Origin of the sequence: Peptococcus niger (assembly GCF_900101835.1) — a bacterium.
Lineage (GTDB): Bacteria > Bacillota > Peptococcia > Peptococcales > Peptococcaceae > Peptococcus > Peptococcus niger.
On record NZ_FNAF01000007.1, the window covers coordinates 1 to 57,671 of the forward strand.

General features: G+C 49.5%; 45 protein-coding genes and 1 other RNA gene (1 of these 46 running past the window's edge). 4 read left to right on the forward strand and 42 right to left on the reverse strand.

The genetic code is table 11. The features are described from left to right. Positions 1–319 precede the first annotated feature (319 nt). Positions 320–1,876 carry a hypothetical protein gene (locus BLQ16_RS06295; RefSeq protein ID WP_091791901.1) on the forward strand — a complete coding sequence of 519 codons (1,557 nt, stop codon included), beginning with the start codon at positions 320–322 and terminating at the stop codon, positions 1,874–1,876. 12 nt (positions 1,877–1,888) lie between these two features. Continuing rightward, complete coding sequence (locus tag BLQ16_RS06300; RefSeq protein WP_091791902.1) at positions 1,889–2,527, forward strand: hypothetical protein; 639 nt, start codon at positions 1,889–1,891, stop codon at positions 2,525–2,527. A 104-nt stretch (positions 2,528–2,631) separates the two neighbouring features. Here BLQ16_RS06300 and BLQ16_RS06305 read toward each other — a convergent pair whose 3' ends face one another. The 18 genes from BLQ16_RS06305 to BLQ16_RS06390 all read right to left on the reverse strand — a co-directional run bounded on the left by BLQ16_RS06305 (position 2,632) and on the right by BLQ16_RS06390 (position 22,035). Further along, positions 2,632–3,708: a hypothetical protein gene (locus BLQ16_RS06305; RefSeq protein ID WP_091791903.1), complete on the reverse strand. Its 1,077-nt coding sequence runs from the start codon at positions 3,706–3,708 to the stop codon at positions 2,632–2,634. A gap of 133 nt (positions 3,709–3,841) precedes the next feature. Then, positions 3,842–5,095 carry an aspartate kinase gene (locus tag BLQ16_RS06310; protein WP_091791904.1) on the reverse strand — a complete coding sequence of 418 codons (1,254 nt, stop codon included), beginning with the start codon at positions 5,093–5,095 and terminating at the stop codon, positions 3,842–3,844. Then, positions 5,086–6,015, reverse strand: coding sequence for a homoserine kinase (gene thrB / locus BLQ16_RS06315; protein WP_091791905.1), 930 nt, complete (start codon positions 6,013–6,015; stop codon positions 5,086–5,088). The genes BLQ16_RS06310 and thrB overlap by 10 nt, the downstream gene beginning before the upstream one ends. Then, positions 6,012–7,310 carry a homoserine dehydrogenase gene (locus tag BLQ16_RS06320; protein WP_091791906.1) on the reverse strand — a complete coding sequence of 433 codons (1,299 nt, stop codon included), beginning with the start codon at positions 7,308–7,310 and terminating at the stop codon, positions 6,012–6,014. Before BLQ16_RS06320 ends, thrB begins: the two co-directional genes overlap by 4 nt. A gap of 14 nt (positions 7,311–7,324) precedes the next feature. Continuing rightward, positions 7,325–7,780, reverse strand: coding sequence for an ACT domain-containing protein (locus tag BLQ16_RS06325; RefSeq protein ID WP_091791907.1), 456 nt, complete (start codon positions 7,778–7,780; stop codon positions 7,325–7,327). Between the two features lie 179 nt (positions 7,781–7,959). Beyond that, positions 7,960–11,667: a phosphoribosylformylglycinamidine synthase gene (locus BLQ16_RS06330; protein ID WP_091791908.1), complete on the reverse strand. Its 3,708-nt coding sequence runs from the start codon at positions 11,665–11,667 to the stop codon at positions 7,960–7,962. Between the two features lies 1 nt (position 11,668). Further along, positions 11,669–12,946 (reverse strand): phosphoribosylamine--glycine ligase, encoded by a 1,278-nt coding sequence (purD, locus tag BLQ16_RS06335; RefSeq protein WP_091791909.1) that lies wholly within the window; start codon positions 12,944–12,946, stop codon positions 11,669–11,671. A 17-nt stretch (positions 12,947–12,963) separates the two neighbouring features. Further along, on the reverse strand, positions 12,964–14,493 hold the full coding sequence (gene purH, locus BLQ16_RS06340; protein ID WP_091791910.1) for a bifunctional phosphoribosylaminoimidazolecarboxamide formyltransferase/IMP cyclohydrolase: 1,530 nt from the start codon (positions 14,491–14,493) through the stop codon (positions 12,964–12,966). A 14-nt stretch (positions 14,494–14,507) separates the two neighbouring features. Beyond that, positions 14,508–15,119 carry a phosphoribosylglycinamide formyltransferase gene (gene purN / locus BLQ16_RS06345; RefSeq protein WP_091791911.1) on the reverse strand — a complete coding sequence of 204 codons (612 nt, stop codon included), beginning with the start codon at positions 15,117–15,119 and terminating at the stop codon, positions 14,508–14,510. Then, positions 15,116–16,153 carry a phosphoribosylformylglycinamidine cyclo-ligase gene (purM, locus tag BLQ16_RS06350; protein WP_091791912.1) on the reverse strand — a complete coding sequence of 346 codons (1,038 nt, stop codon included), beginning with the start codon at positions 16,151–16,153 and terminating at the stop codon, positions 15,116–15,118. The genes purN and purM overlap by 4 nt, the downstream gene beginning before the upstream one ends. Next, complete coding sequence (gene purF / locus BLQ16_RS06355) at positions 16,150–17,547, reverse strand: amidophosphoribosyltransferase (RefSeq protein ID WP_091791913.1); 1,398 nt, start codon at positions 17,545–17,547, stop codon at positions 16,150–16,152. The genes purM and purF overlap by 4 nt, the downstream gene beginning before the upstream one ends. Before the next feature lie 36 nt (positions 17,548–17,583). Next, positions 17,584–18,300, reverse strand: coding sequence for a phosphoribosylaminoimidazolesuccinocarboxamide synthase (purC, locus tag BLQ16_RS06360; RefSeq protein WP_091791914.1), 717 nt, complete (start codon positions 18,298–18,300; stop codon positions 17,584–17,586). Positions 18,301–18,322: 22 nt separating this feature from the next. Next, positions 18,323–19,621 (reverse strand): adenylosuccinate lyase, encoded by a 1,299-nt coding sequence (gene purB / locus BLQ16_RS06365; RefSeq protein WP_091791915.1) that lies wholly within the window; start codon positions 19,619–19,621, stop codon positions 18,323–18,325. Continuing rightward, positions 19,614–20,147 carry a 5-(carboxyamino)imidazole ribonucleotide mutase gene (purE, locus tag BLQ16_RS06370; RefSeq protein WP_091791916.1) on the reverse strand — a complete coding sequence of 178 codons (534 nt, stop codon included), beginning with the start codon at positions 20,145–20,147 and terminating at the stop codon, positions 19,614–19,616. The genes purB and purE overlap by 8 nt, the downstream gene beginning before the upstream one ends. Before the next feature lie 258 nt (positions 20,148–20,405). Beyond that, the gene (locus BLQ16_RS06375; protein WP_091791917.1) at positions 20,406–20,786 is read right to left on the reverse strand and encodes a YraN family protein; all 381 of its coding nucleotides are present in this window, start codon (positions 20,784–20,786) and stop codon (positions 20,406–20,408) included. Next, on the reverse strand, positions 20,755–21,192 hold the full coding sequence (locus tag BLQ16_RS06380) for a GatB/YqeY domain-containing protein (RefSeq protein WP_159428016.1): 438 nt from the start codon (positions 21,190–21,192) through the stop codon (positions 20,755–20,757). Before BLQ16_RS06380 ends, BLQ16_RS06375 begins: the two co-directional genes overlap by 32 nt. 10 nt (positions 21,193–21,202) lie before the next feature. Further along, positions 21,203–21,787: a hypothetical protein gene (locus tag BLQ16_RS06385; RefSeq protein ID WP_091791919.1), complete on the reverse strand. Its 585-nt coding sequence runs from the start codon at positions 21,785–21,787 to the stop codon at positions 21,203–21,205. 11 nt (positions 21,788–21,798) lie between these two features. After that, on the reverse strand, positions 21,799–22,035 hold the full coding sequence (locus tag BLQ16_RS06390) for a hypothetical protein (protein WP_091791920.1): 237 nt from the start codon (positions 22,033–22,035) through the stop codon (positions 21,799–21,801). A 160-nt stretch (positions 22,036–22,195) separates the two neighbouring features. Between BLQ16_RS06390 and rpmB the strand changes: the two genes are divergently transcribed. Then, positions 22,196–22,417: a 50S ribosomal protein L28 gene (rpmB, locus tag BLQ16_RS06395; protein ID WP_091791921.1), complete on the forward strand. Its 222-nt coding sequence runs from the start codon at positions 22,196–22,198 to the stop codon at positions 22,415–22,417. Positions 22,418–22,554: 137 nt separating this feature from the next. On the opposite strand, the gene BLQ16_RS09880 is transcribed toward rpmB, so the two are convergent. From BLQ16_RS09880 to BLQ16_RS06510, 24 genes are all read right to left on the reverse strand, one after another. Further along, the gene (locus tag BLQ16_RS09880; RefSeq protein WP_278308569.1) at positions 22,555–22,689 is read right to left on the reverse strand and encodes a hypothetical protein; all 135 of its coding nucleotides are present in this window, start codon (positions 22,687–22,689) and stop codon (positions 22,555–22,557) included. A gap of 78 nt (positions 22,690–22,767) precedes the next feature. Next, on the reverse strand, positions 22,768–27,315 hold the full coding sequence (locus tag BLQ16_RS06400) for an S-layer homology domain-containing protein (protein ID WP_159428017.1): 4,548 nt from the start codon (positions 27,313–27,315) through the stop codon (positions 22,768–22,770). 100 nt (positions 27,316–27,415) lie between these two features. After that, complete coding sequence (locus tag BLQ16_RS06405; RefSeq protein WP_091791923.1) at positions 27,416–30,223, reverse strand: FMN-binding protein; 2,808 nt, start codon at positions 30,221–30,223, stop codon at positions 27,416–27,418. Positions 30,224–30,243: 20 nt separating this feature from the next. Further along, the gene (locus BLQ16_RS06410; protein WP_091791924.1) at positions 30,244–30,648 is read right to left on the reverse strand and encodes an FMN-binding protein; all 405 of its coding nucleotides are present in this window, start codon (positions 30,646–30,648) and stop codon (positions 30,244–30,246) included. Continuing rightward, positions 30,645–31,376 (reverse strand): hypothetical protein, encoded by a 732-nt coding sequence (locus tag BLQ16_RS06415; RefSeq protein WP_091791925.1) that lies wholly within the window; start codon positions 31,374–31,376, stop codon positions 30,645–30,647. The genes BLQ16_RS06410 and BLQ16_RS06415 overlap by 4 nt, the downstream gene beginning before the upstream one ends. Before the next feature lie 163 nt (positions 31,377–31,539). Then, positions 31,540–35,487: an S-layer homology domain-containing protein gene (locus BLQ16_RS06420; protein WP_159428018.1), complete on the reverse strand. Its 3,948-nt coding sequence runs from the start codon at positions 35,485–35,487 to the stop codon at positions 31,540–31,542. A gap of 306 nt (positions 35,488–35,793) precedes the next feature. After that, positions 35,794–37,290 (reverse strand): threonine synthase, encoded by a 1,497-nt coding sequence (thrC, locus tag BLQ16_RS06425; RefSeq protein WP_091791927.1) that lies wholly within the window; start codon positions 37,288–37,290, stop codon positions 35,794–35,796. Positions 37,291–37,293: 3 nt separating this feature from the next. After that, positions 37,294–37,614, reverse strand: a complete 321-nt coding sequence (locus BLQ16_RS06430; protein WP_091791928.1) for a YerC/YecD family TrpR-related protein — start codon at positions 37,612–37,614, stop codon at positions 37,294–37,296. A 71-nt stretch (positions 37,615–37,685) separates the two neighbouring features. Further along, positions 37,686–38,237, reverse strand: a complete 552-nt coding sequence (locus BLQ16_RS06435) for a chromate transporter (protein ID WP_091791929.1) — start codon at positions 38,235–38,237, stop codon at positions 37,686–37,688. Continuing rightward, a complete protein-coding gene (locus BLQ16_RS06440) occupies positions 38,234–38,788 on the reverse strand; it encodes a chromate transporter (RefSeq protein WP_159428019.1) in 555 nt (184 codons plus the stop codon). Before BLQ16_RS06440 ends, BLQ16_RS06435 begins: the two co-directional genes overlap by 4 nt. A 56-nt stretch (positions 38,789–38,844) precedes the next feature. After that, positions 38,845–39,021: non-coding RNA, 6S RNA (ssrS, locus tag BLQ16_RS06445), on the reverse strand. Positions 39,022–39,057: 36 nt separating this feature from the next. Next, entirely contained in the window at positions 39,058–40,854 is a 1,797-nt protein-coding gene (aspS, locus tag BLQ16_RS06450) for an aspartate--tRNA ligase (RefSeq protein ID WP_091791931.1), read from the reverse strand. Beyond that, complete coding sequence (hisS, locus tag BLQ16_RS06455) at positions 40,829–42,118, reverse strand: histidine--tRNA ligase (protein ID WP_091791932.1); 1,290 nt, start codon at positions 42,116–42,118, stop codon at positions 40,829–40,831. The genes aspS and hisS overlap by 26 nt, the downstream gene beginning before the upstream one ends. A 127-nt stretch (positions 42,119–42,245) precedes the next feature. After that, complete coding sequence (locus BLQ16_RS06460; RefSeq protein WP_091791933.1) at positions 42,246–42,869, reverse strand: MBL fold metallo-hydrolase; 624 nt, start codon at positions 42,867–42,869, stop codon at positions 42,246–42,248. A 1-nt stretch (position 42,870) separates the two neighbouring features. Continuing rightward, the gene (dtd, locus tag BLQ16_RS06465) at positions 42,871–43,332 is read right to left on the reverse strand and encodes a D-aminoacyl-tRNA deacylase (protein ID WP_091791934.1); all 462 of its coding nucleotides are present in this window, start codon (positions 43,330–43,332) and stop codon (positions 42,871–42,873) included. Position 43,333: 1 nt separating this feature from the next. After that, entirely contained in the window at positions 43,334–45,553 is a 2,220-nt protein-coding gene (locus tag BLQ16_RS06470) for a RelA/SpoT family protein (protein ID WP_091791935.1), read from the reverse strand. After that, positions 45,546–49,100, reverse strand: coding sequence for a single-stranded-DNA-specific exonuclease RecJ (recJ, locus tag BLQ16_RS06475; RefSeq protein ID WP_091791936.1), 3,555 nt, complete (start codon positions 49,098–49,100; stop codon positions 45,546–45,548). Before recJ ends, BLQ16_RS06470 begins: the two co-directional genes overlap by 8 nt. A gap of 22 nt (positions 49,101–49,122) precedes the next feature. Beyond that, positions 49,123–49,440, reverse strand: a complete 318-nt coding sequence (locus BLQ16_RS06480; RefSeq protein ID WP_091791937.1) for a hypothetical protein — start codon at positions 49,438–49,440, stop codon at positions 49,123–49,125. A gap of 126 nt (positions 49,441–49,566) precedes the next feature. Continuing rightward, on the reverse strand, positions 49,567–53,001 hold the full coding sequence (locus tag BLQ16_RS06485) for a pyruvate carboxylase (protein WP_091791938.1): 3,435 nt from the start codon (positions 52,999–53,001) through the stop codon (positions 49,567–49,569). 173 nt (positions 53,002–53,174) lie between these two features. Further along, entirely contained in the window at positions 53,175–54,620 is a 1,446-nt protein-coding gene (locus BLQ16_RS06490) for a sensor histidine kinase (RefSeq protein WP_091791939.1), read from the reverse strand. Further along, complete coding sequence (locus BLQ16_RS06495; protein ID WP_091791940.1) at positions 54,620–55,285, reverse strand: response regulator transcription factor; 666 nt, start codon at positions 55,283–55,285, stop codon at positions 54,620–54,622. Before BLQ16_RS06495 ends, BLQ16_RS06490 begins: the two co-directional genes overlap by 1 nt. 11 nt (positions 55,286–55,296) lie before the next feature. Beyond that, the gene (radC, locus tag BLQ16_RS06500) at positions 55,297–56,007 is read right to left on the reverse strand and encodes a RadC family protein (protein WP_091791941.1); all 711 of its coding nucleotides are present in this window, start codon (positions 56,005–56,007) and stop codon (positions 55,297–55,299) included. After that, positions 55,982–56,584, reverse strand: coding sequence for a Maf family protein (locus BLQ16_RS06505; protein ID WP_091791942.1), 603 nt, complete (start codon positions 56,582–56,584; stop codon positions 55,982–55,984). Before BLQ16_RS06505 ends, radC begins: the two co-directional genes overlap by 26 nt. Beyond that, positions 56,581–57,237 (reverse strand): redox-sensing transcriptional repressor Rex, encoded by a 657-nt coding sequence (locus tag BLQ16_RS06510; protein WP_091791943.1) that lies wholly within the window; start codon positions 57,235–57,237, stop codon positions 56,581–56,583. The genes BLQ16_RS06505 and BLQ16_RS06510 overlap by 4 nt, the downstream gene beginning before the upstream one ends. Positions 57,238–57,526: 289 nt before the next feature. On the opposite strand from BLQ16_RS06510, the gene BLQ16_RS06515 reads away from it, so the two are divergent. After that, on the forward strand, positions 57,527–57,671 hold the 5' end (the start) of the coding sequence (locus BLQ16_RS06515; protein ID WP_091791944.1) for an FprA family A-type flavoprotein. Its footprint extends 1,043 nt past the window's final position; only the first 145 of its 1,188 coding nucleotides appear in the window; the start codon lies at positions 57,527–57,529; its stop codon lies beyond the right edge, outside the window.

Genomic DNA, 57,671 nt, shown 5'->3' on the forward strand with positions numbered 1-57,671 from the left:
AGCTCTAGCTCATGTTCACTTAATTCGTACGCTTGTCTGGCTGTTTAATTGTCAAAGAGCTGCCACTTGCGACAGCTTGTTTATAATACCATCATCTTTTTCGATTGTCAAGCTTCTGTAAGACTTTTTTCTAGTTTTTCTGTTCTTTTGTCGCTTTTTGCAAAAAGGCTGCTTTTTTTGATATAATCTATGCTTTTTAGTTCTTATGTGGTAAAATAACCTTGTAATAATTATTGTATGATTTTATTCCCAGCGCACCGACCACAAATGCAAGCCAGTCCACATCAAAGCAAGATAAGGTGTTAAGGAGGGATCCCTTATGAAAGACAAAATTTTACTTTTACTCTTGACCGGCCTTTTCTGTATCTTCATTCAACCATCAGCTGCGGAAGCCGCTTCCCTTGATGTGAACGGCACTATTCTGCAAGATAGCACAAAAGAAGACTTCTTGATTGATCAAAACCGTATTTTTATTTCGGAAAATTTGTTGAAAAAGACCTTTTTCTTGTCGCTCCATCAAGAGGGAAACCGGTATGAGCTGGCCAACGAAAACAGAAACATTATCATCACTGGACAATTGAACGATGCCCACTACCGCTTAAACAATACCCAGCAGACACTGACATCACCAGTACGCAGCTACAAGAAACAATTGTACTTCCCCTTGCGTAGTTTAATGGATCAGTTTGGCACCGTTGAATGGGATGCACCAAAGGCTCAGGCCCGGGTTCGTTTTGATTATTATCAATTTGAGCAGGTCAAACCCTTTAGATATGTGGATACCCCGCTCATGGTTGAAGAAACCCTACTGGAGAATATCCCTGCCACATGCACACCGGCCACTGTATTGGAAAATGGCCAAACCGTCTTTGAGGAAAGGCTGGAAGAAGGATGGATTGTATCTGTCAAAACATCTGAGGACACCCTTTTAAGGCCACAGCACAAGGGCTACATTATTAGCACCTATAATATTGGCAAGGAGGACCTATCATGGATTGAAATACCGGAAACCTTGTCCAAAGCACCGCAAAACTGGTATCTTTACACCAAGAAACGCCATGGAAACGGCCCGGTAATCTGTGTAGAAGAAGCCTCTTTTAACCATCTGAAAAATATTCCCTATGGAGAATACATTCTCAGGAATATCTGTTTCACTGAAAACAATATTTTTTACCTTTATTTTAACGATGCGACAAACAGCTTAGAGGTCCGCCTCTACGACCATAAAACACAAGAAAAAACCGTATTGGACAGTCTATCCCTCACGGCCTACCCAAACGGCACAATGGCCCTAGCCCTCAATAATGACATGGCGGTTTGGACAAAAACCTTACTCCTGGAAAGGATGCGGGAGTATGGCGCTCTGTACGCCTACGATCTAAAGGTAGGTACAACAGAACGGCTGTTCAAGGGCAGTAATTTTTTAGCACCTCATTTAAACGGCGATTATTTAATCCTACGGCACAAACCCCAAGGCGAAAACTTTCTCATTGACGAAGCCAGCGGCAAGCTCATCAGCGGAGAAATTTGGGTCTATGACCTAGCCCATAAAAAATGGGTCGGGAAAATAGACCGCAGCCTGCCAATGTGCGAAGACAGCACCATTGTTTCCCTTCCGGTTCTTTTAGGAAAGGATCGCATGACAGTTGATCTCGAAGCCATCAGCAAACCTTACGATATGCCAATTGTTTCTCTCTCTGAAGGGGTCGTCTACCGCGCCAAAAACGCGCGGGGAGAAATTTTGCAATATGAGCCTTACGGTATAAATGATGGGGTTCCCCGCCACATTAGTCCTACAAGGCTGGAGAACACCTATTTAGTGCAGTACCGTCAAGATAAGCGTCCATATTTTATGCTTTACACACTAACCAACTAAGGAGGTTTTACTATGTTGAAAAAATATTTACCACCCTGTTTACTATTAGCAATGCTTTGTTTTTTACTTCCAAGTACCTTATATGCTTCTGAAGAGAATGGTATTGATGAACAACCGGTTGAACAATCCGGTCATTGGGATCCCCAAGTAAACTCAGGGTGTGAACCGCTAACAGATTGGGAAATTGCATTAAATAAAAAGTCAGACCAAATGCTCATTGAACTGGGTAAAGCTTATACAGCCTACTACAGTGATAAGATCTCGCTTGAACAGTTAATGACGATTGAAAACAAACTTTATGCCGAGGTCTACCCGGAAGATACCGATTACCTCTCACCCGAATCACAAAATATGCGGATGGAGTCCACACGTATGGCAAAAGAACGTCTGGCCTCGATGCCTGAAAAAGCATCGCTGCCTGGCGACAAAAATTTATTTGCCATCGGCGATTGGGAAGATAAATATTTACTTATGCCCTATGAATATCAAAGCACACTTTACAATTGCGGTCCGACAAGTGCTGTTAATGTAGTCAACGGTTACAATGGCTATGCTTACTACACTCAATCAAAAGCTGCTGCACTACTGGGGACAACAACTAACGGTACCGAACATATAGCTACGTTTATAAAGATTTCTCCTCCCCGATAAAGCTTTTCGTCTAAGAACATGGAAAGTTAGCAAATGAACTGCCCTAGGGCCAGCAACTATAGAAAATAAGCGTTTCAACCCCTTAAGTTTGAAACGCTTATTTTTTATTTACCTATTTTTACTTGTGCTTTGGCAATATAAAATTGCGTGGGTGAACGGTCGGAGATTTTTGCGGCGACGCACAGGTAGGGGCTGTCTTTGTCAACGTCAAAGCCAATGACGTAAGCGGGCATCCGGGCGCTGTCCCGTTCAATAAGGCTTCGTGCGTCAAAGACGTCTACGGCACCATCATTGCGAATGACGGTCAAACCGCTGCTGGCGGCTAAAACAACACCGCCTTTAACCGGGGTGATGCTTTTCGGGGCGCCGAATTTTTTCGCAGGCATGGAGGTTTGCTGAACCAGGTCGCCATTCGGTTTATAGCTAAGCACCCAAATTTTGTCGTCTGCTTCCGCCACCAGATGGATTCCTTTCTGGTCATCATAATAGGCGGTGACCACGTCCCTAACTTGCACATGGCCTTTGGTTTTATCGGTTTGAAGGCCTTGCAGGCTCAGCGGCTCCTGGCTAACAATTAAGCCTGCATCATCAAGTTCAAAGCGCTGCACGGCTGTATTATCGGCAAAAGAAAGGCCCTTGCGCGTATGAGACATGAGCACGGCTTTTTCAAGTAGGCGGCCGGAGTCCCAGGGGACTTGTGAGACATTTTTATCAATAAAGAAAGCAGCATCTGCTTCATCAAACGTTTCAATCAGTAGAAAGGGCGACTTACCGCTGATATCGGTAATGGTGCTGGAGGACTGCCATTTGCCTTCTGACAAATAGCTTTTGTCAAGCGCCCAGGCTTCATTTTTTTCGCTTACCTTCCGTTTGAAAACAGACAAATCCGCATCGTCATAAATATATAAATGATTGTGGTCTAAAAGGCCAAAATTAGAATACTCCGGATTGATGAAGGGCTGCGATGAAGAAAACGGAACGGCTTCCAGCGTCAGCACGGTCCCCCCCTTGCCATGAACGGTTTCAAACCGCGGCATATCTTGACGGATTTTACTTGCCTGTGGCAATTGCTTTAAACCGCCTGGCGAAGCCAAGGCAACAACTGCCACAGCTATGAGAAGGGTCAGGGCACAGCAGAGCACAAGAAGGCCTTTATTGTCTTTGATCCAGTCTTTCCACATAGTTCTCACCTTTCTGCACAACAATTCCTTGTTGACAGTATAGCATTATTTGCTGCATTCGTCCCCTTTATTTTTGCCAAATATTTAATTTCTTTATAAAAGAAGCCCCCTGGATAAGGGGGCCGGACCGGCATTATTCGCTTTTTCTGTCTTCATTTTCACCGATGGACTCGAGCCCGAAAGCATCGTGCAGGGCTTGCATGAGCTTTTCTTTACGGCCTTCTTCATCGCGGATGATGCAGGAGATTTTTATTTCTGAGGTGCCGATCATGTCAATGTTGACACCATTTTCATAAAACACGCGGAACATGGTTGCCGCAATGCCACGGCCGGTGACCATACCGGACCCGACGGCGGAGATTTTCATGACCTTATCGTCAAAGGTGACCCGTTCATAGAGCACATCATCTTTTAAGCTGTTGATGATGCGGCGGGTTTTCTTCAATTCATTTTGCGGAACTGTGAAGGCGATGTCGTTTTTGGCATTCTGGACACCACTTTGAATGATCAGGTCAACGTTGACATTTTCATCTGCCAGGGCGTTAAAAATCATCGCAGCGATACCGGGACGATCGTCTACGCCGTAAATGACAATTTCCGCTGCATTCTGGTCACATGCCAGACCGGTAACCGGGTACTCTTTTTCTAAGGCTTCTGTTTTCACGACTAGGGTCCCTCCTGTCTGTGTGTCATAGCTGGATCGTACGGCCAAGGGTACATCGTGGGTTTTGGCCATTTCAACGGAACGCGGATGAAGCACCTTGGCCCCTAAGCTGGCCAACTCCAACATTTCATCGTAGGATATCTTACTCAACTTGGACGGATTTTTCACCACCCGCGGATCGGCTGTATAAATGCCGTCCACATCTGTATAAATCTCACACAAATCCGCCGATAGGGCTGCTGCTATGGCAACGGCTGTCGTATCTGAGCCACCTCTGCCCAAGGTGGTAATTTCATGCTCCTGGGTCCGTCCCTGAAAACCGGCAACGATGACAATCCGCCCATTGCCCAACTCATCTTTCACGCGGTCCAAATCAATGTATTGAATGCGCGCCTTGGTATGGGCATGGTCGGTGAAAATCCGCATCTGTCCGCCGGTAAGCGAGATGGCGTCATGGCCCAGTTCTTGTAAGGCCATCGCCAGCAGGGCGATGGAAATTTGTTCCCCGGTTGACAACAGCATGTCCATTTCCCGCGGTGACGGGTCATCGGAAATGCGGGCGGCACGTTGGGTCAGGTCATCGGTAAAACCTGCCGGTGCTGAAACAACAACAATAACGTCGTTTCCGTTTTCTGCCGTTTGGGCAACATGTTCTGCAACAATTTTGATGCGGTCCGTGTCTTTGACAGACGTCCCGCCGTATTTTTGGACAATTAAGGCCATAATACCATCTCCGTTTCTGTATCTGTACGCTGCACGCCCTGGGCGATAATCGGCACCTTGAGTGCTTGCAGCTTTATTTTCTCTTCAGCAGCCTGGGCCATAAAAGGCGCTGCAGCCAAAGGCTTATCGCTTAAAACAAGCATCGTGCTGCCGGCGCCACTGACCGGCGCCGCCAGCGCCCCAGCGTCAAGCGCCAGCTCACGCATCCGCGCCATGCCGGGCATCAAAGGCAGGCGATAGGGCTCATGCAGCCGATCCTTTAAGGCTTCTTTCAGCAAGGCCAAATTTTCACTCATGAAGGCCGCTACAGCCAGGCCGTAATGGCCGATGTTGTACACCGCCTCTTCGCGACTGTACGCCTCCGGCATGGCTTGGCGGGCCTTGCCCGTCGGCAGAGGATAATCCGGAATAAGAACCATGGCATACAAACCCTGCGGCGGGTCAATGCGGTGCCAATAGACATGCCCCTCCTGATCCCGGCAGGCCACGCAAATACCGCCGACCAAGGCCGGAAGCACATTATCCGGATGACCGTCCATGGCGCTTGCCAAGTCGATGGCAGTCGCCAAACTCAGCGCACCGGCGCTGACCACTTGCGCCGCCGCAATGCCGGCCACAATGGCCGCAGAGCTTGACCCAATGCCGCGTGCCAAAGGAATGCGGTTAAAGCTCTCCAGGCGAACCCCCGGTGCCGGCTTCTGTAAAAGTTCAAATGCCCGGCGATAGGCCTCAATAATCAAGTTATCCTGCGGATCAAGACTATCCGCTCCCTCGCCCTCAACTGCCAGGCTGATGGCTGCCCCTCCAGTGGGCCTCACCAATAAATCGTTGTATAAGCCGAGGGCTAAACCCGCCGCATCAAAGCCCGGCCCCAGATTGGCACTTGTGCCAGGAACGCGAAGCCGGTAGGTCTCACTCATCGCACATCACCGTAAACGCGAATCACACTTTCCTCTGCCTGCACCACGTCGGTGGCCAAAACAGCCGCCAGGGCCCGACGGAAATTGCGTTCTTTAACGGCATGCGTAATAATAACCAAGTCCGCCAAATCACTGTCTGCGATGGTGTCTTGGACAACCTGGGCAATGCTCACATCGGCATCGCCGAAAGCCTGGCCGATTTGAGCCAAAACGCCGCTGGTGTCTTTAACTGACAGCCGTACAAAGAAAGAGCTCTTGACCTCGTCAATCGGTAAAAAATGACAGGAGGCAAAGGTATTATCTCCCAACCGACCTTCACAACCACAGACAATATTGCGCGCAATATCAATGACATCCCCGACCACTGCACTGGCCGTCGGTAATTTCCCGGCACCACGGCCATAAAACATGGCCTCATCAACTGCATCACCGCGCACAAAAGCAGCGTTGAAGCTGTCGTTCACGCTGGCCAGGGGATGGCTTTTATCAATCAATGCCGGGTAAACCCGCAACGCCACACCATCTTCCTGCTGATCGGCAATGCCCAAAAGTTTGATTACATAGCCAAACCGGCTTGCAAAAGCAATGTCCACAGCGCTGACCTTGGTAATGCCCTCAATGTAAACATCATCAAAAACAGCCGGGCAATGGAAGGCCAAGTTCGCCAATATGGCCACCTTACGACCGGCATCGTAGCCTTCCACATCCGCAGTCGGGTCTGCTTCCGCATACCCCAACCGCGTTGCTTCTGTCAGCGCCTGATCATAACTCCAGCCTTCAGCAGCCATTTTAGAGAGAATATAATTTGTCGTGCCGTTCATAATGCCGACAATTTCCTGGATATGATTGGCAGATAAGCCTTCCATTAAGGGGTGTACAATAGGAATGGCCCCCATGGCCGCTGCTTCAAACATAAAGTCTTTGCCGGCTTTGGCCGCTGCAGCGTAAATTTCTCGGCCGGCAACAGCAATCAAATCTTTATTAGCACTGACAACGCTCTTACCGGCAGCCAGCGCCTGTAAAATATATGTTTTGGCCGGTTCAATACCGCCCATCACCTCAACCACAATATCAATGGCCGGATCATTTAAAACATCATTAATATCTGCCGTTAATTGCACACCGTCAGGAACGACTGACCGATATTTATCCGGATGGCGCACCAAAATGGTCTTAACCAAAATATCAGCGCCGACCTTATGGACAAACACATCTTTCTGCCGCTCCATAATCACTTCAAAGGTGCCGCTGCCAACCGTACCCAAGCCCAATAAAGCCACATGAATTGTTTTCATCGTTATCGACCTCATTATAAATTATTCTGTCCAACCAGTTCGACACTGAGCACCCGGTCAACATCATACAGCGCTTCGAGCAAGTCTTCCAAATTTGAAAATCCCTCTTGCGATTCAAAGCTGATGGTGACGCGGGCAATCCCTTGGGTCGGTATGCCCTGGTTTATGGTTAAAACACTGGCGCCGCTCTGTGCGATGACATTCAAGCAAGCAGACAAAACACCGGTGTGATTTTCCAAGTTGATTTGTAAGGTAATGATGCGCTCTTTAATCGCCTCATAAAAAGGAAATACGCCATCACGATATTTGTAAAAAGCGCTGCGGCTAATCCCAATTTGCTTCACCGCTTCATTGATGGTTAAAGCCGGAAATTTTGCCAGCAGTTCTTTTGTTTGTGCCGTCTTTAAGATGGCTTCCGGTAAAATACGCTCATCGACAATATAGCGTTTATTTGACAAGTTCTCTTTCATGTCCTGCCCCTCTCGGTCTTTCTCGTGCGGATTTTATTCCGTTGCCTATAGATGGTATCTATTTGTCGCGGAATTGTCAACTGTTTACCCGCATTTTTCTGCAAAAAGTCCACCGATGGTGTGCATACAAAAAAAGAAAAGGTCGGCGAGCCGGCCTTTTCTTGTCTTGTCCGATGGCATTAGTCAGTAAAATAGCGAACGCCGCTTTCAAAGATATGCTGGTCCTTGTTACCCGGTATGTTTTTCGCAATATTGCTGCCAATACGCTCACTGTGGCCCATTTTCCCTAAAATACGGCCGTCTGCTGAAATGAGCCCTTCGATGGCACAGATGGCCCCGTTGGGGTTATCAGCAATGGTCATTTGCGGCATACCGGCCGCATTGCAATATTGGGTAGCGATCTGCCCCTTATCCATCAAGGTCCGGAGCCGTTCAGGCGTGGTCATGAAACGTCCTTCCCCGTGTGAAATGGGGATGGCGTGGACATCGCCCGGGGCCACCCCTTGCAACCAGGGGGAGGCATTGGAAGCAATCCGGGTGTGCACGTACCGGCTCTGGTGGCGGCCGATGGCGTTAAAGGTCAGGGTGCAGTCATTGTCTGCAGGAGGGGTAATTCGGCCATGTGGCAAAAGCCCCAATTTAACCAAGGCTTGAAAACCATTGCAAATGCCCAGGAGTAAACCGTCCTGGTCATCTAAGAAGCGGTGAAGGGCTTCCGCCAGCCGCGGTTCCCGGAAGAAGGCCGCAATGTATTTTCCGCTGCCATCCGGTTCATCGCCGAAAGAAAAGCCGCCCGGGAAAACCATGATCTGCGCCCGGCGAATGGCTTCTTCCATCCGCAGGACTGAGTCGTCTAATAAACGCGGGGTCAAATTGGCCACCAAGACGGTCTCCACCTTAGCGCCGGCCCGCTCTAATGCCCGTGCCGTGTCATATTCACAATTGCTGCCCGGGAATACCGGTACCACGGCGCGCGGCACAGCAATCGGTGGAATACGACGGGTCAGCACAGGGCGCGTCGGTACCGGCGGTACCACCGCTTCACCGGCTTGGTCTGCGGCAATGGGGTAAACGCCGGCAAGGGTCTCTGTCCAGGCCTCGCTCAAGGGCGCCATGTCCACATTCCCTTCCGGAAGTTGAAGGCTAAAGCGGTCCGTGGTTTCCCCGATGATCTCTGCTGCGGCAAAAGGTTGCGCCAATTCCAGGATAATGCTGCCCACTCGGGCCTGCTCAGCGGCCTTTACGCCCGCTGCCGATAAGGATACGCCAATCTGATTGCCCAGCGTCATCTTAAAGAGACCTTCCGCTACACCAGCATGGGTGACTGCCCAGGCAGCCACAATGCTGCCATCGGCAACGGCCTGCTCATACTGCGCCCAGGCCTCACGGAAGGCTGCACGGTCAATGCGGCCTTCTGCTTGCGGTAAGTGGAAGAGGGCCACTTGATGGCCTGCCGCTTTAAACTCCGGACTGATGATCCGCTTGGCGTCACTAACAGCTGTCGCAAATGCGACGAGCGTCGGCGGTACGTCCAGTTCTTCAAAGCTGCCGCTCATCGAGTCTTTCCCGCCGATGGCCGCAACGCTCATGTCATACTGGGCCAGGAGAGCACCGAGAACCGCTTGAAAGGGTTGTCCCCAGCGTTCCGGGTCAGTCCGTAAGCTGTGGAAGTATTCCTGTAAGGACAGGTAAATGCGCCTGTTGCTTGTTCCGGTCGCGATAACCTTGGTCACCGCTTCAACCACAGCAGCATAAGCGCCCTTAAACGGGTCGGCTGCCATGGCATAAGGGTTAAAGCCGTAGGCGAAGAGGCTGGTGGTATCGGTTTCGCCGGTCAATACCGGAATTTTACCTGCCATGGTCTGAATGGGCGTCCGCTGGGTCTTGCCGCCCAGGGGGAATAAAACGGTGCCGGCACCGATGGACGCATCAAATTGCTCGGTCAGGCCGATTTTCCCACAAGTATTCAGGTCCCTTGCCACTTGCGCCACTTGCTCAGCAAAGGGCTGCTTGTCAGCCGCCTCACCGGCCGGCTCAGAAATGCGCACGGTCATGCTCTTCGGCGCACCGGCCGAATCAACAAAGGCCCGGGATAAATCGACAATCGCTTGTCCCTGCCAATCCAACACCAGCCGCGGTTCCGCCGTGATTTCTGCGACAACGGTCGCTTCCAGGTTTTCATTTTTACAGGCGGTGGCAAACATGTCCCAGTTTTCCCGGGCGATGACACAAGCCATCCGTTCCTGCGATTCAGAAATGGCCAATTCCGTACCGTTTAAACCTTCGTACTTCTTGGGCACAGCGTCCAAATTCACATGAACCCCATCGGCCAATTCACCAATGGCCACCGATACACCACCGGCTCCAAAGTCATTGCAGCGCAAAATCGCGCGCGCCACGTCCGGGTTGCGGAAGAGCCGCTGAATTTTCCGTTCTTCAACCGGATTCCCCTTTTGTACTTCAGAGCCGGAAGTTTCCAAAGACTCTTCTGTGTGGGTTTTTGAGGAGCCGGTGGCACCGCCACAACCGTCCCGTCCGGTACGGCCGCCGATTAAGACGACAATATTACCCGGCTCCGGCACCTTGCGCACCACTTGGTCAGCCGGTGCTGCGGCCACCACAGCCCCAACTTCCATGCGCTTGGCTTCATAGCCCGGGTGGTAGACCTCATCCACAATGCCCGTGGCCAGACCAATCTGGTTGCCGTATGACGAAAACCCGTCTGCTGCCAGGGTGCAAATGCGGCGCTGCGGCAATTTACCGGGCAGGGTTTCTGCTAAGGGTTTACGTGGATCGGCAGCACCGGTCAGGCGCAAGCTCTGGTACACATAACTGCGCCCACTTAGCGGATCGCGAATGGCTCCGCCCAGGCAGGTGGCTGCACCACCGAAGGGTTCAATCTCCGTCGGGTGGTTGTGGGTTTCATTTTTAAACATGTAGAGCCAGGGCTCACTGCCATTTTCCGTGGCCACATCTATTTTGACAGAGCAGGCGTTAATTTCTTCGCTCTCGTCAAGCTTGTCAATCAAACCATGTTTCTTTAAATATTTTCCGGCCAAGGTGCCCAAATCCATCAGGGTAATCGGCCGGTCTGCTTCTTTATCGCCGTAAACGTCCCGGCGCATGTCGCGATAGGTTTCATAAGCAGCCTGCACCTCCGGCCGGTCAATGGCAATATCCGTCAGCCGCGTATTAAAGGTGGTATGCCGGCAGTGGTCGGACCAATAGGTGTCAATTACCCGCAATTCCGTTTCCGTCGGGTTCCGGCCTTCCTTTTTAAAATAATCCTGCATAAAAGCCACGTCCGCTGCATCCATGGCCAAGCCCCAGCGATCAATAAAGGCCGGCAAATCGGCCTCTGCCAGGTCGGTAAAGCCATCGATAACCGCCACCGGCTCAACCGGCGGAATTTTTGTTTCCAGGCTGTCCGGCTTGTCCAAGGCGGCTTCCCGGGCTTCCACCGGGTTGATCAGGTAATGGCGGAGGACCGCTTGGTCTGCTGCTGTCAGTTGGCCGTAGAAAACATACACCATGGCGGTCCTCACCACCGGCCGCAGACCGGTGACCAATTCGACACATTGAGCACAAGAGTCGGCCCGCTGGTCGTATTGACCCGGGAGGGCCTCAACTGCCAAAATATGGCCATCTTTGACGGTTTCCGGCAGTCTTTCCGTGTAAATGCAGTCTGTAAACGGTTCACTTAAGATGGTTTCCATAACCTGCCGAACATGCGTCTCCGGCACCGTATCCAAATCATACCGGACAAAGCGACGTACAGCGGTCAAGCCCCTTAAATTTAAATCCCGTCGCAAGGTCTCACATAAGTGCTCAGCGCCGCTTTGAAATCCCTCGCGTCGTTCGACAAAATAGCGCTTGAGTTGACTCATTTCAGCCCTCCACTTCCAAGGCCTTCATGCCAATATCATGACGGTATTGCATGCCGTCAAAATCAATATAGGCAACGGCCTTATACGCATGCTCCATGGCACTTTTAATGTCCTCGCCTAAAGCGGTAACGCCTAAAACACGACCGCCGGAGGTCAACAAGCGGCCCTTATCGTCTTCCCGGGTGCCTGCCTGAAAAACGACCGTTTCGTCATTTTCTGCCTTATCAATGCCGCTAATCGGGTCGCCCTTACGCGGGCTGGCCGGGTAATTTTCTGCCGCTAAGACAACGCAAACAGCTGCTTCCGGCCGCCAGGTCAAGCTAACTTGGTCCAATTTACCGGCAAGCGCGGCCTGAATCGGTTCCAGCAAATCACTCGCCAACCGCATCAGAACCGGTTGCGTTTCCGGGTCACCAAAGCGCGCATTGTATTCCAAGACCTTCGGTCCGTCAGCAGTCAGCATAAGGCCGGTGTATAAAATCCCGGTAAAGGGACAGCCCTCTTGCGCCATAGCTGCAACAGTCGGCTTAATAATGGTCTGGAGCACTTCCTCAGCTAAGGCTTCCGTATAAATCGGCGCCGGGGAATAAGCCCCCATGCCGCCGGTATTCGGCCCTTCATCGCCGTCAAAAATGCGTTTATGGTCCTGGGCAGAAACCATGGGCAGCACGTGCTTACCGTCAGCAAAGGCGAGAATGCTCACTTCCTGGCCTTGCAAGAATTCTTCCACCAAGACCTTTTGCCCGGCCTCACCGAAGGCTTTATTGGACAACATATCTTCCAAAGCTTGATAGGCAGTTTCTTCATCCGGGCAAATGATTACGCCTTTACCGGCCGCCAAGCCATCCGCCTTGACCACACAGGGGCCATTCAAGGCATGCACATAAGCCTTGGCCTCAGCCAAATCGCTGAATACGTCAAAGCGGGCGGTGGGAATGTTGTATTTTTGCATCAACTGTTTTGAAAAGGCCTTGCTGCCTTCAATGCGTGCCGCCGCCTTTGATGGGCCAAAACAAGGCAGGCCGGCTTTTTCAAAGGCATCTACAATACCCATGGTAAGGGGTTTTTCCGGTCCAACAAGGGTCAAGTCCACCTGCTTGTCCTGTGCCGCCTGCACCAGGGCGTCAATATCATCTGCAGCAACAGGCAGACAGGTGGCCAAATTTTTCATGCCTGCATTGCCCGGTGCCGCAAAAATTTTTGACACTTGAGGGCTTTGCGCCAATTTCCAGACCAAGGCATGCTCCCGTCCGCCGGAGCCAACGACCAAAACATTCATGCTCTTCCTCCTAATCATTAATGTCTAAAATGTCGCACACCGGTGAATATCATCGCAATGCCCGCTTCATCGCAAGCCGCAATTGACTCTTCATCCCGGATGGACCCGCCCGGCTGAATGACCGCCACAATGCCTGCCTTAGCCGCTTCATCAATGCTGTCGCGGAAGGGGAAAAAGGCATCGCTGGCCAAAACAGCACCGGCCGCTTCCTGACCCGCTTCGGTAAAGGCGATTTTGCACGACCCGACCCGGTTCATCTGACCGGCCCCAACGCCTAGGGTCACCCCATCCTTGGCCACGACAATGGCATTGCTCTTAACGTGTTTGACCGCTTTCCAGGCAAAAATAAGGTCCTGGAGTTGGGCCTCCGTCGGTTGAACCTTGGTCACGCATTTGAACTGATCGGCCTCAATCGGGTTAACGTCTCTGGATTGGAGCAAAAATCCGCCGCCAACCCGCTCAACCCATTGGGCTGTATCCGCTTTGGCAACGCCCGTTTCTAATATCCGGAGCTTATCTTTAACAGCAAAAGCCTCTAGGGCTTCAGCACTGAAAGACGGGGCAATAATCGCTTCCATAAAGGTTTCGGTAATGTGTTTGGCTGTCGCTCCATCCACCGGTCGGTTAAAGGCAATGATGCCACCGTAAGCGGATACCGGATCAGCCGCCAAGGCGCGGCTGTAAGCATCGTGCACATTGCTGCCGATGGCCAGTCCGCAAGGGTTGGTGTGCTTGATGATGGCACAGGCCGGTTCATCGCTGAATTCATTGACCAATTGCCAAGCCGCATCCAAGTCAACAATATTATTATAAGAAAGGGCCTTGCCTTGATGCTGCTTCGCATTGGCAATGGTCCCGGGTGTCGGGTCTGACACATAAAAAGCCGCTTCCTGATGAGGGTTTTCGCCATAGCGCAAGATCATTTTCCGTTCGCCGCCAATGGCAAATTCTTCCGGAAATTCCGGCGCTGCAAAGGCTTTGGACAAATAGGCTGAAATGCTGCTGTCGTATACGGCCGTGTGGCGGAAGGCCTCTAAGGCTAATTTTTGCCGCATATCCGCCGGGACTTCACCATGCGTTTCCAGGGCCTTGAGCACTGATTTATACTGTTCCGGCCGGACCACAACCGTCACCCGTTCGTGATTTTTGGCCGCTGCTCGCAGCATGGTCGGCCCGCCAATATCAATATTTTCAATGGCCTCATCCAACGTAACTTCCGGCTTGGCAATCGTTTCCCTGAAAGGATAAAGGTTGACCACCACCATATCAATGGGCTGAATGTGCTGGCGCATCAGTTCGGCAAAATGCTCCGGTGTTTCTTTCGCTAAAATCCCGGCATGGATCACCGGATGTAAGGTTTTGACCCGTCCGCCGAGCATTTCCGGAAATCCCGTCACGTCATCAACAGCCTTGACCTCTAAACCGGCCTCATGCAAGGTGCGATAGGTCCCGCCGGTGGACAAGAGGGAGTAGCCGTGGCGAATAAGCCCTTCTGCAAAAGGAATCAGGTTCGTTTTATCCGAAACGGATAAGAGTGCATAAGACATGGAATAACCCCTTTCTACCCTAAAATGGTGACTGTTTGACCGGTCAATCGAATCTTGCCCTCCGCAATTTTTTGAATCACATCGCTGTACAATTCATGTTCTACCGGTAAAATGCGCGCCGCCAAAGCGTCCTCATCATCTCCCGGCAGAACCGGCACCGCCCGTTGGGCAATGATGGCACCACCGTCTAAAATATGGTTGACCAAATGCACCGTACAGCCGCTGACTTTTACCCCGTAGGCCACCGCTTGCCCTTGGGCATGCAGCCCTGGGAAGGAGGGCAGGAGCGACGGATGAATATTGATAATCGGAGCCGGTGCTGCTTCAATAAAGGCTTCGCCCAAGACCCGCATATAGCCTGCCAAAACAATTAAATCACAATCAACCTTGCAAATTTCCGCCAATAAGGCCGCATCAAAACCGGCCCGGTCTGCATAATCCGCCGGTGCCAGCGCCAGGGCCGGCACCTGGGCTTGGTTGGCTAGGGTGAGAACCGGCGCATTCAGATGATCGGAAAGCACCAGTTTAATCTCTGCCGACAAGCGGCCGGCGTCAATATTGGCCTGAATGGCTTTAAAATTCGACCCGCGACCGGATGCCAGGACCACTAAATTTAACCTTTTCACACCCGCACCACACTTTGATCGCCTTTGACAATCCGGCCAATATCATAATAAGCAATATCGCGCGCCTGAAAATCCTCACAAACCGCTTGCGCGTCCGCTGCTCCGATGACAAGCACTAGGCCGATCCCCATATTGAAGGTGCGCCACATATCCTCTTCCGGCACCTGTCCCTCTTTTGCCAGCCAATCAAAAATCGGCAAACGGGGCCAAGCCTCGGTCTTGATTTCTGCTGATAGCCCTTCAGGCAGGACTCGGGGCACATTTTCCACCAAGCCGCCACCGGTGATGTGGGCCATGGCGTGGATGACCCCCGGTTTTTCCTTTAAAATCGGGAGCACATCTTTTACATAGATGCGCGTCGGGCGCAAGAGGGCTTCGCCCAGCCTTTCCCCCAACTCCTCAATATAAGAGTCCGTTTGCTTACCGGCTCGTTCAAAGGCAATTTTGCGTGCCAAGGAATACCCATTGGAGTGAAGGCCGGTAGACGGCAGGCCCAAAATCACATCGCCTTCTCCTACGGCACTGCCATCCAAGAGACGGTCTTCTTCCACAATTCCCACGGAAAAACCGGCCACATCGTATTCATCATTCTGGTAAAAGCCCGGCATTTCAGCGGTCTCACCACCAATTAAGGCACAGCCGGACTGGACACAGCCTTCGGCAATCCCAGCCACCACTTCTGCCAATTGATCCGGATTTAATTTGCCAACCGCCACATAATCCAGGAAAAACAGGGGTTCTGCACCGGCCACCAAAATATCGTTCACACACATGGCCACCGCATCAATCCCAACCGTATCGTGCTTGCCGCACATAAAGGCCACTTTTAACTTGGTTCCGATACCGTCAGTGCCGCTAACCAAAACCGGTTTTTTATACCCTTCCGGCACTCTGAACAGTCCACCAAAGCCCCCCAAGCCGCCCAAGACTTCCGGCCGCTTGGTCCGAGCCACCAGAGGCTTAATTTTATCAACCGCTTCATTCCCCTTGCTAATATCAACGCCCGCATCGCGGTAGGTCATCGCATCTTTCATCTTTTTTCTCCTTCTTCGGGCACTCCTAAATGGTAGGCGCCACCGACGCACGCATCGCAGAAGCGCGGTTCTCCGCCCAGCGCTTCCAATAACCCTTCAGAACTCAAAAAATGTAAACTATCTGCACCAATGTAGGTGCGAATCCCCTCAATATCCATCTTGGTTGCAATCAGCCGGTCCCGTTCCGCAGTATCAATCCCATAATAGCACGGATTGACCACCGGCGGACAGGTCACCAGGAAGTGAACTTCTTTGGCGCCACGTTCTTTCAGCAGGGCTACAAGACGCTTACTCGTGGTGCCCCGGACAATGCTGTCATCGACGACAGCAATGCGGCGGCCTTCCAACTCTTCTCGGATGGGGTTGAGTTTTAATTTAACCAATTGCTCCCGCATTTCCTGCGTGGGGGCAATAAAGGTCCGCCCGGTATAGCGATTTTTCAAAATGCCCGGCGTAAATTCGATGCCACTGGCTTCTGCAAAACCGATGGCGGCACTGGTGCCCGAATCCGGCACCGGAATGACCACATCCACATCCAGTTCATCGGCAATTTCACGGGCTAAAATAGCGCCCATGCGACGACGCGACAGGTTCACATTGATGCCGTCAATGGTCGAATCCGGTCGGGCAAAGTAGACATATTCAAAGGCGCAATGGGCCGGCTGAGGCGGATGGGCCAAGTCCCGGCTATGGATGCCGTCTGCATCCAAGGTAATGGTTTCGCCCGGACGAACGTCCCGCACAAAGGTTGCTCCGATGGTATCCAAAGAGCAGGATTCTGAAGCAATACAGTAGCCATTCGGCAATTTGCCAATGCACAAGGGACGGTTGCCATAAGGATCACGCGCGGCATAAATGGTATCGTGATTCATAGCGACCAAGGCGTAAGAGCCTTGTAAATCAGCCATGGCCTGACTGATGGACACGTCCAATGAACCGTGTCCGTAGCGGGCCAGCAGGTTGCAAACCAGCTCAGCGTCAGTCGTGGTCTGAAAAACCGAACCGCTCTGCGCCAACCATTGCCGTAATTTTTCCGTATTGGTCAGTGCCCCGTTCATGGCCAGGGCCACGTCCCCTTGTAGATAATGCGCAACAATGGGCTGAATATTGATATTTGCGTTCCCATCACTATTGGAATAACGCACATGGCCAATACCGCAACGGCCGTGCAGGTTTGACAAATTGTCTTCATTAAATACTTCTGTAACCAGCCCTTGGGATTTGTAAAATTCAATGCGTCCCTGGTTTGAAGTGGCGATCCCGCAAGCTTCCTGACCGCGGTGCTGTAAGGCGAAAAGGCCATAATAGGCCCGCGATGCCACTTGTTCATCATTCGTATAGATGGCGAAAACGCCACATTCTTCGTGAATACCGTCTGCCGCAATGACTGCCATAAGAACCTCCCGTTTGTTTGCGCAAAAATGCTTGACTTATTTATCCAACTTTTGTAAACGATTCCAAACTTCCACATACGCTTCCGCAACATCCCCTAAGTCTTGACGGAAACGGTCTTTATCCAACTTCTTTCGGGTATCCTTATCCCACAAGCGGCAAGTGTCCGGGGAAATTTCATCGGCCAGGATGATTTTGCCGTCTGGTGTGCGCCCAAATTCCAACTTAAAGTCCACCAAGATCAGGTTGGCTTCATCGAGCCACTTGGAAAGCAGGTCATTTACTTTAAAGGCTTGCGCCATAATGGTGTCGATTTCTTCTTTGGTCGCCACACCAATGGCCTGGGCATGATAGCGGTTGATGAGCGGATCACCAAGGTCATCATCCTTATAGGAAAACTCAATAATGGGCTCGCTGATCTCGGTCCCTTCTTCCAGGCCCAAACGTTTGGCCATGGAGCCGGCAATGATATTGCGAATGATGACTTCCAACTTGACGATTTCAACCCGCTTGACCAACTGGTGATCGTCATCTACCACTTCCACCAGGTGGTTGTCAACGCCGTTTTCAGCTAAACGTTTAAAAAACCAACCGGAAATTTTATTGTTCAGAACCCCTTTATGAGCAATTGTCCCTTTTTTCTGCCCGTTAAAAGCGGTGGCATCGTCTTTATACTCCACCATGTACAAGTTGTCATCATCTGTTTTAAAGACGCGTTTTGCCTTACCTTCATAAAGTTGTTCAAGTACTTTCATGGTCCTTTTCCCCTCTTATTCCTTAGTCTATTAAGCCGGCACGACGGAAAATAAAATCGACGCGCTTTGTATGGTAGCTGTAGTCAAAAATATTATCAATGGTTGTAGCATCTAAATGCTCGGTAATGCGCTTATCTTGCCGCACCAAATCATGGAAGGGAATTTTTTCATCCCAGGCACGCATGGCGTTTTCTTGGACCCAGGGATAAGCCGTATCTCTGGCAACACCGCTTTCCACCAAGGCCAACAAAACCCGCTGCGAAAAAACAAGTCCCAGCGTTTTTTCAACATTGGCCTGCATCTGGTCTTCATTCACCACCAGGTTTTCAGCTACATTGGTGAAAATGCCCAAAATATAGTACAGCAGGGCGGTGGAATCAGGCATGATGATCCGTTCGACTGATGAGTGAGAAATATCCCGCTCGTGCCAGGTCACGCAATTTTCCGCCGCCGGCGTAACATTGCCGCGAATAACCCGGGCCAAGCCACAAACCCGTTCGCAATGGATCGGGTTGCGCTTATGCGGCATGGCGGAAGACCCTTTTTGCCCTTTAGCAAACGATTCTTGTAGTTCCGCGATTTCCGTGCGCTGCAAATTACGGATTTCCGTAGCAAATTTTTCCAAAGACGTGGCAATATTGGCCAGCGCCATCATATATTCCAAGTGATGATCGCGCTGAATAATCTGCGTGGAAACGGTTTCCGGCCTTAAGGACAGGTGTTCACAGACATAGGCTTCTATTTGCGGATCAATATTCGCAAAAGTTCCCACAGCACCGGAAATAGCCCCAACGCTGACATTGTCAATGGCCCGTACCAGCCGCTCTCTCTGACGGCACATCTCCGTATACCACATGGCCAGCTTAAGGCCAAAGGTCACCGGTTCGGCATGAACCCCGTGGGTCCGTCCCATGGCCAGGGTGTCTTTATAGCGAACGGCCTGCTTTTTCAAGACCTCGATCAACCGATCCACCCGGTCTAAAATGAGCAAACCGGCTTGGCGCAGTTGAACGGAGAAGCTGGTGTCCAGCACATCTGAAGAGGTCATCCCCAAGTGAATGTACTTGGCGTCCTCGCCGACGTATTCCGCCACGCTGGAAACAAAAGCAATGAGGTCATGCTTGGTCACGCGTTCAATTTCTTTAATGCGGTCCACGTCAAAATCGGCTTTTTCGCGAATGGTTTTAGCGGCTTCTTTAGGGATTTCACCCAATTCCGCCATGGCTTCGCAGGCCAAGACTTCAACTTCCAGCATAATCGAGAATTTGTTCTTTTCAGACCAAATGGCCTGCATCTCAGGCTGACTGTAGCGATCAATCATTCTTAGCTTCCTCTTTCATTTGACACAAGGCTTCTTGCAACTTGGCGTCTTTTTTAGCAACACCGGCGGCCATATCCGTCTTATAGGCAAGGAGTTTCGCTTGCAAGTCTGCATCCGAAAGGGCCAGCATTTGTGCGGCTAAAATGGCGGCATTTTTGGCCCCATCAATACCCACCGTGGCCACCGGAATACCGGACGGCATCTGGACAATGGCATATAGCGCATCAACGCCGTTTAAAGCAGTTGCGTTAATCGGCACCCCGATGACCGGCAGGATTGTTTTAGCGGCCAACACGCCGGGCAAATGGGCTGCAGCCCCGGCACCGGCAATGATAACACGCATCCCTTTCCCCGCCGCCTCCGCCGAAAAGTTCAAAGCCTTTTCCGGGCTGCGATGGGCACTGGCCACCAACATTTCATACGGAATGCCAAACTCATCCAACTGTTGAGCAGCCTTTTTCATGATTTTAAAATCAGAATCACTGCCCATAACAATGCCAACCAACGGTGTTACATCTTCTTGCATATGCGAAACCCCTTTCTTTGACATACAACAAAAGCCCAAGCGGGTAGGTTTCTATGGTCAATGGTCATAGGAAACCTACCCGCCTGGGCTTTTATCCCTTCGGTGTAGCACAAATTGTGCCCATACCACTTGGTTAGACGAATCTACCCTAGGTATGCTTTCCCGTGCTAATGGCATATAAAATATATCCAAACGACGGCTTGTTTATTCAACTGTGTGTAGTTTAGCACAGCCCTTTAACAGCGTCAATACCGGCTGTTAAAAAGCATCTTTATAATATTCCAGGGCAAGGGACCCATCGGCTCCTTCATAACAGGCCACCACATCAAACCGGCAGGCCAGCTCAGTTGGGTGCTGTAAAAGCCAGGCCTGGGCCGTCCGTCGGATTTTCGCTTGCTTGCGAGCATCCACCGTATCTTCCGGCCGCACCATCGCACCGAATTTGCGCGCTCGCACTTCCGTAAAAATCAAGGTGTCTTTTGTCCGGCTGATGATGTCAATTTCGCCATCCCGCACAGCAAAATTGCGCGCCACAATCCGTTGTCCCTCACCTTTTAACAGACGCACCGCTGCCTCTTCAGCAACTAGGCCAAAATCTCGGCGTCTGTCAGGCGTTTTTGAGCCAGGCATCCACCGCATCGGAAATCACCCGACCGTCGGCCTTACCCTTCAAGGCCCCCATTGCCCGGCCCATGAGCATACCTTTATTGGCTTTTTCAGGCGCCACATCGGCAAAAAGCGTTTGCAGCTCAGTCGATACTTCTTCAGCCGTCAATTGTTTTGGCAAATAGCCCTTTAAAATCTCAATTTCTTTAGCACTTTCTGCCTGTTTATCTGGACGGGATGCCGCCAATTCATAGGCTTCTTGGGCTTTCTTTAAAGCTTTCTGCACCACTTGCGTGCACTCTTCAGCCGTTAAATCTTCACCCTTTTCCTTTAACCGATAAGTCATATCCGACATGAGACCGGTAATGACCTTATTTTTAAACGTATCTTTCGCCTTAAGCGCTTGCATTTTTTCACGACGATAATCTTCGTACAGCATAGAGCCTCCATTAACTCGGATATAATTCATCCGGATCGACAATTTCTTTCGTTTTATTGCGGCGGATGGCATAGAAGCTGAACACCATCGCCCCGAAGAAGAAGGGCACCACCGCCAGCAGCGGATTGATCAGCATCCAACCGAAGAGAATCAGCAAAGGCAACAATCGTTTGACCTGAATACGCCGTCCCAGTCCGTGGCAGTCGGGGCAAATCCCTTCTGCATGGGCCTGACGAATTTGCTTACCCGTCGCCGCACCCTCACCGTTACAGACAGGGCATTTGCGATGTGTCACATACTTTTCTTGAACATCACGCACCTGCCGGCTGAGCCCCTGGCACACCGGGCAGTCCGCCTCTGTAACCGTTCCATCCGACAAGCGCCGACGCACCATTCCTTGATGGCAAGAGGGATTATCACACGGCGTTTCTTTCAAATGGCTGATTTTTTCCGTTACTTCTATAATCCCCGTCCCTTGACAACGTGGGCATACCGTCACCTCATCATCGGCAATTTTTGCCGGAATCGCACCGGCACCGGCACATGTTTCGCACCGCGTCACAGCCCCCTTGAACCAGTCAATAATACCGCCCATCTTACGCCTCCTTACATCAATCCAATGACCACAGCAATGACAAGAACCGCCACGATCACCACCGCTAAACCGATGCGACCTTTTTTAACTTCCGTCAGTACCCCTTTTCCACCACAATAATCACAGGGAATGGGCACACAGTCAATGTCACCGGTCTGACAACAATCCACGCAACCGGCGCCATTACATACCGGGCAGAGCGTTTTGTCAACAAAGATTCCGCTCGTTACATGCTGCTCTCCACTCATATTATCCCACCGTTCGCATATCAATTAAAATAGTTTGCAAGCTCATTTTATCACAATGCCCAAACCGGCTCAAGCAATCCGCACTTATAAATATCTTGCAATTTTTGCTCCCGTCTGCTAGTATATAAAAGTATGATACAACGACAAAGGAGGTATTCCCATGGCTAGAAGTTGTGACATTTGCGGCAAAGGCGTAACCACCGGTATGCGCGTCAGCCACTCTCACATTCGCAATAAAAGAACCTGGCGTCCCAATATCCAAACGGTCCGCACTGTGGTCAACGGCACGCCCAAGAAATTGAACGTGTGCACCCGCTGCCTCCGTTCCGGTAAAGTTCAACGCGTCACAAACACCAAACAAAGCGAAGAAACCAATGCATAAATGCTCTATGCCCTTCTAAAGCGACCCGTTTTAGAAGGTTTTTTTATGCCCTGCCGTAAAAATCAAAAAAGCAGGCGTCCTGTTATCACAAACAGGACGCCTGCTTTTTTATACTGTCAAGCCATCATTTGATAGCCTTACTCATCAAAATTTAACGGCTCCACCAGTTTATAGAGTCCACCACCTTCATTTATATGGTTGATTCGCACACCAACTTTTTCACCGATAATATCCACCAGTTCTGCTGTCAGAACAATAAAATCATCTCGCAAGCATCCAGCAAAAAAGGAACCTAGAGCCTATTATGCCTTTTCAGTTCGTGTTTAATGATAACTTGTCGTCTAAGATATTTAGCCTCTCTCTTCAGGTGCTAAGCTTTTCAGATAAGCTTCAGCCTCAGAATATACCCTTTCTGCTTGAACAATATAGCGACACAAGTAACTCGGCGGAGTCTTTAAGTTCTGTCCTTGTCTTTCCAGCAGACCTTTCCGGCCGGATAAACTTTCTTTAAACATATCACCTTGGTCACCAGCTATCTTTACAGGAATTTGATCATGCAATTTTTGGATTTTATCTGCTAGCTCTAGGGCCTTCATCCGATAGCCTGCAGCAAAGGTATCCATGGCTTCATCTAAAGTGTTTTTCGCTTGTTCCACTTCATATTTGCCGATATTAGCTTCATCATTAACGCTTTTAGCTACATTATATGCCGTTTCAAAAGGAGCCAGCAAATCAGCGTCATACTTAATATCATCTCCACCAATTTTCGTATTATTGGCATCCAACCACGCTTTGGCTTTGGCAAGACTTGCCTCTAGAACTTGCTTATCAGCTTTTTCTGCCGGCGCTAAGGTCTTTAAGTAGGCTACAGCGGCTTGATAATCTTTTTCTGCACGCGCGTAGAAAAAGTACAGTTGAGCAGGACTCATAACCTTATTCTTGGCATACTTCTTCAGAAGGGTAATGTGACCACCTACTTTGTCTTTATGTCCTATGAGCTCGGAATCGCTATCGCTTTCCGGAATGCTTTTGTTTAATGTTTCCATTTTAATCGCTAGGTCGCTTAATTTCTGCTGGTTGGCACTACGGAAGCTGACCATGGCCTTATCTAAATTCTTTTGAGCTTCTGTTACCTCACTTTGTTTTGCGATTTCATTATCGTTAATGCCTTTGGCCTGCTCATAACTCGCTTTGAACGGAGCAAGAAGGGCTTCATCGTATTTGACTGTAATGCCATTACTGGTCGTGTTGTTGGCATCCAACCATGCTTTGGCTTTGGCAAGACTCGCTTGTAGAGCTTGCTTATCCGCTTTTTCTGCCGGCGCTAAGGTCTTTAGGTAGGCTACAGCGGCTTCATAATCTTTTTCTGCACGCGCGTAGAAAAAGTACAGTTGAGCAGGACTCATAACCCTATTCTTGGCATACTTCTTCAGAAGGGTAATATGACCACTCACTTTGTCTTTATGTCCTATGAGCTCGGGATCGCTATCGCTTTCCGGAATGCTTTTGTTTAATGTTTCCATTTTAATCGCTAGGTCACTTAACTTCTGCTGGTTGGCACTACGGAAGCTGACCATGGCCTTATCTAGATTCTTTTGAGCTTCTGTGACCTCACTTTGTTTTGCAATTTCATTATCGTTAATGCCTTTGGCCTGCTCATAACTCGCTTTGAACGGAGCAAGAAGGGCTTCATCGTATTTGACTGTGATGCCGTTACTGGTCGTGTTATTGGCATCCAACCATGCTTTGGCTTTAGCAAGACTTGCCTGTAGGGCTTGCTTATCGGCTTTTTCCTGAGGAGTCGGTTGGGGCTCTGAGCCCGGTCCCGGATTTGGCAACGGTTCTACCGAACCGCTACCGGAATCAATTGATTTGCTAAAATCTAAGCGGTACAAGTCATACGGAATGCTCACAGCTCTTCCATCTTCTTGGTCCGTTTCCAGAGGTAATCCTTTCACTTGGAGTTCAACCCGTTCAGTTGGGTTGGTCGGCACCATAACGGCACGATCACCTAGCACATCTACATGATAAGTCTTGCCGTTTTTATCGACATAATTAACCCTAACTTCAATTTTTTTACCAGCAATTTCCGCAAATTCTTCTTTTTTCATTTTTACATAAACGATAAATTCATCCCATTGAGCGTCCGGTGGCGTAAAGAAAATCTTACCGTCTGTTGTACCTTCTTTTAGCCGATACTCGATAGATTGTAATTTGAGTCTTTCAGAGAGCGCAATACCACTCATTGACATTGGATACCGGGAACCAGAGGCTTGATGAATGAATTCTACCTTTAACCCATTGGATAACCGGCCACCGATGGTTTCCTCATTCAACACCATGCCGTCCGGAATAACGGCACCGGTTGTTTGATTGATTACCTTAATGCCTTTCGCAGCAAAATCTTTGCCTTGAATGATTTCTTGTTTATTGCCACGCTTGGTAAGAACCACTTCATAATCTTTATAAAGGAATTTCTCACCTCGAACATACCCGGTAATGCCGTCAGCCTTGGTTAGCTTGTTGTACTCCACATGGCTTCCACGCACTTTCATTTCCAGGACATTATTATCCGGTCTTGCTTTTTGCAGCGCATTCACTACTGCGTTAGCTGTTCCGCGCGCCGTCCAGGTAGCCCCTGTATGAACATCCGGGGTTCCGGGGATTCGATCGTAATTGGCCGCTTTTAATTTTCGCGTGACCGTATTGCCAAGAATATCCAAAATATTAACCGGCAGCATATTTGCCAATCCGCTGGGCGCACCTGCCGCACTGCCAAAGAAGTGTTCCATAGCCTTAGCATAAGCTGCATCACTATGCTGCTCTTTAGCAGCCATATCATACATGCCCTGGACTAGGTCTAGTTTCGTATTCAATTGCGCCGCTAAACTTTGTGGGTCTTGCTTATCCTTAAGGGTATTAATGATACGATGGAAGCCTATCCGCTCAAATTTACCACCGTCATCAATCTTAGCGTCTTTTTCCGTTTTTTCAATGGCTTTGATTTTCCCGCCTTCAACGGTAACCGTTACGTAAATATTTTTCAAATAGCCACGGCCAATGCCTTGATAAGTCCCGTCCGTGTAAACCTTCCCAGCATCTAAAGCCTTCAACTCTTTAATCGGCCTAATGCGCACGGTGCTGAAATCATTGGCTTTTGCCTTAACGCTCACAAGTAAGGGAACCACTTTCGTGCTGCCATCTGAAAACTTAATCGTAACCTGGACGTTTTTATCACCAGATGCATCAAAGGTAACCGTTTCGGGGGTCACAACATGCGCACCATCCGGCAAGTCATCAAACTGCGCTTCAATAATAGACGCCGTCAGTGGCATATTCACCGCCCAATCTAAAGCTCGAGGCAAACTATCATACTCATCCGCTTCTTTTTTCTCCTGCAATGCCATTCTTTTTAGATAGTCTTTGGCGGCTTGGTAGTCTTTCAACGCAGTAGCGTGCATGCCATACAGCTGAGCCGGGGAAAAGCTTTTGTTGTTTGCATATTTTTTTAACTGCTTGATTTTGCCTTCAAGGGTTTCTCTGTGCCTAGTCAATTCTGCATTGTTTTCATCTTCCGGCATTTGATCATACAACTTTTGCATTTGCTCTGACAGTTCGGGCAGTTGTGCACGATGGGCGCTGACGAACTTGTCCATGGCGGCGGCTAGGCTGCTTTGGGCTTGATCGACTTCGTTCTTCTTGGCGTCGGCTTTTTCCTGAATGCCTTTGGCCTGGTCATAACTCGCTTTGAACGGAGCAAGAAGGGCTTCATCGTATTTGACTGTGATGCCGTTACTGGTCGTGTTATTGGCATCCAACCATGCCTTGGCTTTGGCAAGACTCGCTTGTAGGGCTTGCTTATCAGCTTTTTCCTGCTCTTCCTGGGGAGGCGTCGGTTCTGGTGCCGGTTTCGATCCCGGTTTGGTCGAGCTGCTCCCAGAATGGCTTGAACCGCTTGACCTACTTGAACTCCGGCTCCCTTGCGGTTTCTCCTTGTCTTGAATCTTTTCTTCCTTTCGGACCGGCTTGCCGTCAATCAAAATGCGGCTGTTTTTATCCGCAGCAACTGCCTTGTCCAGCTTCACGTTTTTTAATGACAAGGTCGGCTGGGTTGAAGAAGATTTCCCTGCTGAGTTGCCTTCAACAGCCAGTGTCAATTGTCCCTTAATATGGCCGCCCTCTAAGCTAACACCGTCTGTGGTGACGGTAACATCATTAACATCACCAAGCTTATAGGTACCAGGAATAGAGAATACCGGATTTTTATGAATTGCCCGATCCAGCCATAGAATGGCTTCCGTCCGGCTGCACGGTACTTTCAAATTTTTAGGCAGGTCTGTTGTCGCAACAACACCATCAATTAGGCTTCTTTCCACGGACGTTTTTGCCCAATCGGACACAGCGTCAACGGTTACATTTGATTTAACGGTCTGCTGGTTGAGCTTTGACAATCGGGATGCCACGGCAATGGCCTGCTCAGCAGTTAAGGTCTCAGTCGGTGCAAAAGTGTTTGGGTCAAATCCCACCAAATATCCTGCAGAAACGGCACGAGCCACATCTTCATAGTACCAGTCATCCGGTTTAACATCTTTAAAACGGGTAATGTCCGTTTTTTTATTGAACTTCTCAGCGCGATTGATTAACGCGGCGAACTCTGCGCGCGTGATTGGTTTTTCCGGGTTAATATTCCCCTCTTGATCACCCTTGAGCTCTCCACTGGCAATCCAAGATTTTAAAAGTTTTTCGTGCCGATGTCCGGCAATGTCCGACCCTCCTTTTTCCATATGCGTCATACTCGCCTGTGCTGTTTGAGTTTGCTCGGCAGCCAATACATTCACCGGCATACCAGTTGCCAATAGGCTTACGCTGAGAATAGTAGCGCAAATTTTTTTGGTCATGTTGTTATTCTCCATTGGGTCATCCTTTCTAATTTACAGCAGCAATTTGCATCTATTGATCGATAAAGGCAGAAAATTTCTGCCCTTATGGATAACTGGTTTATGCTGGCTCCACAGTTTCCGTTACCATGGCACCGTCATAGTCAGCTTGAGCGGCCTCCAGCGCCTTGGTCAAGGCTTCCATTAAAGCAGACCACTCGTCTTGAGAAATAGTTCTTGTTGGCTCTGTGCCAAAGAATGATGCCATCTCGTCTTTAGCGTCTGACCAGCTCTTAAGGGCTTTTCCCCATAAGGCATGCTCAGTTTCCGACTTGTGCTTGAGTGCTTCAATTTCTTTATTTTTTTCATCCAGTGCCTTATCTTTTTCCGCCAGCAGTGTCCTTAACTCGGCAAGGTCTTCATTCGCTTCACCAGCTGGGGTCCCACCGGGAGCAGAAGGAGCACTGCTGAGGGCATTTTTCACTGCTTCGATTAAGCCTTTAGATGTATAGGTGCTCCCGCTAATAACATCTACGTCCAAACGCTGTCCGGCAATCATCGCTTTTGGTATTTCTTTAAATGGTCTTCTTCTATATTTTGAGCTTTCAGCATTTTTCAGAACTTTAATTTCAGTTAGTTTTCCGCCGGCAACGGTCACTTCCACTTCAATGGGCCTTCTTTCTCCATTTAAAGCAGCATACTCATCCGGATCCACCTCCTGCATGCTGTCCGGTCCGGTTGACCCATGATAACCATAGCCCTTACCTGTATAGACACCATCCGGGATTTTTGTTAAATCCAAGCCGGTTTTCGGTTGCTCCGACTGTTGACCAGCCTCCAATTCTCGGATCTTCGCTTTTAGACTTTCAATTTCTTTGGCATGTTTTTCCTCTAAGGCTTTGATGAGCGCATCACTGTCACCACTGCCGGCCCCGGCAAAGGAGGCTTTCATGGCCTGAATCACAGCATTTTTCAAGGCATTTGACGTGAAAGTTGCCCCGGATACGACATCAACCCCCTGCACCCCTTGCTTAGCAATAATTTGAGGAATAATTTGCTCTATCGCATCGCTATAATAGGGGTCTGTTTCACCGGACCGGTCCAAGACATCAATAGCGGTTATTTTTTTATCCTTTACGGTAATCGAAAGCTTCAAGGTGTCATGGCCCTGGTCCCCGTACCCTCGAGCACTCCCCATAAAGGTGCCATCGTGCAATTCTCCACCGGTCAAGGAAGAAGCCAGTTGTTGGTTCAATGTCTCTATTTCTTCTTTTAAGCGCTTGTTTTCTTCTTCCAACGCCGGATTTCCGCCGGCATCTTGCTCACTTTTAAGCCCTGCTGATTGACGCAGCGCCCGAACCGTTGCTTTTAAGATGGCCTTTGATGAAAAAGTCGCGCCACTGACAACATCAACGCCGGCTGTGCTGCCACGAGATAGCACATTATTTATCAAGCCTTCTGCCTGGGCGAAATATTGGGCGTCTTCAGACTGATCGACAATATCCAAAGCGGTGATGCGTTTATTTTTAACAGTAACACGCACTGTTACAGCACTCTTATACCCTTGTGCTGTGCCGGTAAAGGTCCCATCTTGCCACTGGTCAGCAGGGGGTTCGCTTTCTCCATTGTCGGATTTTTTAAGTTGTTCGTTTTCCGCTTTCAGCTTTTTAATGGTCGCTTCCAAATCTTGTTTAGCCTTTTTGAAGGCTTGGTCATCCACCCGTCCACTCGCTTGGCTTAGCGCATCGTTGACCGCATCAAGTAAGCCAGTAGAACTAAAGGTGGCTCCGGAAACCGTATCAACTCCGATGGTACCGCCAGCTTTTACAACTGCTGCTAAAAGAGGCAAGGCTTTATCAAGATAGGCCTTATCATCATCACTGGAGATAAGCTTAGCCGACTGTATTTTCCCGTCTTTAACCACCACTTCTACGGTGGATAGGGTATTGTACCCCTTGGCAGAGCCTTGATAAACCCCATCTTTTAAAGCGCCACTCGGGGGCGCAGGTGCATTTTTCTTTTTCAAAGCAGCCAACTGTTCTTTTAATTTTTTATTTTCTTGTTCAAGACGCCCTGTCCCGGCAGCCTCTGCAGTACCGGTTTTTTTCTCAGAAGCAGAGCCACCTGCTTTTTCCAACGCATCGTTAAGTGCATTAAGTAAGCCATTCGATGAAAATGTTGCTCCGCTGACCACGTCAATACCATCCGTACCTTTTTTCCCAATGGCTTGGTCCAATATCCGCATGGCATTGTTGATGTAGGGCGCATCATCATTACCGGAAATCATTCTTGCCGATGCGATAACACCATTAGCAATCACAACTTCTACGCTCAAGCTTCCGGCATAGCCCTGCCCTGTCCCAATATACGTACCGTCCTGCAAATGAGCAAAGCTTTTTGCTGCAGCTGCCGCCGGTTGACGCATTCCACCGGACCGGCCCTGACCTGACGAACGACTTCCTGCCGCTGATGAGTGGGGAGCGGCCTTGCCACCGGCTTTCGCCAAAGCATTAGCAGTCGCTTCTATGATAGCCCTACTGGTAAAGGTGGCACCTGAAACAGTATCCACTTCCAAGTTACCCTTTGCCAAGATACGTTGGATAACGCTTGCTCCTTTTTCATAGTAACCCGGTGTTTCTGTATGACTTAGGACTTTTAAATCGACAATCTTTCCTCCCTTAACGGTTACCTGAACGGTCACCGTTCCGGAATAACCTTCTGCACTACCTGTGTACGTGCCATCTTTCAAACCATCCGGCGTACTTTTTTTAATGTTGCTGAGACCCGTTGGCTTGCTCCGTTCCGGCCTGACGCGCGCCTGCTTCTGAACGGATTGGCTATCCTCACCTGCAGATCCCATGGCATAACCGGTTGTTAGACTGGTTAAGAGCGACAGCGTTAAAAGAATACTGATAAAACTTTTATTCATTCTTCACCTTCTTCCTTTAGCTATGCTTTTGCTTTCTCGATTGCCTGATCTACTGCGTCTAAAAATCCGCAAGAGCTAAATGTCGCGCCGGAAACAGTATCTGTTTTTGTCGTTTGCTTTTCCATAACAGCTGCCATGAGCGGCTGTATTTTGGTGATATAATCAGCATCATCCTTTGTCTCAGTTATTTTCGTTTGAGCAATCCAGCCGTTTTTTATAGTAACTTGCACCGTCATGTCACCATTATAACCTGGAGCAGAGCCAGTAAATGTCCCATTGCGATAGGGTCCCGGCGCGCGACTGTCAACATCAGCAGTGGCACCGGATGTATCCGCTTCAACCACTTCCGCTTGAGCAACCACGCTGCCTAAGCAGATGCCAATAACAACACAGGTCACAAGCCATTTTTTCCTACTTTTTGTCATGACACCATCCGCCCCTCTCTCACAACGCGCATCACAGCGAATACCAGCGCTTTCACCGGCTGGTAAAAGCGCAAAATAAGATAGACTGCAAATAAAATTGTATAGGCAGTCACTGCAACACCATAGCCTTGCCAATCATGAGACGCATAAGCCAGCACCACATGTGCGTACACAAAGGCATAGAACAAATACGCATGCCGCTGAAGCGCCTTCCAGCGTTTTCCTTTCATCAATTTTCTAACCCTTGGAAAAGACGTCACCCAAAGTGGTATGAAGATGGCGCCGGCATAAACGCCAAACAAAATTACCATACTATAAAGCCAAAAAGCACGACCGGTCAAGTGGCTAAAGCGATCCATATGCACCATAAGATCTATCAAATAATGTACCAAATGCGGCAATAAAGTGATGCCCGCAACAATAGACAACTCACCGCGAATACGCATGATTTTTTTTCTTACATCCCATTTTCTCGGCAAAACGGCGCCAAACATGACTACAATAAAAATTGCTGTAGCCAGCGTTCCATTATCGAACAAAGCTGAGATAGCGCTAACGGATGTACTCAACTTCAATTGCCAGCCTTGTAGCGATAAAACATAACCCGCCGTAGCAGTAATGGAAAAGATACAGGCTGCTGAATAAAGCGCCCAATCCCAAAGGCCAATGTGTTTACCTAAAACCTTCGTTAACAGAATCGTTATAATGATACATATGATTAAATCCATAGCCCCTCCAACAAGTCATTATTTTTAGTGCCATACTTCATACACCCCAACTCACAAAACGCTTTTATTGTTAGGATTATATCTTTGGGTATTCCAACAACACAAAAGGCCGCGCTGAATGTTATACCTTCCAGCGCAGCCTTTTTCTTATCCTAACGTTATTTTACTTGAACTGAGCTTCAAACTGCGAGAAAGCGTCTAAAATAGCTTCTTTTGCTGCATTTGAACTAATTGTAGCACCGCTTACTGCATCAATATTTTTATCATTACGATTTGCATTGTCATAAAGCGTTTGCAAACCTTCAAAATCAGCCTTAGATTTAATCCCCTTTCTTTTAATCACCTCAAGGAAGCTCTCTGTGCGCGGGTCCTCTTCTGGATTTCCATAGATCATATTGTTCCAATAATCTTGATTTTTTATGAAAATAGGACCATAGTCTTTAATCGGACCAGAGGAGAATTCTCCACCATCTTCCATAGTGTAAGTAAGCTCATCCACTTGCTCAAGGGTAGCAGATCCCGCGCTATTTTGGGGATCAACGCCCTCTTTAGCTATAGCAGGATTTAATTCAAACTTCTCAACTTCATGTTTATCGTTAAAGGTAACGGTTGCTACCAAGTAGTAGCTTGTTGCACCTGTCCAAGTCTTATCAAGTTTTTCCCCACGTTCACGCGCCGGCTTTAATCGTTCATCCGTTTTATCGTTTTTATCAATCCGCTTTACATGGGCAAGCCCTTTAAAGGTATACTGAATCGTCTTCCCGGTGCGAAGTTCAAAAGGCAATTCTAAATCTTCATACTCATCGCTTTGAAGAAGCAGGGTATACTTCCCGGCATCACTTGCTGTCAGGTGTTTCAAAGCCAGGGTTCGCTTAGCAAAGTCTAAGACATACTTATCCTCAGCAATGACCTCTTCACCTTTTTTCAAAACAGCCTTGGTCACAGTTCTGTCTTGAATTTCAGCAGGCAATTGCACAAGTGTATCTTGATCATTAAGGATGACGACACTATTTATAGAGGAGTATTCACCATTTGCCAATTTACCGGGTTTTTGCGTTTTTGCTTCTGCCATGGCATCTACCAACTCTTTATAGATTGCTTTCAAATTTGCATTGTTCATTCTAGAGTCTTCAATGCCCTTTTTAGCCGCTTCAATCGCGTCCTTTAAGCGCTTATTACCCGGTCGAGTTTTATGCAGTTCTTGCGCCTCAGGCAATTCTTCAAGGATATCAAGGCGGTGGAACAATTTTTCACTTTTATAAAAGGCCAATTGGATATTAGCAGGACTAAAGGATTCTGATTGTTTCAAGTTTGACAATTCTTCGGTAAGACTGTCTAATTCTTCTTTAATAAACTCATTATCAACTTGACTTGCCCCATCCGTTAATACATCAAGTGTATCCTCAATACCCGCACGCATTTTTGCTTCGAAGTCCTTTTCCGCTTGAATTAAGGCTTCTTTTTCCGCTTTCAACTCATTATTGCTAAGCTCTCCACTTTTAAGGCCGTTTTCAGCCTTGGTCAAGGCCTCTTGAAGAGGGCCGCCCTTATCCTTGTCAAATTCCACCTGCATGAACTTCGCACTTGCAAACCAGCCTTTAACTTTTTCAATTTCATTTTTTAAGGCTGTCTGCGCTTCAGATAATTGGCCAGACTCACCAGGGTTATCTGAGATTTCTTTAAACATATACGTGTAAACGTCGTAGAAATCAAATTTTTCTTTTTGACCGCCCTGCAAAGCGTCCTTGCCATAGTTCACACTAACTGTTTCTTCAGGAGTAGAGGGTACTTGGAAGGCTTGGTCCGGTTTGCCTTGGAGAATATATTGCTGTCCTTTTTTATCTTCTAAAATAACGCGCACTTCAATCTTTTGATTGGCAATCTTTTTAAAGGTACTCTCCGGAACCGGCATGGTAAATTTAAAGCGATCAAAACCAGGCTTAGGCGTATAGAGATTTTTCCATTCATCAGTACCGGCGATACGATATTGGAATTCCTTTTGCTTCAATTTTTGAGCCACGTTAACGAGAACAAGGAGTTCCTTTTTAACCCCGGAATCTTTATGGACAATGTTCAGTTCCAGGCCCTCTACCAAAGGATGACCGATATTTTCTTCCGTTAAAGGCATCCCATCCGGAATTTCTTTACCATTCTCTTTCTGTTCAACGCGAATGTTATTTTTAGCGAAATCCGCCCCTTTAATCGTTTCTGTTTGTCCACCGCGTTTTTTAAAGACAATGGTGTAATCACTAAAGTTGAAGGGATCACCTGCGTCATAACCCGTTGCCTTATCTTTACCGGCGTATCGGTCAAACTTAACCCGGTCCCCTTTAATTTCCAATCCTAAGATATTATTTTTAGGGTTCGCTTTATTGAGGGCATCAATGATTGCATTCGCTGTCCCATGACCGGTCCATGTGGCTCCGGAAGCGACATCCACTCGGTCATATTTAGCGGCTTTCAGCTGATGCAAAACTTTTTTACCAATAGCATCGTAAGCGGTAATTTGGCTGCGGTAAATATTTTCAATGCCGCGCGGAGCATTTTCTTCCGTAGAGAAGAACCGTTTCATAGCCTCTTTATAGGCTTCGTCACTATGTCCTTTTTCTGCAGCAAAAGCATACATCGCCTGAGTAACGTCTATTTTTGTATTTAACTGGGCAGCAACGCTTTGCGGATCTTGTTTATCAATGATTGTCTTAATAACATTTTCAAATCCACGCCGTTCATAATCGCCACCATCATCAATTTGCCCATCTCCAGCTTTATCCACCGCAACAATTTTGCCATTCTGGACCGTAACTTTGACATATAAGTTTTTCTGATAACCCAAGGCAAAACCTTCATAGACGCCGTCCACATAACCGCGATCATTATCCAAAGCCTTTATGGCTTCAATGGGTTTTACCGTCAGGCCACTATAATCATCCAGTTTTTCTTTAACATTTAAGGTAACATCCTGCTGCTTAGTACTTTTATCAGGAAATTCAATGGTAACGGTTACCTTTTGGGTCCCTGACTTTGTGAATTGGTGGGTCTTAGGTGCAATAATTTTTGCACCCTTAGGGAATGCTTTAAAGGTTTTTTCTAATTCTGTATTGGTTATGGGACGGTTGAGCAACCAATCCATAATCCGAGGGAGCTCATTATAGGATTCTGCCTGAGTTTTTTTAGAGGAACCGTTTCCTCCCGAGCTACTACTGGACGAACCGCCAATAATAACGTTATCTTTACTCCCCTCCTGAGTTTTCGCCTTCTTCCCATCTTGAATGACGTCTATATCTTTCGGAGCAATAATCGGTTTGTTGACTTTCACATTTTCAAGGGTTACCACCTTGCCCTTTTCTCCAGGCGCAGCAGTAATGGTAAGCTGCCCAGCTATAGTGGTGTCTTTAATGGTTACGCCGAGACTTTGCACCTCAACATTATTAACCTCTCCAAGCTTGTAACTTCCCGGAACACTAAGGACTGGGTTTTTATTTAAACTCCGATCCAACCAAAGAATATTTTCCGCACGTTTACTCGGGCTGCTGAGACTGGCTTGCAAATCCTTGGTGCTGAAAATCCCTCTCGCAATAGCTTCTTTGAACGCATCTTTAGCCCAAGGGGCGACAGTCAGGTTTGCAGGTAATTCGATATCTTTGCTGGTTTGTCTAGGCAGGTCAGAAAGGCGTAAAGCAACCGCAACCGCTTGTTCCGCAGTAACCTTTCCCTCAGGAGCGAAGGTATCTTGCCCCATCCCAACAAGATAACCGGCCTTAACAGCACGAGCAACTTCTGTAGCATACCAGGCATCTTTCGGGACATCTTTAAAACGGCTGATATCCGTCGTTTCTTGAAAACCTTTTACCCGATTGATAAAAGCAGCCAATTCCGCCCGGGTGATGGGTTGGTCTGGATTGATTTGACCATGGTCATCTCCTATCAATTTGCCATCGGCAATCCACCGTTCCAAAAGGGCTTCATACTTGTGTCCTTTTAGGTCCTTGTGGGCCATTTGAACAATAGGAGCCTCAGCAGCTTGCAGCTCTCCATTCAAAGTTGAAAAAGGCGTAGAGCTAACAATCAAGCTGGCAGCAAGCACTCCAGCACATAGTTTTTTGTTCTTCAAAACCATCTTCCTTTCTAAGTCTATAGTTGGTGAGCAATCCAGTATAAAGAGTAGAAAAAAATTGTATCGTCTGGTAATAAAAACTCGTATATTTTATTAGCTATTGCTCACTTTTGATAAAGTATAATCTTTTCTTCGCATATCGTCAAGTCTTTAATTAAGAACGTTAATGCAGCTTCATAAATGCATCTAATATAATCAAGTAGAAATTTTTTTGTTATTAATTTAGCCCACAAAAATAGTGCGAAGAGATCATTTCTCTTCGCACTATAAAAAATCTTTCAATTTAACAAGCCTATATTTTCCCTACTTTTCTTCCGAGGCTGCCTCTGTTAAAAGGCTTACCACTGTTTCTCGGATTTCTCCTATGCCAATTACCGGATGGGGGCGTTCGCCACTTTGTGCCAATTTGCCCAGTGCGCGGTGGATGGGGGTGTTGGTTTTTTCGGCCAGGTCTTCCATCAAGCTGAGGACATCTATATGACTGGTATCTTGTTCCGGGTAGAGGGCCTCACTGACTGCCTGTACGAATTTAAATGGGTTGGCGGTGGCGTCAACGACGACCAGGCGGTTGGATAAACCGGCGGCGGAAACACCAACGGCGGTGTGTGGGTCAAGCAGGTAGCGGCTGTCGGCAAAGACCTTGGCAATAACGTCCTTGGCAGCGTTTTCGTCAGCATCGGCAGCAGCAATGTCTTCTGCCATGGCGGCTTTCAGGTCTTCATCAACGGTAAATTGACCGCTTTCTTTTAATTCATCCATCCATTTGGCAATTTGAGTACCCTTGCGGCCTGATTTTAAATACAGGTAACGCTCCAAATTACTGGAAATCAAAATATCCATGGACGGACTGATGGTCCGGTAAAAGGGCCGGTTGGCATCGTAACGGCCGGTACGGAAAAAGTCGGTCAAGACATTGTTCTCATTGGAGGCACAAATCAGGCGACCAATGGGCAGGCCCATTTCCTTGGCGATGTAGGCAGCTAAAATATTGCCAAAATTACCTGTCGGGACGGAAAAATCAACATAATCGCCAAGCTTGATTTGACCGCGGCGCACCAAGTTTAGGTAGGCGGCCACATAGTAAACCACTTGCGGCGATAGCCGCCCCCAGTTAATGGAATTGGCGGATGAAAATTGATAGCCGATTTGGTCCAGTTGTCCAATCATATCCTGGTCGGCAAACAGCTCTTTCACGGCCGTCTGACAATCGTCAAAATTACCTTTTACGGCCACCACATGGGTGTTGTTGCCGTCAGTGGTCACCATTTGCAGCTCCTGCATGGGGCTCACCCCTTCATGGGGGTAAAAGACCACCACTTCTGTTCCCGGTACGTTTTTAAAGCCTTCCAGAGCGGCTTTACCCGTATCACCGGAGGTGGCCACCAAAATAACGACCTTCTTTTGGCAATGGTTCTTGCGCAAAGAGGTGACCAAAAGGTGGGGCATAATTTGCAGGGCTAAGTCTTTAAATGCCGCTGTAGGGCCGTGCCAAAGTTCTAAAATATAGCGATCTTCCGTCAACTTCACCAAGGGGGTAATGGACGGTTGCTCAAAATTTTCTTCGTTATATGCCGCTGTTACGCAAGAGGCAACTTCTTCCTCGGTAAAATCATCCAACAGCATACCTAAAATCCATTTGGCCAATTCCTGATAAGAATCTTCCACATGGACGCGAAAGGCCTCTAAGTCCAGCTTCGGAAATTGATCCGGAAGATAGAGGCCGCCTTCCGGCACCATGCCACGCATAATGGCTTCCGATGCATGAACTGCTTTACTATTATCTCTGGTGCTGACAAACATAGTTTAACCTTCCTCTTCTTCTGTCTTCGAGGCCTTGACGTCCATCCGCGCCAAGGCAATACGATACCCGTTGGCACCGTAATTCAAGCATTTTTTCACCCGGCTGATGGTTGCTGTACTGGCACCGGTGGTTTCCGCTATATGCGTATAGGTTTCATCTTCTGACAACATCACAGCCACATCCAACCGTTGAGCGATGGCATGGAGTTCTGAAATGGTGCAAATATCTTCAAAAAAACGATAGTATTCTTCTCTGGTTTCCAAAACCGAAATGGCTTCAAAAAGTCGATCCAGAGAAGGGCTTGCTAATTTAGATTCGTACATCGCGCGCTCCTTTATGGGTTTAACGCATTAAATTATGGCTATCATACCGCAAGCACGCCCATCTGTCAATCCTAAAGAAAGCTCAACCCGATGCCCAGGACCGCTGAGCAGGCAATAATCTTGATCGGGCTGATGTGAAAGCGCAATGACGCAATAACGGACGCCACCGCTATGACGACCGCCAAAGCATTGCTAAAAGCCGGCAGGCCCGGAACGGTTTCAAAAAAAGCGCTTTGCCCAACGGTCCAGGCAGCAAAAAAAATCATGCCCACCACGACCGGTCGAATCCCGTCCATAATCCGGTTCATAAATTCTGCGCCCCGCTTGGTGTAGAGGAGGCGAACCACTGTCATCACCAAAATAAAGGCCGGCAGGCACAGAGAGAAAGTCGCCACCAGGGCGCCGGGAATGCCGGCCATCTTAAAGCCGACAAAGGTAGCGGTATTGATGGATATCGGTCCGGGCGTGCTTTCGGAAACAGCGATAATATCCGCAAATTCAGAAACAGTAATCCAGCCCCGCTCCACCACTGAGTCCTGAATAAAAGGAACGATGGCATATCCGCCGCCAAAGCAGAAGACCCCAATCATAAAGAAAATGCTGAACAATTGGCAGTAAATCATAAGCGCTCCTTTCCAAGCCCAGAGTATACATAACCGGCTAAGGCACCGGCAATAATAAGGAAAATCGGATTAAAGAGGGACAGATAGGTCAAGACTGCCGCCGCAATAATCAGCGCCCAGCCAAATACGGTTTTCAGGCTCTGCTTGCCCATTTTAACAGCAGCCCCGAAAACCAAGCCGGAAACAGCTGCCCGTATCATAAAGAACATACCTGCCACATGGGGATTATCCCTATAGGCTATAATGAGATTTGCCAAAATCATAATGATGAAAAGAGACGGCAGGGTGGCGCCCAAGACGCAGACAACCGCTCCCACAAGCCCCTGCAACCGGTAGCCAACCTGGGTGGCGCAGGTCACCACCATCACGCCCGGCAAGGATTGAGAGATGAGAATAATGCGATCCATTTCATCTTCGTCGATCCAGCCCTCCGTTTCACAAATATCTTTGTAAATGATGGGCAGCATGGCGTAACCGCCACCAAAGGTAAAGGCGCCGATCCGTAAAAATACGAGAAACAACCTGCCCAAAAGTCGCCCCTTTAACCGCATAATTTTCCCCCTTAACAATAAAAACGATTGGAGGCTATCCAATCGTTTAAATACAAGTTTTTCCCACATCGCCGTATGCACGCAGTGTTTTGAACCTGCCCAAGCAGGTGGGTGCCTTCCGGGCAGCTGCCATGTAGCACTGAAGCTGCATATTCACTGTCCGAGTTAGGGCTCCCTTATAAAAATGTGTTGGAACAAAACTGACCACGTACATACCAACGTAGCAGGAAATTTATTTGATTTTATTCTATCACAGACCCTGGGGTCTTTCAAGCCTGGTCGCCGCTAGGGGCCTCTTTCACATCAAGCTTCAGGTGCAAGTCACGCAATTGCTGACGTGCCACCGGTGATGGCGCATCGACCATAAGGTCAACAGCGCTTTGCGTTTTTGGGAAGGGAATGACGTCACGAATGGTTTTTCTACCACACAGCAACATGAGCATCCGGTCCAGGCCGATGGCCAATCCGCCATGAGGCGGTGCCCCATATTCAAAGGCTTCCAAGAGGGTATTGAACTGGTCTTCATACACTTCCGGTGCCAGGCCCAGCAAGTCAAATACACGCTCCTGCAGCGCCCGGTCGTGGATACGAATGCTGCCGCCGCCCAGCTCAATCCCGTTTAGAACCACGTCATAGGCCCGTGAACGGATGCGTCCCGGTGCATCTGCAAAGGTATCCAGGTCTTCAGCAATCGGCGCGGTAAAGGGATGGTGGACAGCGGTATAACGGCCTTCTTCATCATCGTATTCCAAAAGAGGAAATTCTCGAACCCACAAGAAGTTAAAAGCGTTTTCATCAATCAGGCCGCGCATTTCTCCCAGTTTCAGCCGCAAATGACCCAAGCTGTCGGAAACAACCTTAAAGGAATCGGCGCCGAAGAAGATAATATCGCCAACTTCCGCATCCATCCGTGTCAAGATGGACTGAACCAGGGCATCGTCTAAGAATTTGGTAATGGGCGATTTTAATTTGCCGTCTTCAACGACAATATAAGCCAAGCCCTTGGCCCCGTAAATCGATACGAATTTGGCTAAATCATCTAAAGTCCGGCGGCTCAGGTCGGCACAGCCCTTGGCATTGATGGCTTTAACCACCCCACCGGAGGCTACAGCACCGCTAAAGACTTTAAAGCCGCAATCCTTGGCGAGATCGGACAAGTCAACCAACTCATAGCCAAACCGGGTATCCGGTTTATCGCTGCCGAAGCGATCCATGGCTTCCTGCCAGGTCATTTGTGGAAAGGGCGTGGGAATTTCTTGATTCAATGTGGCTTTAAAAACATCTTTAATGATGGTTTCTGTGGTGGCGATAACCTCTTCTTCATCCACGAAAGACATTTCCAAGTCCAGCTGGGTAAATTCCGGCTGGCGATCGGCGCGTAAGTCTTCATCGCGGAAGCAACGGGCCACCTGGTAGTATTTTTCCACACCGGCCACCATCAGGAGCTGCTTGTACTGCTGGGGCGATTGGGGCAGGGCGTAAAATTTACCCGCATTGACGCGACTGGGCACCAAGAAATCACGGGCGCCTTCCGGCGTGCTCTTCATTAAAATAGGCGTATCCACTTCCCAGAAGCCTTGGGCGTCTAAGCTTCTGCGCATGGCCGTCATGGTTTCATGACGCAGGCGCAGGTTATCCCGCATTTCCGGACGGCGCAGGTCCAAGTAGCGGTATTTTAAGCGTTTGTTTTCATCTACGTCCACGTCATCCGTCAAATAAAAAGGCGGTGTTTTAGACCGGTTATAGATGACAATGTCACTGGCCACTACGTCAATGGTACCGGTGGACAGGTTCTCATTTTCCATGCCTTCCGGTCGTTTCTTAACGGTCCCCCGGACGCCAAGCACAAATTCACTGCGGATGTGCTCTGCGGTAGCAAAGGTTTCAGCAGAGCAGATTTCGGGATTGGCGGTCACTTGAACGATCCCGCTGCGGTCACGAAAATCGATAAAAATAACCCCGCCATGGTCCCGACGTTTTTGTACCCAGCCGGTCAATATGACTTCTTCGCCGATGTGCCCCTCAGTAAGGGCGGCGCATTCATGCGTTTTTTTCAGTGGCAACATGATTGATCCTCTCTTCCAAATATATCACAAGTTTATCCAAGGGCACTTCCGTCTGATCGCCGTCGGCCATTTGCCGCACGGTGGCATAACCGCCCAGCCGTTCATTTTCGCCAATCAGCACACTGTACCGAGCCTTTAACCGATCGGCGGTTTTCATTTGTGCCTTCAGGCTTTTGCCCATACAGTCCATTTCAACGGCAATGTCTTTTGCCCGCAATGCCTTGGCCAATTGAAAGGCCAATTGCGAGGCCTCCTGATCCAAAGGTGCCAAGTAGACACCCGGTACCGCCTCTTGGCCAATGTCAATGCCCTGGCTTTCTAAAATCAGCAAGAGCCGTTCCATACCGGCCGCAAAACCAACACCCGGCGTATCCTTCCCGCCGCAATTGTAAACCAGTTTATTGTAACGGCCGCCACCGCAAATGGCATTTTGAGCACCGCTTTTTTGCGTCATAATGACTTCAAAAGCCGTTTGCGTATAATAATCCAAGCCCCGCACCAGGGTCGAGTCCAGTTCATAGGGAATGCCCACCCCGTCTAAATAGGCGCGGACAGAGGAAAAATGATCCCGACAGTGGTCGCAGGCGTAATCGAGCGTGGTCGGTGCTTCTGCTGCCAAGCGCGTGCAGCCCTCTTCTTTACAGTCCAAAATTCTCAGGGGATTCCGATGCAAGCGGTCCTTGCAAGTATCACACAGGTCATCCAAATGCGCTTCAAAATACGCCACCAAGGCTTTTTCATAGGCCGGTCGGCAAGCCGGACAACCCACCGTGTTCAAAGAGACCTTCAGGTCTTGCAGGCCCAGGCGACTGAACAAGTCCACCGCAAAGGTGATGACTTCAGCATCCACCACTGGTGCATCGCTGCCCAAGACTTCGCAGCCGAACTGGTGAAATTGGCGGTAGCGCCCAGCCTGCGGCTGATCATAGCGAAACATCGGCCCGATGTAAAATAATTTTTGCGGTGCCGGACCGGCAAATAAGCGATTTTCAATATAAGCACGCACCACGCCGGCAGTGCCTTCCGGCCGCAGGGTCACATGGCGCAAACCTTTATCCTCGAATGAGTACATTTCTTTTTCGACAATATCACTGGTTTCCCCGACGCTGCGCAGAAAAAGCTCCGTATGCTCAAAAATAGGGGTGCGAATTTCTTCATAATGATACAGGGAAAATAAGCGACGAATGTGCGCTTCCAATGCTTGCCAGCGCTCCACTTCGCCGGGCAGTATATCATTAATGCCGCGAGGCCTTGTGGTTAGCAAAATGATCCCTCCAAGTACAGATTACAATAAAAAACGCCTCGTCTACGGACAGAGGCGTTCATAAACTTTACCGCAAAACTACATTAAATTGTAGTCATTAAAACTATTTTTGTCAACGGGTCAAGGGTCATACACCCCAACGAAAGTACGGATTATGGCGCCGTTCAAAGGTCAGGTTTGTCTTAGGCCCGTGCCCCGGGTAGAGGACCGTTTCATCAGGCAAGGCGGCCATCCGTTTCTGGACCGAGTTGACAAGGTCTTCAAAACTGCCCCCGTCCAAATCGGTCCGCCCAACGGTCCCTTTAAAGACCGTATCGCCGGTAAAGGCAATGCCGGCCTCCGGCAAGTACAAAACACACCCTCCCCGTGTATGCCCGGGGGTTAAAATCACCTGGATGGTCTGGCCGGCCAGAGAAAGGCGGTCGCCATCTTTCATTTCAACATCTGCCGCCTTGGTGTGAACCTTCATACCGAAGAAGTCCTGGGGAGTCCCCAGCATACCGGCATCTTCCCGACAAATATAGACGGGAATATCAAAGTGGCGCGCCACTGCATCGTTAGCGCCCACATGATCGTAATGGCCATGGGTGTTGATCACCATTTGCGGCTTTACCCCCAGGCGCTCAACAGCAGCGATAATTTTTGGCGCATCGGCCCCCGGATCGATAATCGCTGCGGATTTCTCGTCCGCATCGTACAAGATATAGCAGTTGGCTTCAATCGGCCCAACAACCAACGTTTCAACGTTCATATCATTCTCCTTTCGCTGACCTTACCGGACTTTCCACCAGCAAGGTGACCGGCCCGTCATTGGTCAAGCTGACCTCCATATGGGCTTGAAAACGACCGGTTGCCACCGGAAGGCCATAGGCCGCTAAGTCGGCGCAGAATTGCCGGTATAAGGCATCGGCCGCTTCCGGCGGCGCCGCTTCTGTAAAAGAGGGGCGGCGACCGCGGCGGGTTTCACCGTACAAGGTGAACTGGGATACAGCCAAAACCGCCCCGCCAATGTCCAAAACAGACCGGTTCATTTTACCGTCTTCATCCTCAAAAATGCGCAAATGCGCTACCTTATCCGCCAACCACCGGCTGTCCTCTGCTGTATCGGCGTGGGTCACCCCCAGTAAGACCAAAAGCCCGGTCCCGATGGCGCCGACTTGGTCACCGTCAACCTCCACCCGGGCCTGACTGACCCGTTGCACCAAAGCCCGCATATCATTGCCCCTTTCGCGAAAACTGCCGCCGGACCTGAAAGACGTCCGGTATGCTGGAAATCTTATCCATGACCACTTGCAGTTCGTGAATGTCTTCTACTTCTAAAGTGATGTCCATCACCGCCATGTAATTGTGTACCCGCGATGTAATGGATAAAATATGCACGTTTGCATCATTGATGAGCGCCATCACTTCTGGAGTGATTTTCGGGCGATCGAAAGCCTCGACGGAAAGTTCCACTTTGAAAAGAGAATCTTCATAGCCCTGCCATTTGACCGGGGTCAGACGGGCACGCTCTTTTTCAGGAAGTTTTAAAATATTGGGGCAGTCCGCATGGTGCACGGTCACCCCGTGGCCACGGGTAATATAGCCGATGATGGGATCGCCCGGCACCGGTTTGCAACAATTGGCAAAGCGTACGCTTACATCCGCCGTACCGGAAATAGCCACACCACCGAAACTTTTCCCCGACTCTTCAACGTGGGTTTTTTGCACTTGTGGCTGCAAATTAGGGGTTCCCGATGCTTGAGACGGCGCGTCTTCACGTGGTGCTTTTAACTCATCTTTAAATTCCTCGCGCAAGCGGTTGATGACCTGGTTGGTGGAAATACCGCCGATGCCTAGGGCGCAAAAAACGTCATCCGCTGTGTTATAGCCCATTTTCCCGGAAATGCGGTTGATGTTCTCCGTTTTCCCGAAAATGCCCTCATCCAAGCCCAAATATTTTAAGGACTTCTTGTATAAGTCCTCGCCACGTTCAATATTTTCTTCCCGTTTATTTTTCTTTAGCCACTGGCGAATTTTATTTTTCGCCTGAGGGCTCTTGACGATGTTCAGCCAGTTCCGGCTGGGACCCTTGCTGTTTTTCGAGCGTAAAATTTCCACACTGTCCCCATTTTTCAACTGATAATCAAAAGGCACAATGCGGTTGTTGACCTTGGCACCGACGCACTGGTTGCCAATCTCCGTATGGACACGATAGGCGTAGTCAATCGGCGTAGACCCTTGGGGCAATTCATAAACTTCCCCTTGGGGCGAAAACACAAACACCGCATCTGAGAACAGTTGCAGCTTGATGTTTTCTAACATTTCCTTGCTGTCATCGGCATCATCTTGCAGCTCTTTTAAGTGCTTAATCCAGTCCAACTGGTTGACATCGGTACTTTGGTCACTGCCGCCGCTTTCCTTGTAAAGCCAATGGGCGGCAACCCCGTATTCTGCCACTTGGTGCATTTCAAAGGTACGAATTTGTATTTCAAACCGCTCGCCACGGGGGCCGATGACCGTCGTGTGTAAGGACTGGTACATGTTCGGCTTAGGCATGGCGATGTAATCTTTAAAGCGTAAGGGCACCGGTTTCCAAAGTGAATGCACCACACCCAAGACCACATAACAATCCTGTACCGTATTGACCAAGACGCGGATAGCAATCAGATCATAAATCTCATCCAGATCTTTATTTTTCTTTTTCATCTTGCGGTAAATGCTGTAAAAATGCTTCGGCCGTCCGCCAATTTCAAAATACAGCTTGCGTTTTTTCAATTCCGCAGAAATATCGTTGATGACCTCATCAATATAGGCTTCCCGTTCCTGCCGCTTCATGGAAATGCGATTGACCAAATCGTAGTAGACGTCCGGCTCCAAATATCGTAAAGATAAATCTTCTAATTCCCATTTTAAGCGAATAATCCCCAAGCGGTCTGCAATGGGGGCGTAAATTTCCAGCGTTTCACGGGCAATGCGGGCCTGTTTTTCCGGGGCCTGGTATTCCATCGTACGCATATTGTGCAGACGGTCGGCCAGCTTAATGATGATGACCCGAATATCCTGGGCCATGGCCACGAACATTTTACGGTAGCTTTCCAGCTGACGTTCTTCCCTGGAAACACAGGACAATTGGTCCAACTTGGTGACGCCCTCAACCAAGAAGGCCACTTCTTCCCCAAAATGGTCCACCAGGCCGCGCGTGGTACAACCGGTATCCTCTACCACGTCGTGCAAAAGGCCCGCTGCAATGGCCCGGTCATCCAGCCCCAATTCTGCCAATAAAATGGCCACATGAAGCGGGTGGGTAATATACGGCTCTCCGGATTTTCGATATTGACCCTGATGAAATTCTTCAGCAAACCAGTAAGCATCTTGTAAAAAAGCGAAATCCGCATCCGGATTGGTTAAATTGACGGCATCGATCAGATCTTTAAACCGGACTGAATCAGTCATCGGGACCACCTCCTTCAAAATATGTGGCATTTGGCAGGACAGGCGATTGTACCTGAGCACTCAAGTTGGCCAAATCCTTATCAAAAGCTGTCGTTAAATAAATATCATAATCTTTCCGTTCGTTGGCCACCTCCTGATAGGTGGCCGAATCGGTCAGGGATTTTTTCTCCTCAACAGCCGCCAGGCTATAGCGACCGTCCGCTTCCCGCCGGTCCAGCAAGCCCAATTCGCCGAAAATGCGCTTGCTTAACCGTAAGGTTTCGTAGGAAAAGTCCTCGCCGGGGGCCGCTTGCAAAAGGTCCCCCCTCAATTTATCCGGCCCTTTGCGCAGACGACGGCAGATCAATTGATAGACCTTGCCCAGGGTGCTGCGATTCGGACAGGTGCGTGAGAGAATCAGTTCATTGACGGCCTGGTCTCGTTCACCATAAATCAGGTGGATGTAGGCTTCCTTACCATCCCGTCCGGCCCGACCGGCCAGCTGGTTAAAGGCTTCCTTTGAAAAGCACAGGTGGTAGAGGACCACATGGCGCACATCCGGAAGGTTAATGCCTTCTCCAAAAGCAGTGGTGGCCACGAGCAGGCGCAAGTTTCCTTTTTCAAATTCCCCTTGCAACCACTCGCGCGCTTTGCGGTTTAAACCGCCGTGGTAATAGCCCACCGTATGCCGCAAGCTGTAGGGTAAATTCAAGCGGAGTTTCTTGGCGATTTCTAAGGCCTGCTTGCGGCTGTTCACATAGCAAAGGGTTTTTTGCCCGGACAGGGCCAGCCGCAGCAAATAGCGGTTTTTCTGACCAATCCCCCGGTGATCGACCAACTGTAAGTTGGTCCGTGGCGCACGGTCTGCCATGAACTGCATTTGAGGGCGCAGCTCACGGCAGGCAGCGGCAGCTGCATCGGGCAAGGTTGCTGTTAGGGCCAAGACTTGCCCCGGCGCATCGGCCAGATAGTTTTTCAAATGCCGGTAACCAGCCCGGCGATCCTGCAAATGATGGGCCTCGTCCAAGACCCAAAAGCCGATAGGTTTGGCGCCCTGGGTAAAGGCCTTTTCATGGGCCAGGAAAAATTCCGGTGTGGTTAAAACAATATCTGCCCGGCCATCGGCCAGGGCACCAAAAAGGTCAATGCGACGACGACCGGAAAGGTCTCCGTAAGCTTCATAGACGGGAATCCCGAAAGGCGCCATGGCTGTAGACAGGCTCCGATATTGATCCTTAAGCAGGGCTTTCAGCGGGAAAAAAACCACTGTCATGGCCCCCTCCTGCAAGGCTTTGGCCGCCGCTTGGGCCCGGTAAACCAAAGATTTCCCCCGACCGGTGGCCATGATCAGGGTCAAGTCAGACCCATCGGCCAGGGCTTCAAGCGCTTGTTCTTGAGTCGGAAAAAGCCTTCCGCCATCCAACAAGACAGAAGCTGCTTCAAGAGCGCCCATCGGCCTGCCGGGTTTGGACAATCCGGCAGCCTGGTCGGCGATCGCTTCATCCATCCATGTCAATTTTATATTTGCACCGTATAAGGATTCGCCGCTGCCGGTGACAGCGGTCAAGTCTACCGCATAACGGCGTCCGGCCCGGATCAAGGGGGCCAAGACGGCGGCCAGGTCCCGATTTAGGTAACCAATTTTACCCTCTGATGCCAGCAAGGCCAGGGCATTGACATCGTGGGGGTTCTCCGGTTCCGGCTGTAGGGTCAATCTTTGCGGTGCTTTCAGTTGCGAAAGAATGGCTTGCCGGTCATCGAAGCTCACACCGGCGACTTTGGTGTAAAAGGTCCTCGCCTCACCGATATCCGCATAGGGCCTTTCCTGTAGATGCGCCTCACCATGAAGATAAAGCAGGTCATCCAAGGGATCATCTGCCAAAAAAGCGGGCCGAATATCCCGCACCATCAGTTCAAGGCGATCTTGTCCGCGAAAAGTAGATCGATTAACGTTAAATAAAATATCCTGTGGTCTGCTACTGCAGCCTCGCGCATCAGGGCCACGACGAAAGGCAATACCGCGAATATCGCCTTGGGGCGCCGGCAGAAGCAACTGCAAATGGGCGCCGTCTTTGCCGCAAGGGCGGGCATTCAGCTCATTTTGCCCGACAAAAGCAAAGGTTGGCACCGGGTTCCCGCAGCCGGTCGGTTCTAAGGCTTCCAAGGCCTGCCACAAGTCCTCATCAATGTCTGCCGGCTGTAAAATCGCATCCATCCTCAAAGTATCTTTTCCATACCATGCCTGAGCGCTTTTTACACATTCTTCTTGAAAGGCCGCACGAAAATCAGCCAATTTATCCTGGGCCACCGTCAAGCCGGCCGCTTTGGCATGGCCGCCAAACTGGACCAGGGTCGATTGAACTACCGACAGGTGGGCATACAAGTCAAAGCCTTCCGGCGCCCGAGCCGAACCGGTTAAACTGCCTTCTTCCTGTTTAAGCGTTAAAACCACCGCCGGTACGCCATAGCGTTCCATTAAACGTGACGCCACAATGCCAATGACGCCTGCATGCCAGTCATCTCCGCAGACGACGATGCTTTTCGGCGCCAGCTCTGTAATCTGGGTCAAGGCCGCCTGAAAAGCCTGCTCTTCCATGGCCTTACGTTCCCTGTTCAAGTCATCCAAGGCCCCTGCCGCTTCACGCGCCCTTGCGCTGTTATCGGCACGGAGGAGTGCCAAAGCCAGATCTGTTTTATCTAGGCGACCGGCCGCATTGAGCCGGGGCGCCAGTTGAAAGGCGATATGCTCCGCGCGCAACTTTCCGGGCGTCAAATGAGCCGCTTCCATAAGGGCTGCAATGCCCGGTCGGGGACGGTGGTTCAGAACCGTCAACCCGCGCTTCACAATGCGGCGATTATCCCCCAGCAAGGGCACAATATCCGCCACCGTCGCCAGTGCGGCCAAGGCCACATAGGCATCCAGGTCCTCTGTCGGCCGGCCAGCCCGCCGAAACAGGCCACAAGCCAGCATAAAGGCGACCCCTGCACCACACAGTTGACCGAAGGCTTCTGTTTCCGGATGAAATTTAGGGTTGATGATCAGACAATCCGGCAATTTTTCCGGCAGCATGTGGTGATCGGTCACGATAATGTCCCTGCCCTCTGCGATAAAGGGCGCCAATACATCAGCCGCAGCGATGCCCGTATCCACAGTGATTAACAAGGGGTCCTCCGCCGAAAAAATGGTCTCGAGCGCTTCCGGGTTCAGCCCGTACCCTTCTTCCAACCTGGACGGAATATAAACGGAGACCTGACCTCCTAAGCTGCGCAAGGCTTCAGACAAGAGCGTTGCAGCACTCATGCCGTCCACATCATAATCCCCGTAAACGACCATTGGCCGGTTTTCATCAATGGCTGCCCCAATTAGGTCAACTGCCGGATCCAAATTATATAAGGCCGACGGATCGGACAAGTCGGTATAGTCTGCCGCTAAAAAAGACTGGGCCGCTTCCGCCGGAATATTGCGATTATACAAGAGGCGGGCCACATGCCTGGACACCTTTGCCGTTTCAGCATACTGGTCAATCGTTTTGTCAGAGACATCTTTTAACTGCCATCTTTTTTGCATGTTCCCACCTCCTTTTTTTAAATTAAGCCCAGTCCAGAATCAAACCGTAGAAAACCATCAGACCGCCACACAACCATAGGATGCCGACAAAAAACACCGCATAAAAAATAAGGCCACGGCGCAAACCCATTTGCTCAATAAGCCGCTTCAACTTGATTTGAGGTGCTCCGGTCTTGACATATCGGTACAGGGCCCAGCTGTTGCGGACTGCGACAAACAAGACCAACAAACCCGCTAAGCCCAGCAGGGTGCTTTGGTCAACCAGTTTTAGGATGGCGGCAAGCAACCAGAGCCCCATGCCAAGGTAAAAAATATATTTTCCTCTGTCCTGATCAGCCATCTGCCCACCTCCTATCCGGCATAATCCATATTGTGTTCATTTTACCACAGCCCCGCCCCCTTGGTAAGCCTTCTCCACGCAAAAAGACGCCGGATGCTGGCATCCGACGTCTACCTATGCTATAAATCAGTCTTCCAATTCAGCGATTAACTCGCCTGCTTCCACTTGACCGCCTTCACTTACAAAAATACGATGGATGACACCGTCACGGGGTGCCAATACATTGGTTTCCATCTTCATGGCCTCAAGCACCATCAGGGGATCGTTTTCTTTGATTTCGTCCCCTTCCTTAACATTAATCTTAATGACGGTACCGGGGATATTGGCCCCGACGTGAGACGGATTGTCCGGGTCGGCGATCGGCTTGCGAACAATTTCAAGGCTCTTGGTGGCCACTTGGTTCAAAACGCTGACCACACGGCGAGCCCCGTTCACTTCAAAGGTCACATGGGAGTTGCCTTCTTCATCAGCATCTTTCACTTCAATCAGCTTAACGGAGAGAACCTTCCCTTCTTCAAGGGCAACATCGCCGCTTTCGCCTTCAACCAGTCCATGGAAGAAAAGTTCACTGGACATGTTGGACAAGTCCCCGTCTTTTTCCAGGCTCTTCCAATAATCATCGTAAACTTTCGGGTACAGGGCATAGCTGACGGCTTCACGCATATCGGCTTCAACGCCCAGGTCTTCCCGGATATGCGCCATATCCGCTTCAAAATCTTCCGGATCCAGCAATTCGCCGGGACGGCAAGTGATGGGTTTGCGGTCTTTTAAGACAATCTTTTGCAATTCCGGTGGGAAGCCGCCTTCCGGTTGCCCCATCATGCCCTCAAAATAGGACACAATGGAATCTGGGAAGTCCAGGTTTTTCCCTTTTTCATAAATATTGTCCGGGGTCAAACCGTTTTGTACCATGAAGATGGCCATATCACCAACCGCTTTAGACGACGGCGTTACCTTGACAATATCGCCCAGCATCCGGTTGACATCCGCATACATGTCCTTGACTTCGTCAAGCTGGTGGCCTAAGCCAAAGCTTTCCACTTGTGCCTTCAAGTTGGAATATTGGCCACCCGGGATCTCATACTTATAGATTTCCGCTGAACCGGATTTTAAGCCTGACTCAAACTGGGCATAAATCGGTCGTACATTCTGCCAGTAATCGGAAAGTTTCTGCATATCATCCGTATCCAGACCGGTATCGCGGTCGGAGTTGATCAGCGCCGCTGCCAGAGAGTTCAAGGCCGGTTGGCTGGTTAAGCCGGCCATGGCGTTAAAGGCACAGTCGACAATATCTACACCGGCCTGTGCAGCCATGAGCAGGGCTGCAACGCCGTTGCCGGTGGTATCGTGGGTGTGCAGATGAATGGGGATTTTAACATTTTCTTTTAATGCCGTCACCAGTTCATAGGCAGCTTGCGGTTTCAAGAGCGCACTCATATCTTTAATCCCGATCATATGGCAGCCTAAGCCTTCTAGTTCTTTGGCCTTGGCGACAAAATAATCCAAATCATATTTGGTGCGCGTTTTATCGGTAATGTCCCCGGTGTAGCAGAGGCAGCCTTCTACCAAGCGGTCGGTCTTAAGCGCTTCGTCAATGGACACCTTCATGCTTTCAATCCAGTTCAAGGAATCGAAAATGCGGAAAATATCAATGCCGCCTTTGGCGCATTCTTGTACAAATTGACGGATAACATTATCCGGATAGCTCTTGTAGCCCACTGCATTGGCGCCACGGAAGAGCATTTGGAAGAGGATATTTGGAATCTGTTCCCGCAATTTAATCAAGCGGTCCCAGGGATCTTCTTTCAGAAAGCGGTAGGCTGTATCAAAGGTGGCACCGCCCCACATTTCCAAGCTGAACAAGTCTTTTCCCAGTACGGAAAGGGCCGGTGCAATGTTCAGCATATCATTGGTCCGCATGCGCGTGGCCACCAAACTCTGGTGGGCATCGCGCAGGGTGGTATCTGTGATCAAGAGTTTTTTCTGATTCAGAACCCAATCGCACAAACCTTGCGGCCCTTTTTCATCTAAGAGCTGCTTAGTGCCGTAAAGCGGTTGTTCAGGCGCTTCAAACTTAGGCACCACCGGCACATCAAAGGACGGCTTGCTGCCTTTGTTTTCGTTAACCACTTTATTGGCCAAATAGGTCAGGACTTTCAGTTCTTTGTCATTGCTCTTGCGAATATCAAAAAGTTCCGGTGTGCGGCTGATAAAACCGGTATCGCACTGGCCCTTTCTAAATTCCTGGGTGTTGAGAACATTGATTAAAAAGGCAATGTTGGTCTTGACACCTTTGATTTTCATTTCACGCAGGCAGCGAATGGCCTTATCCACCGTGCTGCCAAAGGTATTGCTGTAGGCGATAATTTTAACCAAGAGGCTGTCGTAAAAGGGGCTGATGTAAGCACCCGTATAGGCATTACCGCTGTCCAAGCGGATCCCGTTACCGGAGCTGGACCGGTAAACTTCAATGGTCCCGGTATCCGGTGCAAAATGGTTGACCGGATCTTCCGTTGTCACACGACATTGGATGGCATAGCCGCGCACGTGAATGCTGTCCTGATCAGCAATGCCGACTTCTTCAGAATCGAGCCGAGACCCGTCCGCAATGCGGATTTGTGCCTGCACAATATCAATGCCGGTGATGATTTCTGTCACGCAGTGCTCCACCTGGATACGGGGGTTCATTTCAATAAAATAATGCTGGCCGGTGTGGTCCACCAAAAATTCCACGGTCCCGGCGTTGCGGTAATTCACTGCACCGGCAATTTTCAAAGCATCCTTACAGATGGCTTCCCGCTGGTCATCGGTTAGGATGAGGGACGGCGCAAATTCAATGACTTTCTGGTGACGACGTTGAATGGAACAGTCCCGTTCGAATAGGTGCACCAAGTTGCCATAATTGTCACCTAATACCTGCACTTCAATGTGCTTCGGTTCTGCGATGAATTTCTCAACGAAAACATCCCCAATCCCAAAGGCTTTTTTGGCTTCATTGCAAGCGCTCAAGTATTCATTTTCCAGGTCTTCTTCCCGGTTGACCACCCGCATCCCGCGTCCGCCACCGCCGGCAGCGGCCTTCAAAATCACCGGATAGCCACAAATATTGGCGTATTCTCGCGCTTCTTCCAGGTTAAGCGCCGGTTTTTCAACCCCGGGAATGGTCGGCACATTGACCGATTTGGCGACAATTTTCGACTGAATTTTATCCCCCAAGGCGTTCAGCATCTCATGGGTCGGCCCGATGAAGATAATGCCGGCCCGTTCGCAGTATTCGGCAAACTCAGCATTTTCCGCTAAAAACCCGTAACCCGGGTGGATGGCGTCAGCCCCTTTGGCCTTGGCCAGGGCGATAATTTCAGCAATATCCAAATACGCATCAACCGGCAGCTTCCCTTTACCGATTTGATACGATTCATCAGCCATTGTACGATATAACGAGTTTTTATCTTCCTCAGAGTAAATGGCAATGGATCGAATGCCAAGCTCTTTACAAGCTCGGAACACGCGAATTGCAATTTCGCCGCGGTTGGCGACCAAAACTGATTTGATGGTTTTCATCCGCACTTCCTCCTCTTCCTATTCCAATGAATAGCGCTTTTACAAAAAGCCTATAAACTGATTTAATCATAGCACTCTTCAAAGATTTTTGCAGTACATTTTTGTGGAAATTCTATCTTTTTGCACTTTTATTGTCATATATGGCTCATAAAAGCAGTCTACCCCGTTTTATATCACTTGTCATCCGGGAGATTTTCCCCTTTTGTCGCGGGTACCTGGTGACGGGGCAATAGGACACATACTTTTGTTCCTTGATTCGGGGCGCTCTCAAAGCGAATGCTGCCGTGATGCTTGTCTACAATTTGTTTAACAATGGCCAAGCCCAGCCCCAAACCTGCAAAGGGATCGTCACTGCGATTTCTGGACCGTTCCACCTGGTAAAAAGGCTCTGTAATTTTGCTCAACTGGTCAGTCGTCATGCCCTTGCCGGTGTCCCTAACGACAATATTGACGCGGTCACCGACTGCTTCCGCATATAAGGCAATGCGACCGCCGGCAGGCGTTGCCTTCAGGGCATTGTCCAAAAGGTTGGTGAGCAGACTGCGCATCAATTCCGGTGCGACATCCATGGTCAGTGGTGCCTCACAAAGGAAGACTGAAACGCCTTTCTCTTCAGCGCGTAGGTTAATCAGGCTGCACACATCCCGGGCAATTGGCAAAAAATCCACCGCTTCAAAGACAATGGCACCATGACGGGTGTAGGTCAAATCCACCAGGGTCTTGTTTAAATTGAGCATGCGTTGCCCTTCGCTGTAAATATAGCCCAGCCCCTTGGTAAAGGTGGCTTCATCGTAAGGCATCCGCTGCAAGAGATCTGCATAACCGATGATTGACGTCAGTGGTGTGCGCAATTCGTGGGTTAAGTTATCCATCATTTGAGATTGGGCTTCATTGCGCTCTTCCAGTTCGGCAATGTTGTCTTCCACCGCTGCCGCCATAATGTTAAAGCTCTGGGCCAAGTCTCCAAATTCATCCTGCGTTGAAACCGGCACCCGTTCGCTGTAATCACCGGAAGCAATCCTAGCGGATGCCCGATTGAGCGCGCGAATCGGTCGGGTTAAGAAGCTCGTAACCAACCAAATCAACACGGCAACGACGATGCTCCCCACAACCAAGGCCTGCCCGGCAACCACATAGGTGGCGCGCCGCTGCACGTCTAAATCGGAAATATCTTTCACCACGGTTATGAGGAGACTCTCATCCTCCCGTTCCAAATTTTGGCTAAAAAAAGCCAAATACCGCCCGCGGCTGTCACGGCGCAAGACAAAGGTCTGACGTCCGCTGTTGCGCAGTGCGGCTTTCAGTTCCGGGCGCTTTATTTTTTCCAACCCTTCCGTATTGGCAGCAAGTCGATGCATTTTGGCATCGTATACCTCTATGGCCAGCCCGTCTTTGCTGAAAATATCCACGATACCTGTAGCAGAATCGGCAAAGGAATTCTGCTCGGAAAGGTAGAGGTTGATATTGTTGAGGATATTCCCCGCTTCATATATATAGCCTTCGATGGCTCCTTGGCGCGTCTCTTCATAGGCCATGGTGCCAATAGTCGCAGAAATAACCACCGTCAGCGCAATAAAAATAGCCTCACAGATGAGCACCAGTTTGACTGAAAACCGCATTATTCCTCCAGTCTGTAGCCCACTTTATACACCGTTTTGATGGTATCCAGGGCCAGTTTGGTCCGCAACCGCTGCACGTGCATATCAACGGTCCGCGTATTGCCTTCATAATCATAGCCCCAAATCTGGCTGAGCAATTGTTCGCGGGTGAGAACATTGCCCTTGTGGTCAATTAAATAGGCCAAAAGTTCAAACTCTTTTAAGGTCAAGGGCACCTCTTGGCCGTTTTTACTGACCCGGTGCTGGTCGGGTTCTAAAACAATATCCCGATAGCTGACCGCTTTGGCTACGTCACTCGCCTTGTCCACGCCGGTGCGTCGCAAAACCGCCTTGACCCGCGCCAAAAGCTCCATGCTGTCGAACGGCTTGGTCATATAATCGTCTGCGCCGAGTTCAAGGCCTTTGACCTTATCGCGGACCGAATCCTTGGCCGTCAGGCAAATCACGGCGATATTGTTTTTCTTTAACTCTTCTAAAAGCGTATACCCGTCCATCTTTGGCATCATAATGTCCAGCAGCACTAAATCTGTTGAACCGTTGCGAATGAGGTTTAGGCCCTCCAGGCCGTCTTTGGCCTCTTGCACCTCATAGCCGGCCAACTCTAAATTTAACCGTATCAGCTCCCGAATGGCTGTTTCATCTTCAACAACCGTGATTCGTGCCATACGACCCCCTCCTAACTGGACGTAAATACTCGCCCGTGTTCCCTATAAGAATAATACGTCAGGCCCTCATGCCCAACGATGATGTGGTCCAGCAAATCAATTCCCAATAAGTCTGCCGCCGCAAGGAGGCGCTCAGTCAATTGGTCATCTGCACGGCTGGGGGTCAAATCGCCACTGGGATGGTTGTGACCGCAGATTATGCAAGAAGCATTGTGGCGGACCGCATAGTGAAAAACATCACGAGGGTAGACATGAGCCTCATTTAACGTTCCCATAAAGACCACTTTCTTTTCCACAACGCGATGCTTGTTGTCCAAGTAAATGACCATAAAATTTTCCTGACCGCGATGGACCGCTAAATCAATAAAATAACGCGCCGCATCGGCACTACCGCCAATGGTAGTTGCCAGCCCGCCGGCATCTAAAAGGGCCAGCCGCCGCGCCAGCTCAATAACGCTCAGGACCGTGCAGGCGCGACTCGGCCCGATGCCTTCCAAGCTGGTGATTTCTTCATAGGTCAAGTGGCTCAAGCTGACCAGGCCGCCCGCTTGACTAAGCAGTAGGCCGGCAAGATCAACCACATTATATCGAGATGTGCCGCTGCCTAGAAGAATGGCCACAAGCTCAGCATCCGATAACGCCCGGGCACCAAACTGCTGCAACCGTTCCCGGGGCCGCAATTCTAAGGGCATTGATTTAACCTTTAAGCGTTCCTCTGTCATAGCCGAAGGGCTCCTCTCCAATGCAATAAAGCCAGCGACTCAAGACTTCCAGCGGCATGCCCACTACATTTGTATACGAACCGCAAATGCTTTCTATCAAAGCGGCACCGCGACCCTGGATGGCATATCCGCCGGCACGGTTACGGCTTTCTTCGGTTAATAAATAGGCCTCAATAAGGCGCTCCGGCAAAAGGGCCATTTGTACTTGGGTGGTCACTGTTTCGCTAAAGACGCGACCGTCAGGCAGGAGTAAAGCACAGCCGCTTTTGACCTCATGCTGCCGACCGGACAAACGCTTGAGCATGTCTCGCGCCACCGCTTTATTTTGCGGTTTGCCCAAGGGCTGGCCGTCTACCACCACCATTGTATCACAACCGATAATGGCCGCATCAGGAAAAGCGGTCCGCACACTCTTTGCCTTGCGCACCGCTAAATCAGCCAAGGCCGCATCAAAATCCAGCGCGGCATCGAGGGTTTCATCCGGTAAAAGCGGTGTCGTCACCGTAAACGAAAGCGCCAATTGTGTCAACAAGGCCTTTCGTTGGGGCGATGTGGACGCAAGCACCAAGGGCATCATTCGACAACATCGCCTCCGGTCAGAAAATCATGGTTGGTGATTACAAAGCTCAGGACCTCTAAATTGACCGTCAAATCAATATTGCGCACGGAAATGCCCTTTGGCATGCTCAAACTGGTCGGGGAAAAATTCAAAACCCCTGAAATCGCTGTTTCAGCCAGTTCATCCGCCACATCCTGAGCGGCTTGACCGGGCACGGTAATAATGGCTATTTGGATATCATTTTCTAAAATATAAGCCGGCATCTCACCGATTGGTAAAATCGGCAGACCGGATAGGGTCATCCCCACCTTACGAATATCATTGTCAAAAACGGCCACGATGTCAAAACCACGGTTGCGAAAACCCGAGTAATGCGCCAGTGCAGACCCTAAATTACCGGCACCAATTAAAATCATCCGCCAGGGGTTGTCCACACCAAGAATTTTTTTGATGGCAATGTTCAAACTGTCCACATTATACCCGACACCCCGGGTTCCAAAATCCCCAAAATAAGCCAAATCTTTGCGCACCTGCGCCGGCGTACCGCCTGTTCCCTCGGCAATCTCGCCTGAGGAAATACTGATAATCCCGGAAGCCTCCACTTCCGCAAGGAATCGCGAATACACCGATAAACGCGTAATGGTCGCTTCAGGTATTTTTTGCGTTTTCAATGTTGCACCTTCTTTCACCAACTAGACTTTATTACATAAATAATACCCAATAATAAAAGATTGTGCAATATTTCTCGACCTGTTCTCCATATTTTTCTCATTTATTATCGGCAGTCCAGCCCCTTTTCTTAAAAGCCCTTGTAAGACTTGTCAGCTGCTGCATTTATCGGTATAATTTACTTAATGTAGCAGCGCACAGCGTTTAAAGGCCCCGGCCATGGGTATATAACTGAAGCGAACATAATACGTTAGCGTCCGGTCAATCGTTCATAAAGAAAGGTAGGATTACATGAAAAAATTAAAAGACAATTTATATTCCGTCGGCGTTCAGAACCCAACTTTACGCGTATTCGATATTATTATGGCCACCAAATTTGGTACCACTTATGGTTCTTATCTTGTCCTCGGCGATGAAAAGAAAGCCTTGATTGACG

Excerpts from the sequence above, each read along its gene's own strand:
- BLQ16_RS06375 (WP_091791917.1), bottom strand. The coding sequence starts at position 20,786 with ATGCGGTGGATGCCTGGCTCAAAAACGCCTGACAGACGCCGAGATTTT.
- BLQ16_RS06325 (WP_091791907.1), bottom strand. The coding sequence starts at position 7,780 with ATGAAAGAGAACTTGTCAAATAAACGCTATATTGTCGATGAGCGTATT.
- BLQ16_RS06305 (WP_091791903.1), bottom strand. The coding sequence starts at position 3,708 with ATGTGGAAAGACTGGATCAAAGACAATAAAGGCCTTCTTGTGCTCTGC.
- purM (WP_091791912.1), bottom strand. The coding sequence starts at position 16,153 with ATGAAAGATGCGATGACCTACCGCGATGCGGGCGTTGATATTAGCAAG.
- purE (WP_091791916.1), bottom strand. The coding sequence starts at position 20,147 with ATGCAAGAAGATGTAACACCGTTGGTTGGCATTGTTATGGGCAGTGAT.
- purC (WP_091791914.1), bottom strand. The coding sequence starts at position 18,300 with ATGAAAGTACTTGAACAACTTTATGAAGGTAAGGCAAAACGCGTCTTT.
- recJ (WP_091791936.1), bottom strand. The coding sequence starts at position 49,100 with ATGCAAAAAAGATGGCAGTTAAAAGATGTCTCTGACAAAACGATTGAC.
- BLQ16_RS06405 (WP_091791923.1), bottom strand. The coding sequence starts at position 30,223 with ATGAATAAAAGTTTTATCAGTATTCTTTTAACGCTGTCGCTCTTAACC.
- BLQ16_RS06470 (WP_091791935.1), bottom strand. The coding sequence starts at position 45,553 with ATGACTGATTCAGTCCGGTTTAAAGATCTGATCGATGCCGTCAATTTA.
- BLQ16_RS06415 (WP_091791925.1), bottom strand. The coding sequence starts at position 31,376 with ATGGATTTAATCATATGTATCATTATAACGATTCTGTTAACGAAGGTT.
- BLQ16_RS06385 (WP_091791919.1), bottom strand. The coding sequence starts at position 21,787 with ATGGGCGGTATTATTGACTGGTTCAAGGGGGCTGTGACGCGGTGCGAA.
- purD (WP_091791909.1), bottom strand. The coding sequence starts at position 12,946 with ATGAATGTTTTGGTCGTTGGCTCCGGCGGACGGGAGCATGCCTTGGTC.
- aspS (WP_091791931.1), bottom strand. The coding sequence starts at position 40,854 with ATGTTGCCACTGAAAAAAACGCATGAATGCGCCGCCCTTACTGAGGGG.
- dtd (WP_091791934.1), bottom strand. The coding sequence starts at position 43,332 with ATGCGGGCTTTGGTGCAACGGGTCAGTCAGGCCCGGGTGGAGGTTGAC.
- BLQ16_RS06430 (WP_091791928.1), bottom strand. The coding sequence starts at position 37,614 with ATGTACGAATCTAAATTAGCAAGCCCTTCTCTGGATCGACTTTTTGAA.
- purH (WP_091791910.1), bottom strand. The coding sequence starts at position 14,493 with ATGTCTTATGCACTCTTATCCGTTTCGGATAAAACGAACCTGATTCCT.
- BLQ16_RS06295 (WP_091791901.1), top strand. The coding sequence starts at position 320 with ATGAAAGACAAAATTTTACTTTTACTCTTGACCGGCCTTTTCTGTATC.
- BLQ16_RS06300 (WP_091791902.1), top strand. The coding sequence starts at position 1,889 with ATGTTGAAAAAATATTTACCACCCTGTTTACTATTAGCAATGCTTTGT.
- BLQ16_RS06440 (WP_159428019.1), bottom strand. The coding sequence starts at position 38,788 with ATGCGGTTAAAGGGGCGACTTTTGGGCAGGTTGTTTCTCGTATTTTTA.
- BLQ16_RS06400 (WP_159428017.1), bottom strand. The coding sequence starts at position 27,315 with ATGACCAAAAAAATTTGCGCTACTATTCTCAGCGTAAGCCTATTGGCA.
- BLQ16_RS06490 (WP_091791939.1), bottom strand. The coding sequence starts at position 54,620 with ATGCGGTTTTCAGTCAAACTGGTGCTCATCTGTGAGGCTATTTTTATT.
- BLQ16_RS06310 (WP_091791904.1), bottom strand. The coding sequence starts at position 5,095 with ATGGCCTTAATTGTCCAAAAATACGGCGGGACGTCTGTCAAAGACACG.
- thrC (WP_091791927.1), bottom strand. The coding sequence starts at position 37,290 with ATGTTTGTCAGCACCAGAGATAATAGTAAAGCAGTTCATGCATCGGAA.
- BLQ16_RS06390 (WP_091791920.1), bottom strand. The coding sequence starts at position 22,035 with ATGAGTGGAGAGCAGCATGTAACGAGCGGAATCTTTGTTGACAAAACG.
- BLQ16_RS06505 (WP_091791942.1), bottom strand. The coding sequence starts at position 56,584 with ATGATGCCCTTGGTGCTTGCGTCCACATCGCCCCAACGAAAGGCCTTG.
- BLQ16_RS06460 (WP_091791933.1), bottom strand. The coding sequence starts at position 42,869 with ATGAACGTTGAAACGTTGGTTGTTGGGCCGATTGAAGCCAACTGCTAT.
- thrB (WP_091791905.1), bottom strand. The coding sequence starts at position 6,015 with ATGAGTGAGACCTACCGGCTTCGCGTTCCTGGCACAAGTGCCAATCTG.
- BLQ16_RS06410 (WP_091791924.1), bottom strand. The coding sequence starts at position 30,648 with ATGACAAAAAGTAGGAAAAAATGGCTTGTGACCTGTGTTGTTATTGGC.
- BLQ16_RS06485 (WP_091791938.1), bottom strand. The coding sequence starts at position 53,001 with ATGAAAACCATCAAATCAGTTTTGGTCGCCAACCGCGGCGAAATTGCA.
- purB (WP_091791915.1), bottom strand. The coding sequence starts at position 19,621 with ATGATTGATCGCTACAGTCAGCCTGAGATGCAGGCCATTTGGTCTGAA.
- purF (WP_091791913.1), bottom strand. The coding sequence starts at position 17,547 with ATGGCAGTCATTGCGGCAGACGGTATTCACGAAGAATGTGGCGTTTTC.
- BLQ16_RS06330 (WP_091791908.1), bottom strand. The coding sequence starts at position 11,667 with ATGAGTCAACTCAAGCGCTATTTTGTCGAACGACGCGAGGGATTTCAA.
- rpmB (WP_091791921.1), top strand. The coding sequence starts at position 22,196 with ATGGCTAGAAGTTGTGACATTTGCGGCAAAGGCGTAACCACCGGTATG.
- radC (WP_091791941.1), bottom strand. The coding sequence starts at position 56,007 with ATGACAGAGGAACGCTTAAAGGTTAAATCAATGCCCTTAGAATTGCGG.
- BLQ16_RS06495 (WP_091791940.1), bottom strand. The coding sequence starts at position 55,285 with ATGGCACGAATCACGGTTGTTGAAGATGAAACAGCCATTCGGGAGCTG.
- BLQ16_RS06380 (WP_159428016.1), bottom strand. The coding sequence starts at position 21,192 with ATGCTGTACGAAGATTATCGTCGTGAAAAAATGCAAGCGCTTAAGGCG.
- BLQ16_RS06320 (WP_091791906.1), bottom strand. The coding sequence starts at position 7,310 with ATGAAAACAATTCATGTGGCTTTATTGGGCTTGGGTACGGTTGGCAGC.
- BLQ16_RS06435 (WP_091791929.1), bottom strand. The coding sequence starts at position 38,237 with ATGATTTACTGCCAATTGTTCAGCATTTTCTTTATGATTGGGGTCTTC.
- BLQ16_RS06480 (WP_091791937.1), bottom strand. The coding sequence starts at position 49,440 with ATGGCTGATCAGGACAGAGGAAAATATATTTTTTACCTTGGCATGGGG.